Source organism: Polaribacter sp. P097, from assembly GCF_036864555.1.
GTDB lineage: Bacteria > Bacteroidota > Bacteroidia > Flavobacteriales > Flavobacteriaceae > Polaribacter.
In genome coordinates this window covers 576,717-634,387 of record NZ_JAZETJ010000002.1, presented here as the reverse complement: position 1 = coordinate 634,387, position 57,671 = coordinate 576,717, and the positions used below count along the sequence as shown (strand labels likewise).

At 30.3% G+C, this 57,671-nt stretch carries 56 protein-coding genes (2 of these 56 cut by a window edge); 27 read left to right on the top strand and 29 right to left on the bottom strand.

What is annotated here, in order from left to right; all coding sequences use genetic code 11:
* The 5 genes from V7R38_RS10160 to V7R38_RS10140 all read right to left on the bottom strand — a co-directional run.
* Positions 1 to 798: the 5' end (the start) of a M1 family metallopeptidase gene (locus V7R38_RS10160; protein ID WP_334058113.1), read on the bottom strand. 1,404 nt of this gene lie to the left of the window's left edge; 798 of the gene's 2,202 nt are visible here — the first part of the coding sequence; it begins with the start codon at positions 796 to 798; its stop codon lies off the left edge, out of view.
* Between the two features lie 144 nt (positions 799 to 942).
* Entirely contained in the window at positions 943 to 3,054 is a 2,112-nt protein-coding gene (locus V7R38_RS10155) for a M1 family metallopeptidase (protein ID WP_334058111.1), read from the bottom strand.
* 26 nt (positions 3,055 to 3,080) lie between these two features.
* The gene (locus tag V7R38_RS10150; RefSeq protein ID WP_334058109.1) at positions 3,081 to 3,578 is read right to left on the bottom strand and encodes a DUF6702 family protein; all 498 of its coding nucleotides are present in this window, start codon (positions 3,576 to 3,578) and stop codon (positions 3,081 to 3,083) included.
* Positions 3,579 to 3,607: 29 nt separating this feature from the next.
* On the bottom strand, positions 3,608 to 4,417 hold the full coding sequence (locus tag V7R38_RS10145) for a hypothetical protein (protein ID WP_334058107.1): 810 nt from the start codon (positions 4,415 to 4,417) through the stop codon (positions 3,608 to 3,610).
* A gap of 74 nt (positions 4,418 to 4,491) precedes the next feature.
* Complete coding sequence (locus V7R38_RS10140) at positions 4,492 to 5,268, bottom strand: carboxypeptidase-like regulatory domain-containing protein (RefSeq protein WP_334058105.1); 777 nt, start codon at positions 5,266 to 5,268, stop codon at positions 4,492 to 4,494.
* A 137-nt stretch (positions 5,269 to 5,405) separates the two neighbouring features.
* Between V7R38_RS10140 and pepE the strand changes: the two genes are divergently transcribed.
* Entirely contained in the window at positions 5,406 to 6,104 is a 699-nt protein-coding gene (pepE, locus tag V7R38_RS10135; protein WP_334058103.1) for a dipeptidase PepE, read from the top strand.
* A gap of 68 nt (positions 6,105 to 6,172) precedes the next feature.
* Here the strand turns inward: pepE and ribB are convergent, their stop codons facing one another.
* The 6 genes from ribB to tpx all read right to left on the bottom strand — a co-directional run bounded on the left by ribB (position 6,173) and on the right by tpx (position 12,883).
* Complete coding sequence (gene ribB, locus V7R38_RS10130; RefSeq protein ID WP_334058101.1) at positions 6,173 to 7,315, bottom strand: 3,4-dihydroxy-2-butanone-4-phosphate synthase; 1,143 nt, start codon at positions 7,313 to 7,315, stop codon at positions 6,173 to 6,175.
* Positions 7,316 to 7,317: 2 nt separating this feature from the next.
* The gene (locus V7R38_RS10125; protein ID WP_334058099.1) at positions 7,318 to 8,763 is read right to left on the bottom strand and encodes an LptF/LptG family permease; all 1,446 of its coding nucleotides are present in this window, start codon (positions 8,761 to 8,763) and stop codon (positions 7,318 to 7,320) included.
* Positions 8,764 to 8,825: 62 nt separating this feature from the next.
* The gene (locus V7R38_RS10120) at positions 8,826 to 9,482 is read right to left on the bottom strand and encodes a LolA family protein (protein WP_334058097.1); all 657 of its coding nucleotides are present in this window, start codon (positions 9,480 to 9,482) and stop codon (positions 8,826 to 8,828) included.
* Positions 9,483 to 9,517: 35 nt separating this feature from the next.
* The gene (locus V7R38_RS10115; protein WP_334058095.1) at positions 9,518 to 11,962 is read right to left on the bottom strand and encodes a DNA translocase FtsK; all 2,445 of its coding nucleotides are present in this window, start codon (positions 11,960 to 11,962) and stop codon (positions 9,518 to 9,520) included.
* Positions 11,963 to 12,003: 41 nt separating this feature from the next.
* On the bottom strand, positions 12,004 to 12,384 hold the full coding sequence (locus V7R38_RS10110) for a diacylglycerol kinase family protein (protein ID WP_015480154.1): 381 nt from the start codon (positions 12,382 to 12,384) through the stop codon (positions 12,004 to 12,006).
* Between the two features lies 1 nt (position 12,385).
* Positions 12,386 to 12,883 (bottom strand): thiol peroxidase, encoded by a 498-nt coding sequence (tpx, locus tag V7R38_RS10105; RefSeq protein ID WP_334058093.1) that lies wholly within the window; start codon positions 12,881 to 12,883, stop codon positions 12,386 to 12,388.
* Between the two features lie 127 nt (positions 12,884 to 13,010).
* Between tpx and V7R38_RS10100 the strand changes: the two genes are divergently transcribed.
* Positions 13,011 to 14,399: an MATE family efflux transporter gene (locus V7R38_RS10100; RefSeq protein ID WP_334058091.1), complete on the top strand. Its 1,389-nt coding sequence runs from the start codon at positions 13,011 to 13,013 to the stop codon at positions 14,397 to 14,399.
* On the opposite strand, the gene ttcA is transcribed toward V7R38_RS10100, so the two are convergent.
* From ttcA to V7R38_RS10055, 9 genes are all read right to left on the bottom strand, one after another.
* Complete coding sequence (ttcA, locus tag V7R38_RS10095) at positions 14,388 to 15,185, bottom strand: tRNA 2-thiocytidine(32) synthetase TtcA (protein WP_334058089.1); 798 nt, start codon at positions 15,183 to 15,185, stop codon at positions 14,388 to 14,390. The two genes, V7R38_RS10100 and ttcA, sit on opposite strands and share 12 nt — an antisense overlap.
* 47 nt (positions 15,186 to 15,232) lie before the next feature.
* Positions 15,233 to 16,411 carry an aspartate aminotransferase family protein gene (locus tag V7R38_RS10090; RefSeq protein WP_334058087.1) on the bottom strand — a complete coding sequence of 393 codons (1,179 nt, stop codon included), beginning with the start codon at positions 16,409 to 16,411 and terminating at the stop codon, positions 15,233 to 15,235.
* A gap of 1 nt (position 16,412) precedes the next feature.
* Positions 16,413 to 18,050, bottom strand: a complete 1,638-nt coding sequence (locus V7R38_RS10085) for an OstA-like protein (protein WP_334058085.1) — start codon at positions 18,048 to 18,050, stop codon at positions 16,413 to 16,415.
* 63 nt (positions 18,051 to 18,113) lie between these two features.
* A complete protein-coding gene (locus V7R38_RS10080; RefSeq protein ID WP_015480160.1) occupies positions 18,114 to 19,385 on the bottom strand; it encodes an adenylosuccinate synthase in 1,272 nt (423 codons plus the stop codon).
* Between the two features lie 30 nt (positions 19,386 to 19,415).
* Complete coding sequence (locus V7R38_RS10075; RefSeq protein ID WP_015480161.1) at positions 19,416 to 19,877, bottom strand: Fur family transcriptional regulator; 462 nt, start codon at positions 19,875 to 19,877, stop codon at positions 19,416 to 19,418.
* A gap of 72 nt (positions 19,878 to 19,949) precedes the next feature.
* Complete coding sequence (locus tag V7R38_RS10070; protein WP_334058081.1) at positions 19,950 to 22,172, bottom strand: RelA/SpoT family protein; 2,223 nt, start codon at positions 22,170 to 22,172, stop codon at positions 19,950 to 19,952.
* Between the two features lie 63 nt (positions 22,173 to 22,235).
* On the bottom strand, positions 22,236 to 23,468 hold the full coding sequence (locus V7R38_RS10065) for a M48 family metallopeptidase (protein ID WP_334058079.1): 1,233 nt from the start codon (positions 23,466 to 23,468) through the stop codon (positions 22,236 to 22,238).
* The gene (ppgK, locus tag V7R38_RS10060; protein ID WP_334058077.1) at positions 23,468 to 24,214 is read right to left on the bottom strand and encodes a polyphosphate--glucose phosphotransferase; all 747 of its coding nucleotides are present in this window, start codon (positions 24,212 to 24,214) and stop codon (positions 23,468 to 23,470) included. Before ppgK ends, V7R38_RS10065 begins: the two co-directional genes overlap by 1 nt.
* 6 nt (positions 24,215 to 24,220) lie before the next feature.
* Complete coding sequence (locus tag V7R38_RS10055; RefSeq protein ID WP_334058076.1) at positions 24,221 to 25,015, bottom strand: TrmH family RNA methyltransferase; 795 nt, start codon at positions 25,013 to 25,015, stop codon at positions 24,221 to 24,223.
* Positions 25,016 to 25,143: 128 nt separating this feature from the next.
* On the opposite strand from V7R38_RS10055, the gene V7R38_RS10050 reads away from it, so the two are divergent.
* Entirely contained in the window at positions 25,144 to 25,293 is a 150-nt protein-coding gene (locus V7R38_RS10050) for a hypothetical protein (protein WP_334058074.1), read from the top strand.
* 332 nt (positions 25,294 to 25,625) lie between these two features.
* On the opposite strand, the gene V7R38_RS10045 is transcribed toward V7R38_RS10050, so the two are convergent.
* The 3 genes from V7R38_RS10045 to V7R38_RS10035 form a co-directional block, all read right to left on the bottom strand.
* On the bottom strand, positions 25,626 to 26,921 hold the full coding sequence (locus V7R38_RS10045) for an amidohydrolase family protein (RefSeq protein WP_334058072.1): 1,296 nt from the start codon (positions 26,919 to 26,921) through the stop codon (positions 25,626 to 25,628).
* Positions 26,922 to 26,927: 6 nt separating this feature from the next.
* On the bottom strand, positions 26,928 to 29,891 hold the full coding sequence (locus V7R38_RS10040; protein WP_334058070.1) for an amidohydrolase family protein: 2,964 nt from the start codon (positions 29,889 to 29,891) through the stop codon (positions 26,928 to 26,930).
* Positions 29,892 to 29,984: 93 nt separating this feature from the next.
* Positions 29,985 to 31,061: a DUF3810 domain-containing protein gene (locus V7R38_RS10035; RefSeq protein ID WP_334058068.1), complete on the bottom strand. Its 1,077-nt coding sequence runs from the start codon at positions 31,059 to 31,061 to the stop codon at positions 29,985 to 29,987.
* A gap of 138 nt (positions 31,062 to 31,199) precedes the next feature.
* Here V7R38_RS10035 and dnaB point away from each other — a divergent pair, with 138 nt between their 5' ends.
* The 4 genes from dnaB to bshA all read left to right on the top strand — a co-directional run bounded on the left by dnaB (position 31,200) and on the right by bshA (position 36,315).
* Entirely contained in the window at positions 31,200 to 32,723 is a 1,524-nt protein-coding gene (dnaB, locus tag V7R38_RS10030) for a replicative DNA helicase (protein WP_015480170.1), read from the top strand.
* A 146-nt stretch (positions 32,724 to 32,869) separates the two neighbouring features.
* Complete coding sequence (locus V7R38_RS10025) at positions 32,870 to 34,054, top strand: asparagine synthetase B (protein ID WP_438825601.1); 1,185 nt, start codon at positions 32,870 to 32,872, stop codon at positions 34,052 to 34,054.
* A 97-nt stretch (positions 34,055 to 34,151) separates the two neighbouring features.
* Positions 34,152 to 34,997 (top strand): transketolase, encoded by an 846-nt coding sequence (locus V7R38_RS10020; protein WP_334058063.1) that lies wholly within the window; start codon positions 34,152 to 34,154, stop codon positions 34,995 to 34,997.
* 184 nt (positions 34,998 to 35,181) lie between these two features.
* Positions 35,182 to 36,315, top strand: coding sequence for an N-acetyl-alpha-D-glucosaminyl L-malate synthase BshA (bshA, locus tag V7R38_RS10015; protein WP_334058061.1), 1,134 nt, complete (start codon positions 35,182 to 35,184; stop codon positions 36,313 to 36,315).
* A gap of 56 nt (positions 36,316 to 36,371) precedes the next feature.
* Here the strand turns inward: bshA and V7R38_RS10010 are convergent, their stop codons facing one another.
* On the bottom strand, positions 36,372 to 37,007 hold the full coding sequence (locus V7R38_RS10010) for a DUF937 domain-containing protein (RefSeq protein ID WP_334058059.1): 636 nt from the start codon (positions 37,005 to 37,007) through the stop codon (positions 36,372 to 36,374).
* A 117-nt stretch (positions 37,008 to 37,124) separates the two neighbouring features.
* Between V7R38_RS10010 and V7R38_RS10005 the strand changes: the two genes are divergently transcribed.
* The 10 genes from V7R38_RS10005 (at position 37,125) to hisIE (ending at position 46,181) form a co-directional block, all read left to right on the top strand.
* Positions 37,125 to 38,450, top strand: coding sequence for a dicarboxylate/amino acid:cation symporter (locus tag V7R38_RS10005; protein WP_334058056.1), 1,326 nt, complete (start codon positions 37,125 to 37,127; stop codon positions 38,448 to 38,450).
* A gap of 9 nt (positions 38,451 to 38,459) precedes the next feature.
* A complete protein-coding gene (locus V7R38_RS10000; RefSeq protein ID WP_334058055.1) occupies positions 38,460 to 38,789 on the top strand; it encodes a hypothetical protein in 330 nt (109 codons plus the stop codon).
* Positions 38,790 to 39,033: 244 nt separating this feature from the next.
* On the top strand, positions 39,034 to 39,891 hold the full coding sequence (gene hisG, locus V7R38_RS09995) for an ATP phosphoribosyltransferase (protein ID WP_334058053.1): 858 nt from the start codon (positions 39,034 to 39,036) through the stop codon (positions 39,889 to 39,891).
* Between the two features lie 10 nt (positions 39,892 to 39,901).
* Positions 39,902 to 41,185 carry a histidinol dehydrogenase gene (gene hisD / locus V7R38_RS09990; RefSeq protein WP_334058051.1) on the top strand — a complete coding sequence of 428 codons (1,284 nt, stop codon included), beginning with the start codon at positions 39,902 to 39,904 and terminating at the stop codon, positions 41,183 to 41,185.
* Entirely contained in the window at positions 41,185 to 42,231 is a 1,047-nt protein-coding gene (gene hisC, locus V7R38_RS09985; RefSeq protein ID WP_334058049.1) for a histidinol-phosphate transaminase, read from the top strand. Before hisD ends, hisC begins: the two co-directional genes overlap by 1 nt.
* Positions 42,224 to 43,363 (top strand): bifunctional histidinol-phosphatase/imidazoleglycerol-phosphate dehydratase HisB, encoded by a 1,140-nt coding sequence (gene hisB, locus V7R38_RS09980; RefSeq protein ID WP_334058047.1) that lies wholly within the window; start codon positions 42,224 to 42,226, stop codon positions 43,361 to 43,363. Before hisC ends, hisB begins: the two co-directional genes overlap by 8 nt.
* Before the next feature lie 60 nt (positions 43,364 to 43,423).
* The gene (gene hisH, locus V7R38_RS09975) at positions 43,424 to 44,005 is read left to right on the top strand and encodes an imidazole glycerol phosphate synthase subunit HisH (protein WP_334058045.1); all 582 of its coding nucleotides are present in this window, start codon (positions 43,424 to 43,426) and stop codon (positions 44,003 to 44,005) included.
* Position 44,006: 1 nt separating this feature from the next.
* The gene (gene hisA, locus V7R38_RS09970) at positions 44,007 to 44,744 is read left to right on the top strand and encodes a 1-(5-phosphoribosyl)-5-[(5-phosphoribosylamino)methylideneamino]imidazole-4-carboxamide isomerase (RefSeq protein ID WP_334058043.1); all 738 of its coding nucleotides are present in this window, start codon (positions 44,007 to 44,009) and stop codon (positions 44,742 to 44,744) included.
* A 64-nt stretch (positions 44,745 to 44,808) separates the two neighbouring features.
* On the top strand, positions 44,809 to 45,564 hold the full coding sequence (gene hisF, locus V7R38_RS09965; protein WP_334058658.1) for an imidazole glycerol phosphate synthase subunit HisF: 756 nt from the start codon (positions 44,809 to 44,811) through the stop codon (positions 45,562 to 45,564).
* Between the two features lie 17 nt (positions 45,565 to 45,581).
* Positions 45,582 to 46,181 (top strand): bifunctional phosphoribosyl-AMP cyclohydrolase/phosphoribosyl-ATP diphosphatase HisIE, encoded by a 600-nt coding sequence (gene hisIE, locus V7R38_RS09960; protein ID WP_334058041.1) that lies wholly within the window; start codon positions 45,582 to 45,584, stop codon positions 46,179 to 46,181.
* Between the two features lie 38 nt (positions 46,182 to 46,219).
* Here hisIE and V7R38_RS09955 read toward each other — a convergent pair whose 3' ends face one another.
* The 4 genes from V7R38_RS09955 to V7R38_RS09940 form a co-directional block, all read right to left on the bottom strand.
* Positions 46,220 to 46,495 carry a hypothetical protein gene (locus V7R38_RS09955; protein ID WP_334058039.1) on the bottom strand — a complete coding sequence of 92 codons (276 nt, stop codon included), beginning with the start codon at positions 46,493 to 46,495 and terminating at the stop codon, positions 46,220 to 46,222.
* Positions 46,496 to 46,503: 8 nt separating this feature from the next.
* Positions 46,504 to 46,659, bottom strand: a complete 156-nt coding sequence (locus V7R38_RS09950) for a YqaE/Pmp3 family membrane protein (protein WP_015480186.1) — start codon at positions 46,657 to 46,659, stop codon at positions 46,504 to 46,506.
* Between the two features lie 225 nt (positions 46,660 to 46,884).
* A complete protein-coding gene (locus tag V7R38_RS09945; protein ID WP_334058037.1) occupies positions 46,885 to 47,832 on the bottom strand; it encodes a hypothetical protein in 948 nt (315 codons plus the stop codon).
* 93 nt (positions 47,833 to 47,925) lie between these two features.
* Positions 47,926 to 48,726: a LytTR family DNA-binding domain-containing protein gene (locus V7R38_RS09940; RefSeq protein WP_334058036.1), complete on the bottom strand. Its 801-nt coding sequence runs from the start codon at positions 48,724 to 48,726 to the stop codon at positions 47,926 to 47,928.
* 109 nt (positions 48,727 to 48,835) lie between these two features.
* Here V7R38_RS09940 and V7R38_RS09935 point away from each other — a divergent pair, with 109 nt between their 5' ends.
* The 8 genes from V7R38_RS09935 (at position 48,836) to V7R38_RS09900 (ending at position 55,160) form a co-directional block, all read left to right on the top strand.
* Entirely contained in the window at positions 48,836 to 49,723 is an 888-nt protein-coding gene (locus V7R38_RS09935) for an EamA family transporter (RefSeq protein ID WP_334058657.1), read from the top strand.
* A 292-nt stretch (positions 49,724 to 50,015) separates the two neighbouring features.
* On the top strand, positions 50,016 to 51,914 hold the full coding sequence (locus V7R38_RS09930) for a T9SS type A sorting domain-containing protein (RefSeq protein ID WP_334058035.1): 1,899 nt from the start codon (positions 50,016 to 50,018) through the stop codon (positions 51,912 to 51,914).
* Positions 51,915 to 52,131: 217 nt separating this feature from the next.
* Entirely contained in the window at positions 52,132 to 52,434 is a 303-nt protein-coding gene (hpf, locus tag V7R38_RS09925) for a ribosome hibernation-promoting factor, HPF/YfiA family (protein WP_015480191.1), read from the top strand.
* Between the two features lie 39 nt (positions 52,435 to 52,473).
* The gene (locus V7R38_RS09920) at positions 52,474 to 53,580 is read left to right on the top strand and encodes an alkene reductase (RefSeq protein WP_334058034.1); all 1,107 of its coding nucleotides are present in this window, start codon (positions 52,474 to 52,476) and stop codon (positions 53,578 to 53,580) included.
* Positions 53,581 to 53,590: 10 nt separating this feature from the next.
* Complete coding sequence (locus V7R38_RS09915; protein WP_334058033.1) at positions 53,591 to 54,100, top strand: redoxin domain-containing protein; 510 nt, start codon at positions 53,591 to 53,593, stop codon at positions 54,098 to 54,100.
* 137 nt (positions 54,101 to 54,237) lie between these two features.
* On the top strand, positions 54,238 to 54,441 hold the full coding sequence (locus tag V7R38_RS09910; RefSeq protein WP_015480194.1) for a hypothetical protein: 204 nt from the start codon (positions 54,238 to 54,240) through the stop codon (positions 54,439 to 54,441).
* A gap of 181 nt (positions 54,442 to 54,622) precedes the next feature.
* Positions 54,623 to 54,826, top strand: a complete 204-nt coding sequence (locus tag V7R38_RS09905; RefSeq protein ID WP_334058032.1) for a hypothetical protein — start codon at positions 54,623 to 54,625, stop codon at positions 54,824 to 54,826.
* Between the two features lie 130 nt (positions 54,827 to 54,956).
* On the top strand, positions 54,957 to 55,160 hold the full coding sequence (locus V7R38_RS09900; protein WP_334058031.1) for a hypothetical protein: 204 nt from the start codon (positions 54,957 to 54,959) through the stop codon (positions 55,158 to 55,160).
* 57 nt (positions 55,161 to 55,217) lie between these two features.
* On the opposite strand, the gene V7R38_RS09895 is transcribed toward V7R38_RS09900, so the two are convergent.
* Positions 55,218 to 55,898, bottom strand: a complete 681-nt coding sequence (locus V7R38_RS09895; protein ID WP_334058030.1) for a type 1 glutamine amidotransferase domain-containing protein — start codon at positions 55,896 to 55,898, stop codon at positions 55,218 to 55,220.
* A 164-nt stretch (positions 55,899 to 56,062) separates the two neighbouring features.
* Here V7R38_RS09895 and V7R38_RS09890 point away from each other — a divergent pair, with 164 nt between their 5' ends.
* Together V7R38_RS09890 and V7R38_RS09885 are read left to right on the top strand one after the other, a co-directional pair.
* Positions 56,063 to 56,656 (top strand): NAD(P)H-dependent oxidoreductase, encoded by a 594-nt coding sequence (locus V7R38_RS09890; RefSeq protein ID WP_334058029.1) that lies wholly within the window; start codon positions 56,063 to 56,065, stop codon positions 56,654 to 56,656.
* A 6-nt stretch (positions 56,657 to 56,662) separates the two neighbouring features.
* Positions 56,663 to 57,671: the 5' portion of a monovalent cation:proton antiporter-2 (CPA2) family protein gene (locus tag V7R38_RS09885; protein ID WP_334058028.1), read on the top strand. It continues 875 nt past the right edge of the window; 1,009 of the gene's 1,884 nt are visible here — the first part of the coding sequence; its start codon is at positions 56,663 to 56,665; the stop codon falls past the right edge of the window.

The following is a 57,671-nucleotide window of genomic DNA, read 5'->3' as shown; positions in this document are numbered from 1 at the left end:
TCCTGTAGCTTCTACAATATGATCTGCAGGCACTGTAAGATTAACTTCGTAATCTCCAAATTCTAAAGCAAACTCAGATCTACCCCAGAATTGCATATTTTGCCAACCTTCAACATTGTTATACACTGCCAATCTTGGAAAAAACTGAGCAATTGTATAGTTATTGTTACCATCATCAAAAGATTCTAATCCTGAACGACCACCATCTTTGTTGATATCATTTATTTTGTAATTCCATTTAATACTAAACTCAAACGTTTCACCAGGAGCTAATGCTTTTGGTAAATTAATACGCATCATAGTTCTATTGATAAAGTGAGATAAAGGTTTACCACCTGTCATTACACTTTCTATATTAAATCCAAATCCTTTACCTTCATTCATATATGAAGTTTTAAAGTTGTCTGGAGTAATAAAAGCAGCTGCAGAATTAGATCTTGCCAAAGGCGTTTTAGAGTCATCTGCTCTCATGTTTTGATCTAATTGTACCCATAAATATTCTAAATCGTCTTTAGAGTTATTGTAGTAAGTAATATTTTCATTACCATAAATTTTGTTATTAGCTTCGTCTAAACGAATGTCCATAACATAATCTACCTTCTGCTGAAAGTATTGATGTCCAGGAGCACCTGATGCTGCATGCTGATCATTTGGAGTTGCTAAAACATCTTTTAGTTGCCTAAATTTGTTTTCATCAGTGTGACCTAGTTGTGTTTTCTTTTTTTCTTTTTGCTCTTGAGCTACAGAAGCTGTTGCAATAAAAAATAAAGAAAAAACTAGTAAAGAGATTTTTTTCATTTGTATTGATTTGAATTTAACTAGCCATAAAATTACTGATAATTAGTACGATTTTACTAAAATGTTAAAAATTTTAACAAACCTTTATCATAAAAAAAAGGCAATATGATAACATATTGCCTTTTTCTTAGAATTGGATAGCTTTTATCCTTTCATTTTCTGTTTAAATTTATCGAACTTGTTTGCTTTTTCTCTTGGAAAAGAATTGTTCGAAACATCTACATCTGCAGTTTCTAAATCTGGGTCAATCATAATGCTTTCTATTTGCTTAGATGAAGTAAATACTTTGGTTACTTCTTTGTCATTATATCTCCAAATTTGAGCAGGATATGTTTTCTTTTCTTTACTACCATCTTTATAGGTAAATTCTACGATAATTGGCATTACTAAACCACCAGGTTTTTCATACGTAATTTCATAGTGATATTTATCTTGATTACTGGCAAAACCTAATCCTGCAGAAGTATCTTCTACAAATTCTACTGTGTTGCCCTCTTCTTTAGTAGCGTATTTTTTAACTCCTTTTACACCAATATCTGTAACATCAGTAGTATAGAACCAACCTCTCCAAAACCAATCTAGATCTATACCAGAAGCATCTTCCATAGTTCTAAAGAAATCTGCTGGAGATGGGTGTTTAAACATCCATCTTTGAGAATATGTTTTAAATGCATGATCAAACAATTCTTTACCCATAATTGTTTCTCTTAAAATCCATAATGCTGTTGCTGGTTTACCATAAGCGTTAGAACCAAAACTATATACATTATCTCCCTTAGACATAATTGGAGCAATTCTTGATTGATCTCCAGACATGTATCTTACAATATTTTTTGGATAACCTCTTACAATAGGAAAATCTTTGTCATAATCTAGCTCAGCTAACATTTCCATATAAGAATTTAAACCTTCATCCATCCACGTCCATTGTCTTTCGTCTGAATTTACAATCATAGGAAAAAAGTTATGCCCAACTTCGTGCATGGTAACTTTAATCATTCTGTATTTCATTCTGTCTGAATAACCACCATCTGGTAAATCTGGTCTTCCAGGATTGAAACATATTTGCGGATATTCCATTCCCATTTGTCCATCTACAGAAATTGCTTTATGGTAAGGATAATCAAACGTATATTTAGAATACGTTTTTAATGTTTGGGCTGCAGCTCTTGTAGAATGGTCACCATACAAAGGGTTTGCTTCTTTAGAGTATAAAGATTCTGCCATTACTGTTTTACCATTAATGTCTACAGCCATTGCATCATATATAAATTTTCTTGATGTTGCAAAGGCATAATCACGTACGTTTTCAGCAATAAACTTCCAAGTTTTTGTCTTTGTTGCTTTTGACTTTTCAATTTTTTCAGCTTCTTCTTGAGTTCTAATTACTACAGGATTATCAAAACTTTTTCTAGCTTTTTCTCTTCTTTTTAATTCTTTCTTTGAAAAAACCTCTTTTGGATTTTGTAAAACTCCTGTTGCTCCCAACATATGATCTTCAGGCACTGTAATATTTACTGTAAAATCTCCAAATTCTAAGGCGAATTCACTTCTTCCCCAAAATTGATCATTTTGCCAACCTTCTACATTGTCATAAACACACATTCTTGGGTAGAATTGTGCTATTACATAGTTGTTATTATCATTTTCAGTAAAGTGCTCATAACCAGATCTACCACCATCTTTTCTATGATTGTTGATGTTGTACCACCAAGAAATATTAAATTCGAAAGTATCTCCAGAAGCTAAAGGCTCTTCTAAATTAATGCGCATCATAGTTTGATTAATAGTGTGTGATAATGCACTACCATCTTTATTAGTAACACTCATTATATTAAATCCGCCATCAAAACGCTCTTCAGGAAAAGCTCTGTTAAATCTGTTTTTACTAATTTTTTTAGGAATAGAATTAGGAGAAATATCTGGGGTTTTAGAATCTGCAGCTCTCATATTCTGGTCTAATTGTACCCATAGATATTCTAAATCATCTTTAGAATTGTTGTGGTAGGTAATAGTTTCTGAACCTGTAATTTTTGTATTGGCATCATCTAAAACAATATCCATTACATAATCTACTTTCTGCTGGGTGTATTCTTTACCAGGTTTACCAGAAGCAGTTCTTTCTAAGTTTGGTGTGGGTAATTCTTGCTTTAATTGCTTAAACTTATTTGTATTTACATGCCCTTGTTTTGTTATTTGGCCATATGTTGTGGCTGCAAACAAAAATGAAAGCATTACTAATCCAAATTTTTTCATAAATGTTGATTTTGGGTTTGTTTAAATTAATATTCTAATAAGGTAGAACTTTCTTCTTTTGTAAGTAAAACACTTTTGTTTTTTTTACCAACTTTAGATTTAATTAAGTTCTGTTGTTTTGGAAAATGTTCGATAAGTATTTTATTAGAAACATCTATGCTATTTACTTTATTGATGTTTTCTATTTCTAAGTAAAAAAATACTAAATCTCCATCATATTCTTTGCCAAGATAATTAAAGTTTTTTTCTTTACCATCTACTTTAAAAGCGAGTTTGTTTTTAAGGTATTTTTCAAAGTAAACATCATTGTTTTTTAATTCTCTTTTGGTGGTTAGCTGCAAATCAATATCAAAATCTTTGTTTAACGCAAGCTCTATATCATCCATAAAAACATTAATAATTATTTGAACAGCTTTCGCTTCGCTCTTATAATTTATTTGTGTTAAACTAAGGTAATATTTATGTGCTGTAAAAGAGAGTAGTGGAAGTGCTATAAATAATAGCAAGTGTATTTTTAATTTCATAAAAAGCTAAAAACAATTATTGAGCCAAATTACTCATTTTTTATGATTTTAAGGTAAGAGACGCTTTCTGCCCTTAATATTTTTATTAGTTCTAGCATTCTATTTTCCTTGTGTAAATCTTCTATACCTAAAGGATTGCAGTATTCTAAGAAATGAAAGTAGTTTTCAATAGGAATTTTTAATTCATCAAAAAAGAATTTTTCTCCCAATTCAGACATTATCTTATAAGGGAATTGTCTTTTCTGATTTAGTTTATTTCTTAATGCCCATAAACGTTCTGAATGCTTAAATGGCATTCCTATTTTGGCTCCTGTACCAGCCATTGGCATTGCGCCTTCCATAGTATTTACTAATGGTGGTTTGGCTTTTTTTATTTCGTCTATGGTAAAATCTTTTTCTTTAAAGTTCACATTAGAAAAATCCATTACTTTTCTTAATAAAGAATCTTGTACATCTCTAGGAACATCTTTAGTATCTATACCTAATCTTCCTAACAATTGATTTCTTTTAAGCTCGAATTCATCTAACGTGTAAACATTTGTATTTAATTTTATATCAAGTTCTCGTTTATCTATAATTTCTTCTGAAATAAAAATCTTTTTTGCCTTGTATTGTATAGATGAAACCCTTAACGTATCTCCTTTAGAAACAAAAATTCTATACAAACCTTGATCACTAGAAAATGTACCTTGATATGTATTTAAATTTATGATATTTGCGTTTTTAATTACACCTAAAGAATCTGTAATCTTACCAGTAATAATATATCTTTTACTTTGAGAATTTGCTGTAAAGACTACAGCTAGCATTAATATAGAAAACAGTATACTTCTTTTCATAGATTTATTAGGCTAAGTTGTACTTGTAACTACCTTGAAAATTACGCAATATTTTAATACAATTTTTATAAAAATTAGTTTTTTTGAAGTAAACTAAGTTCAGTCTTATTCTTTTGAGGAAATGTTTTGCTTTCTCTCATTAAAATTGCTGTAACTTTAATTTTATCATCCTTTTTAAAAAGAGTGATGATGTTTTTCTTAAAACAATAGTTCAGGAATACATTGATGTTGTCTTGCTTAATATTTAAGTCTGTAATAAAAAAATCATCTGTGTAATGCCTTCTAATGCTGGCTAACATTTTATCTTCATAGGTAAGTTTTTTTAACATTCTTTTTCTTTTTTTACTTCCGTTTAAAGCGCCAATTAAATTATCTAGGCTTACTGAAGCGCTTGTAAGTGTTGCATTTACAATTTTTGTATCTTTTTCAACCTTAGTATTGGCATATGGTAAATTAAGCGTTTTTGCATTTACGGTTGGTGATTTTATGTATTGCTTATCTAAATAAAATATTCCTGTAGATCTTTCAAATGTTATTTCATTTAATTCATTTACTTTTTCTTGTAAATCAATGGTTATAGATTTTTTTGCATAAATATCTTCAGTAATAACCGCTTCTTTTTTTTCTAGATTTATATGCGAAATAAATAAAGTATCGTTTAAAGAAACTGGAATTTGAAAAACACCAAAATCATCTGAAGCTGTGCCTTGATTTGTATTTTTGTTGATGATGTGTACATCTGGAATTGTATTTTCTTGAAATAGAATTTTTCCTGATATAATTTTTTGAGCATCTTGCCCAAAAGAAAACCAAGATATAAATAAAAGGTAGAGTAGTAGTTGATTTTTCATTGAAACAAAGAAAATGCCTAGTCCTCTTAAAATTCTATTAAGACACTGATAAAATTTTGTTAACAGGTTACGTTTCTGCTACTTTTTATGATGAAATTAAGAATTGCAATCCATAAAAAATGACTTATTTTTGAGCTATGAAGAAAATGATTATAGCAAGCACATCTACCATTTATGGTGGTAGTTATTTAGAATATCTGTTACCAACATTAAAGTCTCTCTTTAGTGATGTAAAAACAATCTTATTTATTCCTTATGCAAGACCAAGTGGAATTTCTTATGATGCATACACTAATATTGCTAAAGAAGCTTTTCAAAAAATAGGAATTGAAATAGAAGGTATTCATGGCTATAAAAATCCCATAGAAGCAATACAAAATGCTGAAGGTATTTTTACTGGAGGTGGAAATACTTTTGAATTGGTGAATCAGCTATATAAAAATGATATTTTAGAAACTTTAAAAAAAGTATTGGAGAATGGCACACCTTATTTAGGCACAAGTGCAGGAAGTAATATTTGTGGTGTCAATATGAAAAATACTAATGATATGCCAATTGTGTATCCTCCCAGTTTTAAGACTTTAGGTTGTATACCTTTTAATATCAATGCTCATTATTTAGACCCAATAGAAGGTACAAAACATATGGGTGAAACTCGAGAAACTAGAATTAAAGAATTTCATGTATTTAATGAAACTGCTGTTTTAGGCTTAAGAGAAGGTAGTTGGTTAGAAGTAATAGGTGAAACAATAACTTTAAAAGGAAATTATACTGCAAGGTTATTTGAAAAAGATAAAAAACCTGTTGAGTTAGGAATAGGTGAAATTTCTATATAAAAATAGTAGGGTAGTAGTAACAACAGAACAATAAAAAAGGGATAATTTTAATTATCCCTTTTCTTGTCTTAATAAGTTACGTAATCAACAATTTCTAAACCGTAACCAATCATACCAACTCTTTTGGCTTGTTGGTTATTAGTTAATAGTTTTAATTTGCTGATATTTAAATCATGTAAAATTTGAGCTCCAATTCCAAAGTCTCTTTGGTCCATTGCAATCCCAGGTGCTTTTAATTCACCATTCTTCTGATTTTCTTTCAAAATATTTAATCTGCTCAATAAGTTTTTAGACTGATTTTGCTGATTGATAAATAAGATTGCACCTTTACCTTCATCATTTACAACCTGAAACATTTGATCTAATTTCTTATCTGCATTATTGGTTAGTGTACCAAGTATATCATTATTTACTAAAGTAGAATTTATTCTTGTTAAAACTCCATCTTCATTGGTCCAAGATCCTTTTGTTAAAGCTATATGTACTTGATTATTAGTAGTTTGTTGGTAAGCCCTTAAACGAAATTTACCAAAACGTGTTTCAATTTCAAAGTCTTCTTTCTTTTCAATTAAAGAATCGTGTTCCATTCTGTAGGCCACTAAATCTTCTATAGAAACAATTTTTATATCGAATTTTTCTGCAACCTTTAGTAATTGTGGTAAACGAGCCATGGTACCATCTTCGTTCATGATTTCTACAATAACTCCTGCTGGTTGTAAACCTGCTAACCTTGCAAAATCTATAGCTGCTTCTGTATGACCTGTTCTTCTTAAAACGCCACCTTCTTTTGCCTTTAAAGGAAAAATATGACCAGGTCTAGCCAAATCAAAAGGTTTTGTTTCTTTATCAATTAAAGCATTAATGGTTAATGCCCTGTCTGAAGCCGATATTCCAGTTGTAACACCTTTACCTCTTAAATCTACAGAAACCGTAAACGCAGTTTCCATAGGGTCAGTGTTATTATTTACCATCATTCCAAGCTCTAACTCTTTACAACGATTTTCGGTTAATGGTGTGCAAATTAAGCCTCTACCATGAGTTGCCATAAAATTTACCATCTCTGGAGTTACTTTTTCAGCTGCCGCTAAAAAATCACCTTCATTTTCTCTGTTTTCATCATCTACCACAATAATAACTTTACCATTTCTGATATCATTTATTGCTTCTTCAATAGTGTTAAGTTGTGTTTGATTTGCTGAATTTGTTGTCATATCTAATTACCTTTTTTAGGTAGTATTTTTTTGAAAAAATTAGTCACTGGTTGTAAGAAAGAATTTAAATTGAAAATTCCTTTATCTTTTGTTGCTCTATTGGTTAATAAAATTGCTAATGGAATCATTAAAATTGCTGATATCCAGGAGCCTAGAATAGAAGTTATCGAGCTTTCTTCGGCTAAGTTTTTACCAAAAGTATTGGTAAAGAAATACAGCACATAAACTGCAATTGCTAAAATCATTGGTAGTCCAAAACCTCCTTTTCTAATAATAGAACCTAAAGGTGCTCCTATAAAAAATAGGATTACACACGATAATGAAAAAGCAACTCTATTGTAGTATTCTGTGTCATAAAAATTCACCATTTTTCGATTCCATTTTATGCTATCTAAATTATTATTTATTGTACTTACAACTCTAGTTGTTTTGGTAACAGCAGAGTTTAGAATTGTTATTTTCTCTTGAAGTTCAAAATTGTCAATTATAGTGCTGTCTAACGATTTGTTTTTTAAAGAGTCAGGATATTCATATAAATCTTTAGCAGAAGTACTGATAAAAATGTTTTTAGCACGTAAACCTAAAATTTCATCATAATTATCCTTTAACATTGGTATAGTATCCTTAATTTGATCTAAGGTTAGCATCATTGGTATTGTTGCTGAATTGATAGAATCTAATTGACCTTCATCTAAAGTATCTCCAATATCAATATTAAATTCGTATTCTTTAAAAGTGGCACTCGAAGCTGCCATTTTTTTACGTTTTATAGTGGTTCTAGCAGATTTTACATGCTCCTCATAATAATTACCATTGTATAAAATAAAGGTCATATATCTACTACCTTCTTCTGTAACTATTTTCCCACTTTCTGCTGTAATTACTTTTTGATTACCTCTGTTACTCGTTAAATCGTAGATTAAAACTTTTTTAAGCAAGTTTTCTTCTTCTCCATACTTTTCATCAAATTTAATCTGATAGCCAGGTATATCTGCATTAAAACTACCAGGAACTAAAGCTAAAGCTGGCTTTTTCTTTTTGATATTTAAATAGAGATTTCGCTGTTTTAAATTTGCATAAGGAAAAACATTATTCAAAAACAGAAAGTTAAGTCCGCTTAAAGCAATAGCTAAAATTCCAATGGGTCTAACCAATCTTTGTAAGGAAACACCTGCTGATTTTGCAGCTGCAAATTCATAGTTTTCACCAAGATTACCTAAAGCCATTATTGATGATAAAAGCACACCAATTGGTAATGCTTGAGGTATAATCATTAAGGTAGTATAATATAAAAATTTAAGTATGAAAATAACGCTAATTCCTTTACCAGCAATGTTTTCGAAAGCTTGCCATAAAGCTTGCATTACCAATACAAACAATACAATTAGAAAGGTAGCAATAAAAGGAACTAGAAAGCTCTTTAAGATGTATTTATCTAAAATTTTCATAAAAAAACAAAAATAGCACCTTAAATATTAAGATGCTACTAATTTTCTGTTAATTGAAATAATTAATCAATTGTGTAGTTTTGATTTAGATATTTTTGTTCATCAAACTTAAAAAAGCTATCAGAAATTGGCTGATTACTTTTAAACGTTGTAATTGTAAAACTTGTTTTTGCGCCATTAGAACCAGTTTGAATTAACTTATAAATGTGTTTAGTTTTTGCATCTATACCTAATTCTACTTTTACAATATCTGAATCGCTATCAATAGGGTTTAAAGTTACGTACTGTATTTTTCTACCGTTAACATTTTTTAATTTTCCCATTTCAAAATTGTAACCTTCTTTATAAAAGCTTAATAATTTAGAAGGATAAATAAAACCATCATCTGCATTCATATCACCCTCTGAAGTTGAAATTTCTTTTTCTTCATTGTTAATGACATATAATTTTTTACCATCGTAAATAAAACGATTACCTAAATACAGTAAACTGTATTTTTCTCCTTTTAAATTAATTTCACCTCTAATTGGTGGTTCATCACCTTCTTCAATACCTGCTTCTTCATTACTTAAAGTCTGGCTAAAACCAATAAACATATTGTTATAAGCAGACATTTTAGTAGACACTTCATCTAATAAAGCTTTTGCCTCTAAAGAGTTTTGTGAAAAAGTTACACTTGTAATAAACAAGCTTAAAAATAATACTACTAGTTTTCTCATGTTTTGTTTAATTCTCATTTTGTTTAAGCAAAATGTTATTGTTTTTTTTCGTTTTCTAATAATTGCTCAAGAGCCATAAAATCTGGTACTAAAACTTGCCTGGCTTTACTACCTTCAAAACCACCTACAATTCCTGCTGCTTCTAATTGATCTATTAATCTACCAGCTCTATTATAACCAAGCTTTAATTTTCTTTGTAACAAAGAAGCAGATCCTTGCTGTGCTGTAATTATAATTTCTGCAGCCTCTCTAAACAATTTATCTCTGTCTGCTATATCAACATCAATACTTGTGCCACTTTCATCATCTACGTATTCAGGTAATAAATGAGCCTCTGAATATGCTTTTTGCGAACCAATAAAATCAGTAATTTTTTCAACTTCTGGTGTATCTACAAAAGCACATTGTATTCTAGTTATTGAGTTTCCATTGGTATATAGTAAATCTCCACGTCCAATTAATTGATCTGCTCCACCTGCATCTAAAATAGTTCTAGAATCGATTTTTGAGGTAACTCTAAATGCAATTCTGGCAGGAAAATTGGCTTTAATTATACCCGTAATTACATTTACAGAAGGTCTTTGTGTAGCCACAATTAAATGAATACCAATTGCTCTAGCCAATTGTGCTAATCTAGCAATAGGTGTTTCTACTTCTTTACCAGCAGTCATAATTAAATCAGCAAATTCATCAATTACCAAAACAATATATGGCAAGAATTGATGTCCATCATTAGGATTTAATTTTCGCTTTTTAAATTTCTGATTGTATTCTTTTATATTACGAACCATTGCCGATTTTAACAAATCATAGCGATTGTCCATTTCAATACAAAGTGAATTTAAGGTATGCACAACTTTAGTAGTATCAGTAATTATAGCTTCTTCAGAATCTGGTAACTTGGCTAAATAATGACGTTCAATTTTATTAAATAAAGTAAGTTCTACTTTTTTTGGATCTACCAAAACAAACTTTACTTCTGCAGGGTGTTTTTTGTATAACAGTGATGTTAAAACAGCATTTAAACCTACAGATTTACCTTGACCTGTAGCACCTGCCATTAGTAAGTGAGGCATTTTTGCTAAATCTACTACAAAGGTTTCATTAGAAATGGTTTTACCTAAACCAATAGGAAGCTCCATTTGAGATTCTTGAAATTTCTTAGAAGAAATTGCAGAGTGCATAGAAACTATAGTAGATTTTTTATTTGGCACTTCTATACCAATGGTTCCTTTACCTGGTATTGGAGCTATAATACGAATTCCTAAGGCTGATAAAGACAATGCAATATCATCCTCTAAATTTTTAATTTTAGAAATTCGAATTCCTGCTTCTGGCACAATTTCATACAAGGTTATTGTTGGCCCAACAGTTGCTTTAATTTCTGCAATACCTATTTTGTAGTTTTTTAAAGTTTCTACAATTCTATTTTTATTTGCCTCTAATTCTTCAGGATCTATAGAAATACTTTCATTGTATTGCTTTAGCAGGTTGAAAGTTGGAAAACGAAAGTTTGATAACTCTAAAGTTGGATCAAATTCTCCAAAGTCTTTTAATATTTTATCAGATAAATTTTCTGTTGAGTGTTCTTCTTCTTCAGATATTTCTACATTTATATCTAAATCTAAGTCATTTTTGTCAGGTATTGTTTCCTCAACAATTGGTTCAGGTATTGACTCTTCTTCAATCTTTAATGTAATTTCTTCCTTTTTACTAACATCTGAGTGCTTTGAAATAGTTGGTTGCAAGTTCTCTAGAGATAGTTCAAATTCAGATTTTTGCTCTTCTTTGGTTTCAGTAACAGATTCTTCAATTATTGTGGTTTCTTTTTCAACATCAGGTTCTAATGCTTCATTCTCGGCTTTTTGCCTATTTGCAATTCTTTGAGCTTTCCATTTATCTAAATAACTATCTATAGTAACCTTATATCGTACAATGATGTAAGTAAAGAAAAGAAAAACTAGAACAATAGCTAAACCTGTTTTACCTAGAAAAGTTTGTAGGTAATTATTGATTTCATATCCTACAACTCCAGAAAGTAATGCATATTTCTGATGTAAAAACCCTAAGGTTATTGATAACCAAACCATGGATAGTAAACCCCAATTCCAAGAGATAATTATTTTAGCAAACTTTCTTTTAATTAATATATAAAACCCTGTGATGAATACCTGATAAACGATAAAAAATGCAGCTAAACCTAAACCATCATAAATAAAGAAATGGCTTAGGTTTGCACCAATTTTACCTAATAGGTTACTACTCTTTACAGTTTTATCAGATAAATGATTTAATGTGCTTTGATCTGCTTGCCAATTGAAAAAGAATGAAATAAAAGCAATAAACAAAAAAACCGAAAACAAAATTAAAAATAAACCCAAAATATTTTGAGTTTGTCTTGTTTTTAAAAAAGCAAAAACAGGTGTTTTTTCTTCTTTAGATTTTGAAGTTTTGGTTTTGGTTTGTTTTGATTTGGCCATTAAAAATTAGCGATTTTTAAAGGGTAAATATACATATTTGCTTAAAATAACAACGTTATTTTAGGCACATAAATTATAGAAGCAATAATTAAAGATATTATGGCTGCAAATGTTGGTGCACCTGCAGCTATATCTTTTATTTTACCTATTTTTTCGTGAAAATCTGGGTGAATAAAATCAGCAATTTCTTCTACAGCCGAGTTTGCAGCTTCTGCTACTAAAACAAGACCAATAGCTAAAAACTGTATACCCCATTCTAAGGCAGAAATATTAAATAGAAAACCAAGAATTGTAGCAATAACTGCCACAAATAATTGAGCTTTAATACTGTCTTCAGAAGTAACTAAAATCCAAAGGCCTTTAAAAGCAAATTTGAAACTTCTAATTCTACCTCTTATAAAACCGTCATTTGGGTTTTTCATATTATAAAACCTCTAATGCAGCATCATAATTTGGTTCTGAGCCAATTTCTGGTACTTGCTCTGTATAAACAATTTTTCCTTCAGCATCTATGATTACAATAGCTCTAGAATGTAAGTTTTTAAAAGCGCTATCAGCAATCGTTACTTGATAATCTTTACCAAAAGAACCATCTTCAAAATCAGAAAGCATTTCTACATTATCAATACCTTCAGCTCCACAGAAACGTGCTTGTGCAAATGGTAAATCTCTAGAAATACATAACACAACTGTATTTTCTAAATCGGATGCTTTTTCATTAAACTCTCTTACAGATTGTGCGCATACTCCTGTATCAACACTTGGAAAAATATTTAATATGATATTTTTACCTGAATAATCTGCTAAAGACTTTTCTTTAAGTTCAACTGTTTTTAAATTAAAATCTAATGCTTTTTCACCAACTTTTGGTAAATCACCTACTGTATTTATAGGATTTCCTCCCAATGTTATTCCTGACATCTTTATAAATTTTGTTTATTCAAAAGTAATTAATTTTATTGATAATGTTATTTTAAAACTGTGAAGTTCTCCTTAAATAAATGCAAATCTAATATGTATCTTCGCGATTTTAAATAGTAGGGTAGTAGTGAATTTAGCTCAATATACATCAGAATTTAAGTACAATTGGAAGTTGGCAGCACCTGTAATGTTAGGTATGTTAGGCCATACGTTTGTGGCGTTCATAGATAATATTATGGTTGGGCAGTTGGGTACTGCAGAACTGGCTGCAGTTTCTTTAGGAAATAGTTTTATGTTTATAGCAATGTCTATAGGAATTGGTTTTTCTACAGCAATTACACCTTTAATAGCTGAAGCGGATTCATCTAATAACTTACTACAAGCTAGAGCAACCTTTAAGAACGGCTTATTTTTATGCACTGTGTTAGGAGTTTTACTTTTTTTAATGGTGTTTTTTGCAAAACCATTAATGCACTTAATGCAGCAGCCAGAAGAAGTAGTAGCCTTAGCCATTCCTTATTTAGATTTAGTTGCATTTTCTTTAATTCCGCTTATCGTTTTTCAAGCCATTAAACAATTTAGTGATGGAATGTCTATGACTAAATACCCAATGTATGCAACATTATTAGCCAATATTGTAAATGTAGTTTTGAATTATTTATTCATTTTTGGAAAGTTTGGTTTTCCAGAATTGGGAATAGTTGGTGCTGCTTATGGAACTTTGGCTTCTAGAATAATTATGGTAATTTATCTGTGGATTTTATTAAGTTACAAAGAAAGATCAAAGAGAATTATGAATAATTTAAAATTCTTTGTTTTAGATGTTTTAATGATTAAAAAAATTATCAACTTAGGCTCTTTAAGTGCCATGCAAATGTTCTTTGAAGTAGCTATTTTTACTGCAGCTATTTGGCTTAGTGGTCTTTTAGGTAAAAATCCACAAGCCGCAAATCAAATTGCGTTAAACTTATCTTCTATGACATTTATGGTAGCTATGGGTTTAAGTGTGGCTTCTATGATAAGGGTTGGAAATCAAAAAGGATTGCAAAATTACAGAGAGTTAAGAAGAATTGCCTTTTCTATCTTTTTATTGGGAATGATCTTTGCAACTATTTTTGCAATTTTATTTTTTATTTTTCACAATGTAATGCCAACCATTTATGTTGATTTAGGTGATGAATTGAATTACACAGATAATATGGAGGTAATTTCTATAGCTTCTAAATTGTTAATTGCAGCAGCATTTTTTCAAATTTCAGATAGTATTCAAGTAGTTGTTCTAGGTGCTTTACGTGGTTTACAAGATGTAAAAATACCTACAATTCTTACATTTATTTCTTATTGGTGTGTAGGATTCCCAGTTTCTTATTTTTTAGGTTCTGAAGAAATGTATGGTAGTTTTGGTATTTGGTTGGGCTTGTTAGCTGGTTTAACTACTGCATCAATCTTATTATTTATCCGATTTAATAAACTGACTTTAAAGTTAATTGCAACAAAGACAGAATTAGTTAGTTAACGTATTTACTTGAACTTTACTTTCTAAGTTTTCAAAGTCATAAAGGTTGGTGTCTAACAAATGCGAAGGAAATACGTTTTGTAAGGCATTCATCATTATTGCGTTTCTATCAGGGAACTCTTTTTCCCAATGAGCTATCATTTCCTTTACTTTTTTTCTTTGTAAATTTTCTTGAGAACCACACAAATTACACGGAATTATTGGGTAGTTTTTATAGTTCGAGAATTCTTCAATATCGCTCTCATTACAAAATGCAAGGGGTCTTAAAACGACTAAATCTCCTGCATCATTTTTAAATTTTGGAGGCATAGTTTCTAGCTTTCCTGAGAAAAACATATTAAGAAAAAAAGTTTCTAGAATATCATTTTTATGATGACCTAAAGCCAATTTATTGCAACCTAAGTCTTTGGCAGCCTCATATAAAGTTCCTCTTCTTAATCTAGAGCAAAGGCTGCAAGTGGTTTTGCCTTCAGGAGTTTTATCCATCACCACTTTGTAGGTGTTTTTTTCAATTATTTTAAAATCAACTTTTAGGTTACTTAAATAAGTTGGTAACACTTCTTCTGGAAAACCGGGTTGTTTTTGATCTAGATTTACAGCAATCAAATCAAAATTTATAGGTGCAACTTTTTGGAAATAAAGTAACAAATCTAATAGGGTATAGCTGTCTTTTCCTCCAGATAAACAAACCATAATTTTATCTCCTTCTTCAATCATTGTGTATTGTTGAATGGCTTGTGCTACAGATTTCTGAAGTTTTTTAGTGTTTTGTTGCTGTTGATTCATAGCTGCAAAAATAATAGAATCAATAAGATTTAAAAGCTACTTTTAATTTAAATGCACTCTTCAATTGCATCTAAAATTATTTGACATCCTTTTATCAGTTCTTCATCAGAAATGGTAAGAGGAGGAGTAATTCTCATAGCTCTGCCTTCAAATAATAAAAAGAAAAGTATTAAACCTTTATCTAAACATTTCATAATGATTTTAGCTGCTAATTCTGGAGATTCTACAATAGCAGCTAGCATTAATCCTTTGCCTCTAATTTCTAGAATAGAATCATGTTGCAATTGATTTCTAATGATGTTCTCCTTACGTAAAGTTTCAGAGATTAAATCATCTTTTAAAATAATATCTACAGTAGCATTTGCTGCTGCTGCAATTACTGGATGGCCAGCAAATGTGGAGATATGTCCAAGTTTAGGATTATCTTTTAAAAGGCTCATTCTATCTTGAGAAGCAATGAAAGCTCCAATTGGCATTCCACCACCTAAACCTTTACCAGTAATGATAATATCTGGAGTTACGTTATAATTTTCAAATCCCCAAAATTTACCAGTTCTACCAATGCCAGTTTGTATTTCATCAAGAATTAAGAGCGCACCAACTTCATTGCATTTAGCTTTAACTTTAGCCAAATAGTTATCAAATGGCTCAATAAAACCAGCACCACCTTGAATGGTTTCTAAAATAACTGCTGCAGTATTCTTTGTTATTTGCTCTAAACAAAAAGTACAATTAAAAGCAATAAATTTAATACCAGGAATTAAAGGCCTAAAAGCAGCATTTTGCCTTTCTACGCCTGAAACACTCATTGCACCTTGAGTATTACCATGATAAGAATTTTTAGCAGCAATAATTTCTGATCTTCCTGTAACTCTTTTTGCTAGTTTTAAAGCACCTTCTGTAGCTTCTGTTCCTGAATTTGTAATGTATATAGATTGTAAGGTTTTGGGCAGAGTAGAAGCTAATTTTTTACAAAGAGAAACTTGTGGTTCTTGTATAAACTCACCATAAACCATAACATGTGTATAGTTGTCTACTTGCCTTTTGATGGCTTCATTTACCAATGGATGGTTATGACCTAGACTATTGGCCGAAACTCCAGCTACAAAATCTAAATAAGCTTTTTTATCACTGTCATAAATGTAAGAACCATTTGCATGAGAAATTTCTATAGCTAATGGGTGAGGAGAGGTTTGTGCTTGATATTTGTAAAAATCTGATTTCAAATTATTGACCAAAACTAGAGAGGGAAGTTTGCTTTTTATCTTTCTTTTTATCTTTTGTTTTCTCATCAATAAATAATGAGGGTTTTTCTAAGGCTTTCTTTTTTATTGGAGCCTTTTTTTCTTGACCATCTTTAATAAAAATATCATTTTTAGTTTTAGGTTGCTCATCTTCTCTCCAAATAAAACCTTTAATTTTTCTACCTTCTAAATCGAGTTCAGAAGGAGGATATGTTTTTCCATCTGAACTTTTTAGATATTTAATAGACTGAATTTCGCCATTTTCTAAAGTAAATTCAATATTGCTAGAAACTTCTTTAGTAATGGTTTCCAAAACTTGCGTTTCTGCATTTCTATTAAAATAAATAGATTCAGCATTACCTTTAACCAAAAGAAATTTAAGCTTATTAGCATCAAATTTACCAAACATGTTTCTACCTTTTATCTGATTGTAATCCTCTTTAGCTAAAGAATCTTTAGAAACAATAAAAGCATTATTAAAAACCTTTAGAGAGTCTAGTTTTTCGGTTTCTACATTAGATTGCAAATAGATACTATCTCCTGTTATTTGATTTTGATCTGACCAAATTACGGGGTTTCTATACATTTTAGTGTAGCCTGTTTCTTGGTTTGTATGAATAGAATCGCATTTACCTTGTAAATCTGACTTGAAAATTTTTACATTGTGATAGGTTCTAATCACACGTTTTTTAGGTTTTCCTGTCACCAATAAAGTATCTCCATGAATAAACATAGAATCTTTCTCTATAATTGATATTGCAACCGCTCTTTTTATGATAAATAGTGAATCTTTTTTCTCAAATAACTCAGCATAATTTCCTTTCGATATAAAATTTTGAACAGTATCTATTACTTTAATATTGTTTGTAGCAGAGGCAAATCCTTTATTTTTATCGTAATACAAACTATCACCTTCAACTGTTCTTTCTTTTAAAAATAATTTAGCATTCTTGGTAAAATAGGAAATGTCTGTTTTTGTATTGTAAAATCCCTTCTCTGAATATAACTTATTCTCATTCTGAGTATTGGTTATTGTTGATGGGCCATATAAATAGGCCAAGCCAGAGTCTGTATAATAATCTAAGTGATTAGAAGCTAAATTGTGCTCTGAATTTACCACTGTAACCCTAGTTGTAGCTGTAAATTTTTTATTCTCTAAATAGTAATTACCATTTTTACTTTTTAGCGTATTTGTTACGTCTCTAATAGTTGCATAATCTTGATAGTATAATTTTTGATTAATTCTATCAAACTGCAAAGTATCTGTGGTAAGCGTCATTGTAGGATCTTTTAAAACTACATTACCCCAAGAAAGTGCTTGTTTGGCATTAGCATCATAATCTGCATAATCACTTGTTTGTGTAATGGTATCACCTTGCTTAATTAACACATTACCAATGGCCTTAAAGAAATTCTCTTTTTTGTAGAAAAGAGCTTGTTGACATGTTAAATTTATTCCATCATGTTTTACGCGAACATTACCTAAAAGAATAGTTGCTCCAGGTGTTTTCTCTTCATCTGCATATTGTATTTCTGCATTTTCTATAATAATTTTCTTTTTCTCTTGAGAATAAGAAATTATAGAAGTAAGACAAAGGCATAAAAAAAGTATTCTTTTCAAAAGATTTGTTTTGCGACAAAAATAATGAAAAGAATACCTCAAGTTCTTAATTTTAAGATAAAACTACCTTTTGATAGTTTGTTTTCTATCTGGACCTACAGAAACAATTTTTACAGGTACACCAGTTTCTTTCTCAATGAAAGCAACATAATCTAATAAATTTTGTGGTAGTTGATCTTCTTTAGTCATTTTGGTTAAATCATCTTCCCAACCTTTAAATTCTGAATAGTTTACAGATACGTTTTCAGGTTCTATATTGTAAGGTAAATGTGTAATTTCTTCACCTTTATAATTATAAGAAGTACATACTTTTAGTGTATCAAAACCAGAAAGTACATCACCTTTCATCATCATTAATTGTGTAACTCCATTTACATCAACAGCATACTTTAAAGCTACTAAATCTAACCAACCACATCTTCTAGGTCTTCCTGTTGTTGCACCAAATTCATGCCCAACTCTAGCCATTGTTGCACCATCTTCATCAAACAACTCTGTAGGAAAAGGACCTGAACCCACTCTTGTAGTATACGCTTTAAAAATTCCGAATACTTCTCCAATTCTGTTTGGAGCCACACCTAAACCAGTACAAGCACCAGCTGCTGTTGTGTTTGATGATGTTACAAATGGATATGTTCCAAAATCAATGTCTAATAAAGAACCTTGAGCACCTTCTGCAAGAATGGTTTTCTTGTCTTTAATAGCTTGGTTTAAGAATTCTTCACTATCAATAAATTGTAGTGTTCTTAATTTATCTATTCCCTTACAAAACTCTGCTTCTAATTCATCTAAATTATATTCAATTTGAACATCAAAGAATTCTAGCATTTTAATATGCTTTTCAGTTAAAGCATCGTATTTTTCTTTCCAGTTGTCTAATTCTAAATCTCCAACTCTCATTCCATTTCTTCCAGTTTTGTCCATATACGTTGGTCCAATACCTTTTAATGTAGAACCAATTTTGGCTTTACCTTTAGAAGTTTCTGAAGCTGCATCTAGTAATCTATGAGTAGGTAAAATTAAATGTGCTTTTCTAGAAATTAACAGTTTAGAAGTGTAATCTATATTATGCTTATCTAAGTTTTCTAATTCTTTTTTAAAGATTACTGGATCTATAACAACTCCATTTCCGACAACGTTTAAAGCTGTCTTATGAAAAATACCAGAAGGTATCGTATGTAACACGTGCTTATAACCATCAAAAATTAAAGTATGTCCTGCATTTGGCCCTCCTTGAAAACGTGCAATAATGTCGTAGTTTTGGGTTAATACATCAACAATTTTTCCTTTTCCTTCATCACCCCATTGTAATCCTAATAATAAATCTACTGCCATTTTTGTAATTGTTAAATCTTTAAATTTAATTTATGATAAGTTGTTTGTGTCTTTCTTTTTTGTTCCGTAAAAATATAATGAGTGATTGTGAATGTCAATGTCAAAAATATCTTCTATGGTTTTTTTGATGATTTGAATTCGTGGATCACAAAATTCCTTTACATCTCCAGAATCTGTAAATATTACATGATCGTGGTTTTTATCAAAATAACTCTTTTCGTAACGAGCCATGGTTTGACCATCAAACTGATGTTTACGAACTAAACCACAATCTAATAGTAAATCAATAGTATTGTAAAGTGTTGCTCTGCTAACTCTGTAGTTTTTGTTTTTCATTTTAATGTAGAGAGACTCTATATCAAAATGCTCATCTGCATCGTAAATTTCTTGTAGGATTGCATAACGTTCAGGTGTTTTTCTGTGTTTATGCTCTTGTAAGTATGAGGTAAAAACTTTTTTAACTACTTCTTGATTTTCAAGAGAATTATTCATGGATTTAATTTTTACGAAAAAACAAATTTACAGTTATTTCTGAATAAAAATGTACTTTTCTAAAAATGATATTTACATTCTATTAACACGTTCCACTTTTTTAACTCCTTCTACTTTTTGAATGCGATTCATTAGCTTTTTCAATTGTGCACTATTCTTTACACTAAGTGATATTTTACCATCGAAAACACCTTCATCTCCAGAGATATTGATACTGTGAATAAATACGCCCATGTTACTAGAAATAATTTTGGTTACTTCATTTACAATACCTGAAGTATCTACACCATTTATGTGTAAAACAACTTTAAAATCTTGTTTGGTAGAATCAATCCATTTTGCTTGCATAATTCTGTAAGCATAATTCGATTGTAAAGAAATTGCATTAGGACAGTTCTTTTTATGAACTTTAATGCCATCATTAATGGTTAAAAAACCAAAAACTTGATCTCCAGGAATTGGATTACAACATTTTGATAGTTTGTAATCTAGTTTTTCTTCTTCCTTTCCAAAAACTAAAGCATCGTATTTATGAGTAATTTCTTCAACACCATCTGCATTTTCTGTTGGTGATGCGTTTCTTCTTAGTTTGGTTTTAAAGAAATTTAAAATGGTACTATTTCTTTGAGAAACAAATGCTTTTAGCTGTGTATTGTCTATGGCACCATTACCAATTCTGTAATATAAATCGAAACTAGTTCTTAACTTAAAGAAGTTAACCAATTCATTCGTTGTTTTCTCATTAAACGAAATTTTTAAATGTCGTAACTTACGTTTTAAAATGGCTTTACCTTCTTCTGCAATAAGTTTCTCTTCTTCTTTTAAGGCTGCTCTAATTTTAGTTTTTGCTCTTGCTGTAATTACAAAATCTAACCAACGTGCATTTGGTTTATTTGTAGAACTTGTAATTACCTCAATTTGATCTCCACTTCTCAAGGTATAACTTAAAGGAACCAGTTTACCATTTACTTTTGCACCTCTACATTTTAAACCTACATCTGTATGAATAGAAAAGGCAAAGTCTAGAGCAGAAGCATCTTTAGGTAAAGATTTTAAATCTCCTTTTGGTGTAAAAACGTAAATTTCTTTCGCATAAAGATTTAATTTAAAATCTTCTACAAAATCTACAGCGTTTAAACTTTGATTTTCTAAAGTCTCTTTTAACCTATTTAGCCAAACATCTAAACCACTTTCATTTTCATCACCTTGTTTATATTTAAAGTGAGCAGCATATCCTTTCTCTGCAATTTCGTTCATTCTTTCAGAACGAATTTGAACCTCTACCCATTGAGCATCTGGACCAATTACTGTAATGTGTAATGCTTCATATCCTGTTGATTTTGGCTGAGAAATCCAATCTCTTAAACGTGCAGGATTTGGTCTAAAATTATCTGTTACTATAGAGTAAATTTTCCAAGCATCATGCTTTTCATCTTTAGAAATAGGTTTAAAAATTATTCTGATAGCATATTTATCAAAAACCTCTTCAAAAGTTACATTTTGCTTTTGCATTTTTCTACGAATAGAAAAAATAGATTTGAATCTACCCTTAATTTCATAAGTGAAGTTTTCTTTGTCTAGGCCATTTTTTAAAGTATCCTCAAAACGTCTTAAATAGTTTTGTTGCTCTTCTTTACTTTCTTTAATTTTTGCAACAATGCTATTAAAAACTTCTGGCTCTGTGTATTTTAATCCTAAATCTTCTAACTCAGTTTTAATATTATACAAACCTAATCTATGAGCTAGAGGTGCATAAATATATAAGGTTTCTGAAGCAATTTTTACCTGTTTATAACCAGGCATTGCATCCATAGTTTGCATGTTGTGCAGCCTATCAGCAATTTTTATGAGAATAACTCTTACATCATCATGTAATGTAAGAAGCATTTTTCTAAAATTCTCTGCTTGAATAGATGCATCTTGTTCTTTATTTAAACGAGAAATTTTGGTAAGTCCGTTTACAATTCTTGCAATTGTTTCTCCAAACAATTGCTCCATATCATCTAAGGTATAGTCTGTATCTTCAACAACATCATGCAGTAAAGCTGCTGCAATAGAAGTAGCACCCAAACCAATTTCCATAGCTACTATTTTTGCTACTGCAATTGGATGAAAAATATAAGGCTCACCTGTTTTTCTTCTTTGCTTTGAGTGTGCATCAACAGCAATATCAAAAGCCTTTCTTATAAGTTCTTTATCTTCTTTTGATAAAACCTCATAAGTACCCTTTAGTAAATCTTTATATCGATTTGCAATTTCTTTATTTTCTTCTTCTATGGTGGCTGTATACTCCATAAATATTTTGAAAGCTTTAAAAACTAAGTGAATTTAGGAAAACCTATGTTAACGAGCAAACATTTAAGATTCTAAATTTTTAACTCTATTTAATAAAGTTGGATGAGAATAATGCATAAAAACATAAGCAGGATGTGGGGTTAAATTACTTAAACTGTTTTTAGATAATTTTTTAAGTGAAGATATTAATGGTGCTGCTTTAAAAGTATTTTTGGCATAATTATCTGCCTGATATTCAAATTTACGAGACATATAGTTCATGAACAAGCCCGTAATTTCTGAAATGGGTGAATATAAAATTCCGAATGCAATTAAACCAATGTGAAAACTTGGAGTTGCAACACCCAGTGCTTGTGATAATATTGGTGAATTCACAAAAAATGATAAAATGTAAAGCGTAAATCCTGTGAGTAGAACAGAGGTTATCAAGTTAAAAATGATATGTTTTTTCTTGTAATGGCCAACTTCATGAGCTAAAACAGCAACAATTTCTTCTGTTTCTAAATCATTTATAAGTGTATCAAAAAGCGTAATTCTTTTCTGAGCCCCAAAACCAGAAAAGTAAGCATTAGCCTTTGTGGAGCGTTTAGAGCCATCGATTACAAATATATTGTTTATTGTAAAACCAACCTTTTTAGCATATTTTTCTATAGCAAACTTTAATTCTCCATCTTCTAAAGGTGTCTGTTTGTTGAATAAAGGAACAATTAATTTAGCGTAAAACATGTTCATGAATAGCGAGAAAACAGCAATTAGTGCCCAAGCGTAAATCCAAAAGTTTGGTCCAAAAAACTCATAAAACCATATTATAAGTGATAGAATTCCTCCTCCAAGAATAATCGACATTATCCAACCTTTTACTTTATCTAACCAAAAAGTTGTTTTGGTAGATTTATTAAAACCAAATTTTTCTTCAATTACAAAAGTTTTATAATATTGAAAGGGTATAGCTAAAACATCTGAAGCCAACATAATAATACCAAAGAAAATTAAAGCTACTAAAATTGAATTTGATGTTATATTCCTTGCAATTTCATCAACCCATTTAAAGCCTTCTAGAAAAAAGAATAACAAGGTTAAACATAAAGAAAAGGATGAGCTTACTAAAGAAAACCTAGCATTTGCCTTTTTGTAAGACTGAGATTTTGCATATTCTTCTTGATTGTAAACGTCTGCTAATTTTGCAGGTATTTCATCATTAAAGTGTTTGCTATTTATATAATCTAGAATTTGATCTATTAAAAAACTTACAACTATAATTGCAATTAAAATGTAAAATAGGGTAGTAGGTTGCATTAATCTTTAAGTCTTTTGCTTGCATACATAGCTGCACCTATAATACCTGCATTATTTTTAAATTTAGCTACTTTTATTGGAACATCGGTTTCTAAATATTCTTTAAAATTCTCGTATTTCTTACTAATTCCTCCACCTAAAATTATTAAGCTTGGTGAAAATACTACTCTAGTATATTCTAATAATTCATCAAAACGAAGTGCCCATTCTTTTAAGGTAAGTCCTTCTTTTTTTCTTATAGAGTCTGCTGAATAAAACTCAATAATTTCTCCATTCGAATGCAAAAGTTTACCCAATTCTAAGTTAGGAATTAACTTCTTGTTAAAGAACAAGCCAGAGCCAATTCCTGTGCCTATAGTAATAACAATTGTAACTCCCTTTTCATTTTTACCAGCGCCTAAATTTACTTCTGCAACACCTGCTAAATCTGCGTCATTGCTAATAAAGAAAGGTAATTTCGTTTCTTTTTTAAATAATTTATCTACCTTAACATTTAACCAGTCTTTGCTTAAATTACCTGTATGAATGCATTTTCCTTTTACTATAGTAGTTGGGAAACTACAGCCAACAGCTTTGGTCCAATTAAAGTGTTCTGTCATTTCTTTAATTACCATAGCTACAGCTTCTGGAGTTGCAGGTTTTGGAGTAGGAATTCTGTGTCTTTCTGTAAGTAATTCACCTGTTTTTGTATTTACAACAGCGGCCTTAATACCTGAACCACCAACATCTATTCCTAATATCTTCATAATATATTATTTAAATTCTCTTTGTCTTTTAGCCTCAAAAATAACAATTGCAGCAGCAACAGAAACATTCATAGAGTCTATTTTACCTTGCATTGGTATATTAATGTTTTGTGTAGCTTTATCTCTCCAAATCTCAGATAAACCAGTAGCTTCTGTACCTACAACTATTGCAGAAGGTTTTTTATAATCTTCTAAATGATATTTATTAGAGTTTTGCAAAGTTGCTGCATAGATAGAAATCTTATTTTCTTTTAGAAATGTAATAATTTCTTCTGATGTACCAACAGCAATCTGATTGGTAAAAACACAACCCACACTAGATCTTATAATATTTGAATTGTATAAATCAGATTTTGGATTTGCAATAATTACAGCATCTACATTAGCAGCATCTGCAGTTCTTAATAAAGCACCAACATTACCAGGTTTTTCTAAACTTTCAGCAATTAAAATTAAAGGATTTTTATTTGAAAAGCTAATTTCTTTAAGTGAAAAGCTTTTTGCGTTAGCTACAGCAATAATGCCTTCTGTAGAATTTCTATACGCTAATTTCTCGTAAACTTCTTTCGATATTTCAATCACTTCAGTGCTGCTTTCAAATAAAGTATCAACAGCTGTTTTTTGTATTAAATCACTACAAAACAATACCGTTTTAAAAGTATAATTGGCTTTTAGTGCTAAGTTAATTTCACGTAAACCTTCAATAATAAATAAACCTAGCTTTTTTCTTTCTCTAGATTTTTCTTGAAGTTTTAACAATCCTTTAATGTAAGTGTTTTGTGAACTTGTAATCTGTTTCATTAAGGCAAATATACCTAATTGTAAGTATTGTTTTCAACTATTAAATTTTCAATATTATAATCCTAAATAAAAATATAAATTATGAAAAAATAAAATTTATTGCATTGTTGTTTATTGGATTGATAACAATGATGTCTTTTACATCTTCTAGTAAGAGCAACTCTGTTATAAAACTTGAGTTGCCAGAAGTAAACGTAGATCAAAATGGTTGGGGTACTTGGAAAACTACAGATTGTTTTAGAGGATTAGATTTTAGAGTGAAACGCAAAAAAAAGTAGCTACTCAACAAAAACAGAATGGCTTGTTCAATTTAGAAATAGGTACAATAATAAAATTTATTTCAATTTTGAAATTGTTCCTTATTCTCAAAGAAGTGCTATTAGAAGATCTCAAAGAACCACCAACAGAACAGATTTAAATGTGAATACCACAGAACGAAATTCTCATTATAGATATTTAGAAGAATCAAATACGGTTTATGTTCATGTAAACAGAGTAAGATTTAATAAAGATGGTTCACAACCTTACAGTAATTGTGATTAGTAATTGTAATTTGATTAATTGAAAAAGGCTCGCAATTTGCGAGCCTTTTTTTTTGAAATTAGATTATTTATTCTGATTTGTATTTATTAGAATAACGTTTCCATAATTCAGTTTGATGTGTCTCTAAACTAATATCTCTTCCTTGAATAAAGGCTTTTGATAAAATGTTAGTTCTCATATCTAAAGCATCGCCTTCAGAAATAAATAGGGTAGCATCTTTACCAACTTCTAATGTACCAACCATATCAGAAATTCCTAATATTTTAGCACTGTTAGAGGTTATCATTTTTAATGCATCTTCTTTATTTAAACCATGAGCAGCAAATGTACCTGCATAAAAAGGTAAATTTCTAGTATTCATTCTTTCCATTTGCCCTTCCATACCAACAGCTACAGTAATTCCTTTATCCATTAAAGTTTTTGCAATAGTATAGGTATAATCGTAAGCATCATCTTCAGAGTTTGGGTTTCTATGAGGTCTTTCTAAAACAACGCCAATATTATTTTGTACTAAAAGATCTGTAACACTTTCTGCGCCTTCAGCATGTACTAAAGCAATATTTTTTACTCCAGCATTTTTAGCAATAGTAATTGCGTCTGTAATTTCTTTCTGACCATTAACATGAATAAATAATCTTTGAGAACCATCAAACAAGCCCTTCATTGCTTCAAAAGGTAAGTTGATTGTTGATTTTTGTCCAGCTAAATAATTTTTAGCATTTGCAAAATACATTGCAATATCATCTGTGTTTTTACCATATCTTGTATCTGGTTTTAAAGCAGGATCTTCTCCTAACCACCATCTGCCTCTTGTAAAGCTGCTTGGCCAATTCATATGGATAGCATCATCTACCTTGATAGCTGCATCTTCCCAATTCCAAGCATCTAATTGTACTATTGATGACGTACCAGAAATTGAACCACCTCTTGGTGTAATTTGTGCCATTAAAACACCATTTGGTCTCATAGATTCAACAACTTTACTCTCAGCATTGTAAGCAATTAAACTTCTAATATGAGGATTGTTAATACCAATTTCATCTACATCTACACTGGCTTTTACTGCGTCAATTTCTGCTAAACCTAAAGATGCATTTGCAGCAATAAAGCCTGGATAAATATGCTTTCCTTTTGCGTTTATTACAGTTCCCATTCTTGCAATTCTCATCATTGCAGAACCTACAAAAGTAATTTTACCTTCATTAAACATAATTAATGAGTTTTCAATTACTTCTCCATTTCCTAAATGGGCAGTTGCACCTTCAATTGAAATGGCAGTGCTCTGTTTGTCTGCAGGTGTTTGTTGTGCTATCATATTTCCTATACAGAAAAATACTAATAGACTATATATTATTTTTTTCATCTGTTCTTAGTTTTTAAGTTCTTCTAAAGTATCACAGTGAAAGTTGATATCTCCTCTTTTCATTGGTACTTTTGTTTTACCACCATTCATCTTTTCGTTCAACATCATATTGATAAGTTTACTTTTTTCTTCTTTAATCGCTAAACGCTTTTTAGCGTCTTCAGCTCTATCAAAAAATACTTTACCATCAATAATAGTTTTTTCTACTTTAGCATAAATAGACATTGGGTGATTGCTCCATAACACAACATCTGCATCTTTACCTTCTTTAATACTACCCACTTTGTCATCAATATGTAAAAGTTTAGCAGGATTAATAGTTACAGTTTTCCAAGCTTCTAATTCAGACATTCCACCATATTTTACTGTTTTAGCAGCTTCTTGGTTTAAACGTCTAGACATTTCTCTATCATCTGAATTAATAGCGACAGTAACACCAGCATTATGCATTATTGCAGCATTGTAAGGTATTGCATCATTAACTTCGTATTTGTAAGCCCACCAGTCAGAAAAGGTAGAACCTCCAACACCATGTTCAGCCATTTTATCAGCAACTTTATAACCTTCTAAAATATGAGTAAATGTATTGATGTTAAAATCGAACTTATCTGCAACTTTCATTAACATATTAATCTCAGATTGAACATAAGAGTGACAGGAAATAAAACGTTCTTTATTTAAGATTTCAGCCAATGTTTCCATTTCTAAATCCTTTCTATAAGGCTGACCACTTTTCTTTAAAGCATCGTATTCTTTTGCTCTAGTAAAGTAATCTGTAATCATTTGTTCTACACCCATTCTAGTTTGTGGAAAACGAGTTCCATTGCTACTTCTAGATTGTTTTACATTTTCACCTAAAGCAAATTTGATGAATTTAGGAGTATCTTCATAAATCATGTTTTCTGCATTTTCTCCCCATTTTAGTTTGATAATCGCTGAACGACCTCCAATAGGATTTGCAGAACCATGTAATATTTGTGCAGTTGTTGTACCTCCAGAAATATTTCTGTAAATATTAATATCTGTAGGATCTACTACATCTTCAATAGTAACTTCTGCTGATGAGTTTTGAGCTCCTTCATTAATAGATGATGCAGCAATATGTGAGTGTTCATCTACAATACCCGCAGTTAAATGTTTACCTGTACCATCTATTTCAATAGCTCTTCTTGCTTTTAATCCTTGTCCAATTTCAGCAATTTTACCATCCTTTAGTAAAACATCAGTATATTCTAGGATTCCTGTATCTTCACTTGTCCAAACTGTTACGTTTTTAATTAAAATTGTTTGTTGTTCAGGTTGAACATAATTACCAAAACCAATGTTAGGATAACTTACAGGCATAACAATAGGAGAACTATTATCTGTCTCTTTTTTCTTTTTAGAAGCTCCTTTCGAATTAGCTACTTTTTTACTAGCAGACCAAGTTGTTTCATTTCCTTGGGTGTCAAAAGCAGTTCCTTGCATTACATTAGAATTGTTGATGACTTTACCAAGCATTCTAGTGTAACCTGAATCTTCATTCAATGTAACAGAAACCCAATCATCTTTAAAAGAAAATTTAGATTTAATCTTTTTATCTCCTTGCTTAATTGAACCCTTTTGTTTTGCTCCAGAACCTGTAATAGATAACTGATAATTTTGATTATTTACAGACAACATGTAGTCACCAGTAATATCTTTTACATTCATGTCAGTAATTACATTTTTGGCTCCTTGTACCCAATTTTCATAAATTTTGGTACTTGAATCAAAAACATTACCAGAAGTAATTATAAAATTTGCATGGCTACCTGTTTTTAAATTACCAATAGAAGAATTTCCTAAAATAGTAGCAGGTACTGTAGTTAATGCAGCTAGAGCTTTAGTTTCATCAAAACCATATTTAATGGCTTTCTGTAAGTTTTTATGGAATGATTTAACTGATTTTAATTCATGCGTAGTTAAAGCAAAATTCACTCCATTTTTAGAAAGTACACTTAAATTCGATGGCTCTTGATTCCATTTACGCATATCTCTTAAAGAAATTTGTTGCGCTAAAAGTGGATTAGAAACATCGTAGGCATTGCTAAAATTAATAGGAATAATAAAATTGGCATTGGTTGCTTTAATATCAGCAACTCTTTCATATTCATCTCCAGAACCAACAATGGTAAATTGAACTCCAATTTCATCACCAACTTTGTCTGCTCTTAAAGCATCTAAATGATTTCCCGTTTCAAAAATCTGAGTTAAACCTTTATTTGCATTTAATGCCTCTAAAGCCATGTCTTTATTCTTCATGTTACCTTTAGCATACCAATCTGCATCTAAATAAGTTTGACGTAATAAAGCCATTGCACCCATTCTTGAACTTGGGTAAGCTTGTCTTGACTGCACACTTTTTTGAAATGAAAAGTACTGTCCAGATTTTGTGTCTAAAATTCGGTAAGCATCTGATGCATTCGGATTTAAAGCAATTAATAAACCATTTCCTCTAATAATACCATCTTGCATGTGCGTATTTACAACTCCAAACCCAGCATTAATTAATTCTTTAGCTTTTTTAGAATCGAATTTAAAATCAGAAATAGGGTTGGTGTCTGGTCTAATATGATCATTCCAATAATACCCTTCTCTAGAAGCATCATATTGTGTACCTCTAGTTCTGCTTTGAGCTCTTTTAGGTTTACTAATACCAAAACCTGAATAGGCGTCTATAAATGACGGGTATATTGTTTTACCTTCTAAATCTGTTGTTATTGTTCCTTCAGGAATCTTAACAGATTTACCAACAGCATCTACTTTGCCATCTTTAATAAGCAATGTTGCATTTTTTAAAACCTCTGTTGGTGTAACATAAATAGTTGCATTTGTAAAAGCAAATGCTGTGTTTTTGGTTGTTTTTACTCCAGAATCTGTAGGAAAATATTCCTGTGCATGAGAAACATGCAGCGCAAAGAAAAAGAGTAATAAGATTAGTTTTCTCATCTAGTTTGAATTAATTTGAATTAAGTTTCTAAATTAGAGATTACCTATTTGATTAAAGGATAAACCAACTAATTTAACATAATTTTAAGAGATTTAAATCTGCTTAGAATCTTCTAGATAAGAGATAAGTAGGTCTACAACATAGTTGTAAGAATCTGTTCCTTTAGCTTGTTTGTTCGCTTTCAAGTAGGCATTGTATCCTTTTTTTACCAAGGGCTCAAAAGGATTTTTATATTGTTGCCAAAATGCATAGCTGGCTTTAAAATCTTTAATCACTCCTTTATTCACAGTTCTCCAAAGTTGTGCAGAAAGTTCTGGATTTCTTTTTCTTATTTCAGAAATACTGTAGCCAAATGCCATTCTATAACTGGCGTATTTAAAATAAATATCGTCATTATAATTGGCTGCTAAAAAACCTACAAAATTCGCCTCATTTTCAGCAGCAAAGCCTATTTGATGTGCAATTTCATGACAGGCTGTTGTTGGGAAACTTGTTTTTGAAATTTTATCATTTACTTGAGCTTCTCCCGTTAACGGATTTAAGTAACCAGATGTTCCATTGTAACTCTGTAGAGTGCTCATTAATGAACTTTTAATAGAAGGCACCTTATATTTTAACTGAGGAAAATCGTTCTCTAAGTTTTTATAGCCTTTTAAAGAAATTTTATATAGATCTTCTGTGCTATAAGGGCTTTTAACTTGTAAGGTATCATTCTTTGTGATTTTAAAATGATAATTATTAAGCTGATTAATAATGTATTCTGTACTTTTTTGTAATTGTTCTGTAGTGTATTTTTTTTGTTGATAACCTAAGTTTTTTGCCAAAGGTTCTCTGTAATAATTTAAGCCCCAGAACAAGTAAAAACAGAAATATAGTATTGATAAAAAAGCAACAAAATTTGTAATTTTAATTAGAAAATTTTTAAATTTCGTCTTAATTAGTAAATATAAGGAACGCAAAAAAAGAAGAACAAAAATAGCCAGAAAAACGTCTCCAACTGAATAAGGTATCCAACCAAATAATCTTCTAAGTAAAATGGAGATGTAAGGATACAATCCATTAGAATAATATTTTTCAATTACTGCAGGATTATTTTCTGCCAAACGCATTAAAAGCATCTGAACAGGCAATAATAAAGCAAGAAAAATATAATTTTTATTCCATTTCATGAAGGTAAAAATAGCAATTCAATTTTAAAGACTACTGGTTATTAACAAGATAATAACAATTTTGTTTACAATAAATGTTCACAAATTAATGTTAAGAAAGATAAAGGCTAATCAACCTAAAAAAGTACATTTGTGTCAATGGAAAAAACGAATACGATAGCAGGAAAAAAGATTGATAAATCCAGAATTATTAGTCTTGAAAAGGGTAAAATTCCACCACAGGCAGTAGAGTTAGAAGAAGCTGTGCTAGGTGCAATGATGATTGATAAAAAGGGAATAGATGATGTAATTGACATTTTACATTCAGACGCTTTTTACGATGCGAAACATCAAGAAATTTATGCTGCTATTTATGAATTGTTTCAAAATTCACAACCTATAGATATTTTAACAGTTTCTAACTTGTTGAAAAAGAATGGAAAATTAGAAATGGTTGGTGGCGATTTTTTCTTGATTCGGTTAACTCAAAAAGTAGCATCATCTGCACACATAGAATTTCATGCTAGAATCATTCTTCAGAAATATATTCAGCGTAAATTAATATCAATATCATCAGAAATAATAGAAAGTTCTTACGATGAATCTACAGATGTTTTTGATTTATTAGATGAAGCAGAAGGTAAATTGTTTGAGGTTACTCAAGGTAATCTTAAAAAGAGTTCAGAAGATGCAGGTTCACTTGTAAAACAGGCCTTAAAAAAGATTCAAGAAATTGGTAATCAAGAAGGAATGTCTGGTTTGGCTACTGGTTTTACAAAGCTAGATGCTTTAACCTCTGGTTGGCAGCCCTCAGATTTAATTATTATTGCTGCTAGACCAGGTATGGGTAAAACAGCCTTTGTAATTTCTATGGCAAAAAATATGGCCATTGATTTTAATCATGCAGTTGCTGTATTTTCATTAGAGATGTCATCTGTTCAGTTAATAACAAGGATGATTTCTTCAGAAACAGGATTAACATCAGAAAAATTAAGAAAAGGAAATTTAGAGCCTCATGAATGGGAGCAGTTGAATGTTAAAGTAAAACGTTTGTCTGATGCTCCAATTTTTATAGATGATACACCATCATTATCAATTTTTGATTTACGTGCAAAGGCAAGACGTTTAGTTTCTCAACATAATGTCAGAATTATTGTAATTGATTATTTACAATTAATGACAGCAGGAGGAAATGGAAAAGGTGGTGGAAATCGTGAACAAGAAATCTCTACAATTTCTAGAAACTTAAAAGCCTTAGCAAAAGAATTATCTGTACCAGTAATTGCACTTTCGCAATTGTCTAGGGCAGTAGAAACACGTGGAGGATCTAAAAGACCTTTACTTTCAGATTTACGTGAATCTGGAGCCATTGAGCAAGATGCAGATATTGTGAGTTTTATTTTTAGACCAGAATATTATGGAATGACAGAATGGGATGATGATGAACATACACCTTGTGAAGGTCAAGGAGAATTTATTGTTGCCAAACATAGAAATGGTGGTTTAGATAATATTCGTTTAAAGTTTACAGGTCACTTAGCTAAATTCTCAGATTTAGAAGAAGGGTTTAGTTCTGAGTTCCAATCTTCAATGAATGCAGATTTTCCAGATGAATTTTCTGTAAATCAAAGAATAGAGCCAAAAGATGCTTTTGGTAGTGATGATGATGACGTACCTTTTTAAAACTTAAAAATTTTATAAAATATTCTAAATACACAATTGCTTTCTAGTAATTGTGTATTTTAGTTTTTAATATGAAAAAAGCTATTTTAATTGCCACTTTTTTAATGCTCTCCAATTCTATTTGGGCTTCGTTTATCTATGTTCCTATGGATGATGATAACCAAAAGAATCATTTAAAAGCTTACGGAATTGTATATTTTGGTTTAGAAGCTGGATTAAAATCTAAATGGTTATTAAATTATGATGGAGGAGCATTTTTAATTGAAAATAATAAAGCTATTGAAAATGAGTGCAAAATTCGGGGAGTATCTTACGAAATTATTTCTGATGCAAAAGCACAATTAATTCTTCAAGAAATTGCATCACCTTCTTCGAACCAAGATGCTGTTACTTTAGAAAAAGCTCCTAAAATTGCTGTGTATTCGCCTAAAGATAAAATGCCTTGGGATGATGCAGTAACTATGGTATTAACTTATGCAGAAATACCTTTTGATGTTATTTATGATAAGGAGGTTTTAGAAGATAAATTATTAATTTACGAATGGTTGCATTTACATCATGAGGATTTCACAGGTCAATATGGTAAGTTTTATGGCTCTTTTAGAACTGCACCTTGGTATATTGAAGGAAAACAAAATGCAGAAAAACTAGCAAAAGAATTAGGTTTCAATAAAGTTTCTGAAGAAAAATTGGCAGTTGCTAAAAAAATCAGAGATTATGTAGTTGGTGGTGGTTTTATGTTTGCAATGTGTTCTGCAACAGATAGTTTTGATATTGCTTTATCTGCAGAAGGTGTAGATATTGCAGAAGCCATGTTTGACGGAGATGCATCAACCTTAAACTTTCAATCTAAAATAAACTTTAATAAAACGTTTGCTTTTACCAATTTTCAGCTAGAAAGAAGTCCAACTAAATATGAGTTTTCTTCTATAGATATGACTCGTAAACGAAGAATACCAAAAACTTCCGATTATTTTTCCTTAATAGAATTCTCTGCAAAATGGGATCCTGTACCAACAATGTTAACTCAGAATCATACAACTTTAGTGAAAGGTTTTATGGGGCAAACTACATCTTTTGATAGAAATACGGTAAAATCGAATGTGTTGGTTTTGGGTGAAAATAAAACAAATAGAGAAGCTAGGTATATTCATGGTACTAAGGGTAAAGGAATGTTTACTTTTTATGGAGGTCATGATCCTGAAGACTATACACATAGAGTAGGAGACCCAAAAACTGAGTTAGATTTACACCCAACATCTCCTGGTTATCGATTAATTTTAAATAATGTATTGTTTCCTGCAGCTAAAAAGAAGAAGCAAAAAACATAAAATGCTGTCTGTTAATAAAACATCAATAAATAAATTATAATTTCTTTAGAAAGTAAATCTCTTTTGTATTTTTGCCATATAAAATTATTTTAGAAAAATGCCAACAACACAAGAATTACAAGATTTTACGCAACAAGTTCGTAGAGATATTTTAAGAATGGTACACAAAGTAAACTCTGGGCATCCAGGAGGTTCTTTAGGCTGTGCTGAGTTTTTTACTTGTTTGTATCAAGAAGTAATGGATTACTCCACAGACTTTACTATGGATGGTAAAAATGAAGATTTATTTTTCCTTTCAAATGGTCATATTTCTCCAGTTTATTATAGTGTTTTGGCTCACAGTGGTTTTTTTCCAGTAGATGAATTAAATACATTTAGATTAATAGATTCACGTTTACAAGGGCATCCTACAACTCATGAAGGCCTAGAAGGTATTAGAATTGCTTCTGGTTCTTTAGGTCAAGGGTTATCTGTTGCAATTGGTGCAGCAGAAGCTAAAAAGTTAAATAATGATGATAAATTAATTTACTCTTTACATGGTGATGGAGAATTGCAAGAAGGTCAAAACTGGGAAGCAATTATGTATGCATCAGCTAAAAAAGTAGATAATTTAATTGCTACAATCGATTTAAATGGAAAGCAAATTGATGGTGCTACAGATGATGTTTTACCAATGGGAAGCATCAAAGCAAAATTTGAAGCTTTTGGTTGGGATGTGATAGAAGTTAAAGAAGGTAATGACATTGAAGCAATTTTAGCAGGATTAGCTGAAGCAAAATCATTAACGGGTAAAGGAAAACCAATTTGTATTCTTTTAGAAACAATGATGGGTAATGGAGTTGACTTTATGATGCACACACATGCTTGGCATGGTAAAGCACCAAATGATGAGCAATTAGAAAGTGCTTTGAATCAAAATCCTGTTACTTTAGGAGATTATTAAACAATTTTTAATAAATATTTTAAAAGAGTTGCACAGAATCAAGTGCAACTTTTTTTGTTTTTAGAGATTATGATCATCATATTTTATGATTTTATTTAACACCTAAGTGTAAGAGAACTTTTATCTTTACAACTATAATGATAAAATCAATAAGATTTAAATTCATTTAACTTATAACTAACTTATGAAAATTGGTATTGTTTGTTATCCTACCTTTGGTGGTAGTGGAGTAGTAGCAACAGAATTAGGTATGGCTTTGGCAGATAAAGGGCATGAAGTTCATTTTATTACTTATAATCAGCCAGTTCGTTTAGACTTTATATCTCATAAATTACATTTTCACCAAGTTTTAATAGAAGAATATCCTCTATTTCAATACCAACCTTACGAATTAGCATTGTCTAGTAAAATGGTTGAAGTTGTTAAAAAGTACAACTTAGAAGTTTTGCATGTACATTATGCTATACCTCATGCATATGCAGCATTTATGGCAAAGCAAATGTTATTAGAAAAAGGCATTCACATAAGAGTTGTAACAACTTTGCATGGTACAGATATTACGTTAGTTGGTAGTCATCCTACGTATAAAACAGCAGTTGAATTTAGTATTAACAATTCTGATGTTGTAACTGCAGTATCGAATAATTTAAAAGACACTACGAATCAACTTTTTAATATTCATAAAAATATTGAGGTTGTTTACAATTTTATTGATGTAGATAAATATAGTAAAGCAGGTGAGGAGGAATGTAAACGAATTGCTTTGGCTAAACCAAATGAACGAATTCTAACCCACATTAGTAATTTTAGACCGGTTAAAAGAGTAGAAGATGTGATTAAGGTGTTTTATGAAGTTCAGAAAGAAATTCCTTCTAAATTATTAATGATAGGTGAAGGTCCAGAGAGAATAAAAGCAGAAATTTTAACGAAAGAATTGGGTTTAAAAAAGAAAGTTTTCTTTTTAGGAAATAGTACTGAAATAGATCAAATTTTGTGTTACTCAGACATTTTTTTACTGCCCTCTAAAACTGAAAGTTTTGGTTTAGCTGCTTTAGAAGCGATGGCTGCAAAAACTCCTGTTATTTCTACAAATACAGGTGGTTTACCAGAAGTTAATATACATGGAGAAACTGGTTATTTAAGTGATTTAGGTGATGTTAATCATATGGCTAAAAATGCAATATCTATTTTAAAGGATGATGAAACCTTAGAGCGATTTAAGCGAAATGCAAAAGAACACACTAAAAAGTTTTCTTTAGAAAACATATTACCAGTCTACGAAGAAATTTATAAATCTTGTTATAAGAGTAAGGTTTAAACATAAAAAAAGCTCGAATGTAAAATTTCGAGCTTTCTTATTTTTTGTAAATCTGTTTATTTACCAAACATTCCACCTAACATTCCTCCTAAACCAGATTTCTTACTATCTCCTCCTAAAAACATTCCTGCAACATCATCTACAACACTTCCATCTCCATCAGCATCTAGTACTTTCTCTAAAAAGCTTTGGTTGTTATCAGCAGAACTTCCTCCAAGTAAACCACCAAGTAAACCAGTTAAATCACTTGCAGAACTTGCGTTGTTGGCGTTTTTTTGTTTTCCTAAATAACCCATTAATATAGGTGCAGCAATTTTTAAAATTTCGCTAACAGAACTAGCATCCAAACCAGCTTTCTGACTTATAACTTGTTCTACACCTTGTTGTTTAGCTCCTAAAATATGACCTAAAATTCCAGCACCATCCTTCTTTACGCTGCTATCAACTCCACCACCAAATAGGCCACCTAAATTATCCAAGATACTTCCATCATGTTTGTTAGATAAAGCACCCATTAAACCTTCTGCTCCTTCTGGAGTAGAGGCATTTCTTTCCATAGCCTTCATTAAAACTGGCATTGCCATAGTTAATACTGAGCTAGTTTTACTAGTATCTGTTCCTGTAGAACCTGCAACCCCATTTACAATTGATTTTCCTAAATCACTATTTAATAAATCTAATATTCCTGACATTTTATGTGTAATTTTTATGATTGATATTCGGTTTTAAAAACACAATATACAAAGAAATACCCTCATGTTTTTAAATAATTTTCTATCTTTCAGCCTTAAATAATTTTAAATAGATAGATGAAGAAATTAGCATTACATTGGAAGATTTTAATAGGAATGGTTCTTGGAATTCTTTTTGGTTTTATTATGAATTCTATAGATGGTGGTAAAGGTTTTGTGACGGATTGGATTAAACCATTTGGAACCATATTTATCAATCTTTTAAAGTTAATTGCTGTTCCTTTAATTTTAGCATCATTAATAAAAGGTATATCAGATTTAAAAGATATTTCTAAGATTAAAAAAATGGGTCTTAGAACTATGATTATTTATATGATGACTACTTTAGTTGCTATTGTAATAGGGTTAGGTATCGTAAATTTAGTTAAGCCAGGTACAGGAATGTCTGCAGATACCATAGAAAAAATTAAAGCGAAATACGAAACTTCTTCTGGAGTTGTAGATAAATTAACCAAAGCTTCTGCTCAAAACGATGCAGGGCCATTACAAGCTCTTGTAGATATATTTCCAAGCAACATTTTTAATGCTTTAGGTAATGCAAGCATGTTGCAAATAATATTTTTTGCATTATTCGTGGGTATTTCATTATTGTTAATTCCAGAGAAAAAAGCAAAACCATTAATGGACTTTTTTGATTCATTAAATGAAGTTGTAATGAAAATGGTAGATTTAATCATGTTATTTGCACCTTATGCAGTTTTTGCATTATTGGCAAACGTTATAATTGCTTTTGATGATACAGAAATTTTACTAAAACTTTTAGTCTATGCACTATGTGTTGTGGGTGGTTTATTATTAATGATAGGTTTCTATCTTTTATTAGTAAGTGTTTACACAAAAAAATCACCAGTTTGGTTTTTAAAACAAATTAGTCCAGCACAATTATTAGCGTTTTCAACAAGTTCAAGTGCAGCCACATTGCCTGTAACTATGGAAAGAGTTGAAGAGCATATAGGTGTAGATAAAGAAGTTTCTGGTTTTGTGCTTCCTGTTGGTGCAACTATTAATATGGATGGAACAAGTTTATACCAAGCGATTGCAGCCGTATTTATTATGCAAGTAGTTTGGCCAGAAGGTTTATCTTTTTCAAATCAATTAATTATTGTTGCTACAGCATTATTAGCCTCTATTGGTTCAGCAGCTGTGCCAAGTGCAGGTATGGTTATGTTAGTAATTGTATTAGAATCTATTAATTTTCCAGCTGAATTATTGCCAATTGGTTTAGCCTTAATTTTTGCAGTTGATAGACCTTTAGACATGTGCAGAACTACCGTAAACGTTACTGGTGATGCTACTGTTTCTATGATTGTTGCAAAATCTTTAGGTAAATTGAATGATCCTAAACCTAAAAATTGGGATGACAATTATGATGCTGTTAAATAACTGAAAGTGATGAATACCTTAAATTGGAGTAAAAAGGAATTCGAAGTTTATGTACTTCTTTTCGCAGCTCATTGCAATCATTTTGAATCTCAAGAAGAGCAGGAATACATTTTAAGTAGGGTTGATGAAAATCTGTATAACAAAATTCATACAGAAGTTGTTATCGATTCTGAAGAAACAAATTTGAATAAAATTCAACAATATTTATCAGAAAATGATTTTTCACAGTCAGAAAAAGAAGCTTTAATTAAAGATATTAAAAATGTATTTTTTGCTGATGGTACAGTAGATGCTATAGAAAAGAAGATTTTTGCACTGCTTAAAAAAATTATAGATTAATTATTTAACAAAAATTTTCAGCTTTAGTTTTTGGTATAATTAAAATAAAAGTAAGATATTTGTAACAACAAAACAAGACATGACATTTATTCAAAATCATCATCATCATTTTTACAATTGCTCTCAAGCGATTTAAAAATGTATTGAATAAATTCAAGATATTTATAAACCTGTTTGAGCAAATCAAACAGGTTTTTATTTTTAAACCGAATTTGCTCAAACCAATTTTAATTAAAATTTAAAAATGAGTTATTTAAGAATTGCAGTACAAAAATCAGGAAGATTAAATGAAGATTCAATGAGAATCTTAAAAGACATTGGTATTTCTATAGACAATGGTAAAGATCAGTTAAAAGCAGCTGCTAGAGATTTTCCTGTAGAAGTATTTTATTTAAGAAATGGTGATATTCCTCAATATTTAAGAGATGGAGTAGTAGATGCAGCCATTATTGGCGAGAATGTTTTAATTGAAAAAGGGAGCGATTTAGATTTTGTAGAACGTTTAGGTTTTTCTAAATGTAAAGTATCAATTGCAGTTCCAAAAGATTCTAAAGCAAATTCTTTAAAAGATTTAGAAGGCAAAAGAATAGCAACTTCTTATCCAGAAACTGTAAAACAGTTTTTGAAAAAACAAAATATAGATGCTCAATTGCACATCATTAACGGTTCTGTAGAAATTGCGCCAAATATAGGGCTTGCAGATGGTATTTGTGATATTGTTTCAAGTGGTAGTACATTATTTAAAAACGGACTAAAGGAAATTGAAGTACTATTAAAATCTGAAGCTGTTTTAGCAGTCTCTCCTCAAATAGATGAAGAAAGAAAACAAATTTTGGAGAAAATACAATTTCGAATTCAGTCTGTTTTAAAAGCAAGAAACTCTAAGTATGTACTTTTAAATGCACCTAATAATAAATTGGATAAAATTTTAGATTTATTACCAGGTATGAGAAGTCCAACTGTATTGCCATTAGCAGAAGAAGGTTGGAGTTCAGTTCACACTGTAATCAGCAAGAATGATTTTTGGGAGATGATAGATGAGTTGAAAGCCAATGGTGCAGAAGGCATTTTGGTATGTCCAATAGAAAAAATGGTACTTTAATATTTTTACAATGAAGGTTATTTTAAATCCTAAAAAAGAAACTTGGTCTAAAATATTAGAAAGACCAACAAAAACTGTAGATGATATTGAAGCTTCAGTTTCTAAAATTTTTAAAGAAGTTCAAGAAACAGGAGATGATGCTGTTAATAAATATACCAAACAGTTTGATCAAATTCAGTTAGCCTCTAATTTGGTTTCTGAAGAAGAAGTAAAAAATGCAGCAAACAATGTTTCTGAAAGTTTAAAAACAGCTATTAATACTGCATATAATAATATTAGTAAGTTTCACGAGGCACAGAAAACAAGTAAGGTGGCTGTAGAAACTGCTGATGGTGTAAAATGTTGGCAAGAAAAAAGACCTATCCAAAAAGTAGGTTTATACATTCCAGGAGGCACAGCTCCTCTTTTTTCTACAGTGTTAATGTTAGCAATCCCTGCTCAAATTGCAGGTTGCAAAGAAATTGTCTTATGCTCACCACCAAATTCAGAAGGTGAGATCAATCCAGCCATATTATATACCGCTAATTTATGTGGTGTAACTCAAATAATTAAAGTTGGAGGTATACAAGCCATAGCTGGTTTGACTTTTGGTACTGCAAATATTCCACAAGTTTATAAAATTTTTGGACCAGGAAATCAATACGTAACAGTTGCTAAACAATTGGCTACAAAATTTGGTGTTGCCATAGATATGCCTGCAGGTCCTAGTGAATTGTTAGTAGTTGCAGATGATGCAGCTAAAGCAAGTTATGTAGCTTCAGATTTATTAAGCCAAGCAGAACATGGAGTAGATTCTCAAGTCATCCTGGTGTCAACTTCTCAACAATTGATTGATGATGTTGAAATTGAATTAAATACCCAAATTGAACAATTGTCTAGAAAAGAAATCGCTAAAATGGCCGTTGCAAATTCAAAATCTATTTTGGTTGATAATGATGAAATAGCATTAAATTTAATAAATGACTATGGTCCAGAACACTTTATAGTTTGTACTAAAGACAATGATTATTATATAGATAACATAGCAAATGCTGGTTCTGTTTTTATTGGTAATTATACTCCAGAAAGTGCAGGAGATTATGCTTCAGGAACAAACCATACATTACCAACAAACGGATTTTCTAAAGCCTATTCAGGTGTTAACCTAGATAGCTTTATGAAAAGTATTACGTTTCAAGAAATATCTAAAGAAGGAATTTTAAATATTGGTAATGCTATAGAAATTATGGCTGCAGCAGAAGGTTTAGATGCACACAAAAATGCGGTTACACTTCGTTTAAAAGATTTGCAATAATGAATGTTTTAGATTTAGTTAGAGATAATATTAAAAATATTAAACCTTATTCATCAGCTAGAGATGAATATAAAGATGCTACTTCAGAAAGTATGATTTTCTTAGATGCTAATGAAAATCCTTTCGAGAATGGTGTAAATCGTTATCCTGATCCTCAACAAAATGATGTAAAAGAAGTTTTGTCAACTATTAAAAATGTTGGTAAAGAAAATATTCTATTAGGTAATGGAAGTGATGAAGTTTTAGATCTAATATTCAGAGCCTTTTGTGAACCAAATCAGGATAATATCATCACATTACCACCAACTTATGGTATGTATAGTGTTTTGGCAAATATCAACTCAATTACAAATACAGAAGTGCTATTGTCATCAGATTTTCAACCTAAGGTTCAACAGATTTTAGAAGTTGCTAATGAACATAGTAAAATTTTGTTTTTATGTTCACCAAATAATCCTTCAGGAAATAGCTTTACAACAGAAAATGTAGAAGAATTACTGAACAAATTTAAAGGTTTAGTGGTTGTAGATGAGGCATATATTGATTTTTCAGATCAACAAAGTTGGTTAAATCGTTTAGAAGAATTTCCAAACTTAATAATTACTCAAACACTTTCTAAAGCTTATGGTTTAGCAGGTATTCGTTTAGGAGTTTGTTATGCATCTAAAGAAATTATTGCTGTTTTAAATTCAATAAAACCACCTTATAACGTTAATGAACTTACGCAACAAAGAGCTTACGAACGTTTAAATAATAAGGATGAAGTAGCTGCAGAAATTAAAGCAATTAAAATTGAAAGAGAAAAACTAATACAGTCTTTAGAGCTAATAAATTATGTAGATAAAATTTATCCTTCAGATTGTAATTTTGTTTTAGTAAAGGTAGATGATGCCACAAAAAGATATAATCAATTAATAAATTTGAGCATTGTAGTTAGAAATAGAACTACCCAACCTTTATGCGAAAATTGTTTAAGATTTACAGTTGGAACTGAGGAAGAAAACATAAGATTATTGAAAGCTTTAAAAGAATTACAAAATGGCTAAAAAAGTACTTTTTATAGATAGAGATGGAACTTTAGTATTAGAACCACCTGTAGATTATCAATTAGATAGTTTAGAAAAATTAGAATATTATCCAAGGGTATTTCAATATATGGCTAAAATAGCCAATGAGCTAGATTTTGAATTGGTAATGGTTACCAATCAAGATGGTTTGGGTACAACATCATTTCCTGAAGATACATTTTGGCCTGCTCAGAATAAAATTATCTCAGCATTTGAGAAAGAGGGAGTTGTGTTTTCTGAAGTTTGTATTGATAAAACTTTTCCTCATGAAAATGCGGAAACTCGCAAACCCAGAACAGGTTTGTTAACCAAATATTTTTCAGAAGAATATGATTTAGAAAATTCCTTTGTTTTAGGTGATAGAATTACAGATATGGAACTAGCAAAGAATTTAGGAGCAAAAGGTATTTATTTATCAGAGAACCCAGATTTAGGTGCAGATGAAATTGAAAGTTCGAAAAAAGAAATTATAGATGCAATTGCCTTAACAAGCACAGATTGGGCAAAAATTTATGAATTTTTAAAATTGCAAGATCGTGTTGCAGAAATCACTAGAAATACCAATGAAACTAAAATTTATATCAAACTAAATTTAGATGGTTCAGGTAAAAATGATATCGATACTGGTTTAAAATTTTTCGATCACATGTTAGATCAAATTGGTAGACATGGAAATATGGATTTAACCATTAAAGTTGATGGAGATTTAGAAGTAGATGAACACCACACAATAGAAGATACTATGATTGCTTTTGGAGAGTTGTTCAACAAAGCTCTAGGCAATAAATTAGGTATTGAAAGATATGGTTTTTGTTTACCTATGGATGATTGTTTAGCACAAGTTGCTGTAGATTTTGGAGGTAGAAATTGGTTGGAATGGGATGCAGAATTTAAACGAGAAATGATTGGTGACATGCCAACAGAAATGTTTTATCACTTGTTTAAATCATTCACAGATGGTGCTAAGTGCAATTTAAATATTAAAGCAGAAGGTGTAAATGAACACCACAAAATAGAAGGTATTTTTAAGGCTTTAGCAAAAGCGATGAAAATGGCAGTAAAAAGAGATGCTAATAAAATGTTTTTGCCCTCTACAAAAGGAATGTTATAAAAAGCCGTTAGCTTTTAGCTGTTCGCCAATAGCTAAAAGCCAATAGCAAAAAGAGATTAAATGAAATTAGTAATTATTGATTATGGTGCAGGAAACATTAAAAGCATTCAATTTGCTTTTAAAAGGTTAGGTGTAGAAGCTGTTTTATCAAATAATATTGAAGAAATTAAAGCTGCAGATAAAGTGATTTTTCCTGGTGTAGGTGAAGCAAGTTCAGCAATGCAAATGTTAATGGAAAGTGGTTTAGATAAGGTTATACCTACTTTAATACAACCTGTTTTGGGTATTTGTTTGGGTATGCAATTAATGTGTAATTCATCTGAAGAAGGCAATACCAAAGGTTTAGCAATTTTTGATGTAGCTATTAAGAAGTTTTCTAAAAATGTGAAAGTACCTCAAATGGGTTGGAATGTGATTTACAGTTTAAAATCTAACTTATTTAAAGGCATAAAAGAAAAAGAATTCATGTATTTGGTACACAGTTTTTATGCAGAAAATTGTAAGGAAGCTATAGCTACCACAGATTATGAAATAGAATATGCATCTGCATTACAAAAGGATAATTTTTACGGGGTACAATTTCATCCAGAGAAATCATCAAAAGCAGGTGAACAAATATTAAAGAACTTCTTAGAATTATAAAATGAGAATAATTCCAGCAATAGATATTATAGATGGTAAATGTGTTCGTTTAACAAAGGGCGATTACAACACCAAAAAAATATATAATGAGAATCCAATTGAGATCGCCAAAGAATTTGAAGATTCTGGTATAAAGTATTTACATGTGGTAGATTTAGATGGCGCAAAAGCAAGTGAAATCATCAATTATAAAGTACTAGAACAGATTGCAACAAAAACCAATTTAAAAATAGATTTTGGTGGTGGTTTAAAGTCTGATAAAGATTTAGAAATTGCTTTTAATTCTGGTGCAAACCAAATTACAGGTGGTAGCATTGCTGCTAAAAATCCGGCTATTTTTGAAAATTGGATTTCTAAATATGGTGCAGAGAAAATAATATTAGGTGCAGATTTTTATCCTGATACTTCAGGAGGAAAAATTGCAACCAATGGTTGGCAAGAAGAAAGTAGTTTGGCTTTAATTCCTTTTGTGGCTGATTACCAGAAAAAAGGAATTCAATATGTTATTTGCACAGATATTTCTAAAGATGGTATGTTGCAAGGCCCGAGTTTCGATGTTTATTCAGAGTTGTTGGCTTCTGTAAATCCTTTAAAACTAATTGCTTCTGGTGGTATTTCTACTTTTGAAGAAATTCCAAAATTAGCCGAGAATGGTTGTGAAGGTGTTATTATAGGCAAAGCCATTTATGAGAATAAAATCAGTTTAAAACAATTAGAACAATTTATCCTTAATAAATAGCCTTAAGCTATTAGCGTTTAGCACTTTGCTAAAAGTTAAAAGCCAAATGGCAAAAGCTATCATAATGTTAACAAAAAGAATTATTCCTTGTTTAGATATTAAAGACGGACGAACTGTAAAAGGTGTGAATTTCGTGAATTTAATTGATGCAGGAGACCCAGTAGTATTGGCAAAACAGTATGCAGATTTAGGTGCAGACGAACTTGTTTTTCTAGATATAGCTGCCACATTAGAAAATAGAGGCACAACTCTAGATATGGTTTTAAAAGTAGCAGAACAAGTTAATATTCCGTTTACTGTTGGTGGTGGAATTTCTTCTGTAGATCATGTAAATGCGCTATTAAAATGTGGTGCAGACAAGGTTTCTATAAATTCATCTGCAGTAAAAAGACCAGATTTAATCAATGAATTATCAGAAAAATTTGGTAGTCAATGTGTGGTTGTTGCCATAGATGCAAAGCAAGTTGATGGTGAATGGCTGGTTCATTTGGCTGGAGGTACAATTCCTACAGATATCAATCTTTTTGAATGGGCTAAGGAAGTTGAAAAACGAGGAGCAGGAGAAATTTTGTTTACATCCATGAATAATGATGGCACTAAAGCAGGTTTTGCAAACGAAGCTTTAGCAAAATTATCAACTGAATTAAATATACCAATTATAGCCTCTGGAGGTGCAGGTTCTGTACAGCATTTTATTGATACTTTTGTAGATGGTAAATCTGATGCTGCATTAGCTGCAAGTGTGTTTCATTTTGGTGAAATTCCTATTCCAGATTTAAAACAAGAATTAAAAGAAAATAATATTCCAATTCGATTATAAATACCAATTTAAAACTGATGACAATAGATTTTAATAAAAATAATGATGGGTTAGTGCCAGCAATCATACAAGATGCTACAACAAAAAATGTTTTGATGTTGGGGTATATGAATCAGGAAGCTTACAATAAAACCTTAAAAACCAATAAGGTTACTTTTTTTTCCAGATCTAAAAATAGATTATGGACTAAAGGTGAGGAAAGTGGAAATGTTTTACACTTGGTTGATATTAAGAATGATTGTGATAATGATTCATTACTTATTCAGGTAAATCCTAAAGGACCAACTTGTCATAAAGGTTCAGATACCTGTTGGAATGAGGAAAACACATCTAATTTCGGCTTTTTATCGACTTTAGAAAACGTAATTAGTGAGAGAGTTGCAAATAAAGAAACTAAGAAATCTTATGTAGCTAGCTTATTTGATAAAGGAATTAATAAAATTGCTCAAAAAGTAGGAGAGGAGGCTGTAGAAACAGTAATTGAAGCTATGGATAACAACGATGAGTTGTTTTTATACGAATCTGCAGATTTACTTTTTCATTATTTAATGTTACTGCAAGCTAAAGGCTTTACTTTAAAAGATATTGAAGCCGAATTAATAAAAAGACAGAAATAAAAAAAGCCTCACAATTGTGAGGCTTTTTTTTATTGTAATTAGTTTATAGTATCAATCTCTAAATTTTCATTGTCATCACTTCCTAAGCTATACAATTGATTCTCTTCATCTTTTAGAGATTTTTTAGAAGTTGATTTTGGTGTTTTTCTACCAGGTACATCTAATTCTTTTCCTATAAAATCTGGTTCGTTTACTTTGTTTTTGAGCAATTCATCATCACCATTATCATTTCTCAAATTACCTGCTTTATCACCTAAAGCTTGTAAATCATCTTTTGTAATTTCTGAATTGTAATCTATTTCTTTCTCTTTCATAATATTTTTTATTTACTGTTTACATAGAATGCATGTATTACTCCTGGTAACCAACCTAAAATGGTTAATAATAAATTAATCAAAAAATCTTTACCTAGACCTTTATTTAAAAATACGGCTAATGGTGGTAATAAAATGCTTATTAAAATTGTTAAAATTGACATATTGTTTGTTTTTTAGTTTCTGATACAAAATTAAACAACAAGCAACGTTGGTTTTGTCTTAAAAGATTTTAATCTTAACTCTTTTAAAAACATGATTTATAATCTATTGAAATGTAGTTGTTTAAGCATAAGGATTAAAGTAATCATTTAATTATTGTATTTTTCAAATAGAATAAACGCTCACAAAAGTGTGAGCGTTTTCCAATTAGAAGTAAAATAGAAAGTTTAATACTCGTTCATTAGAATAACTTTCAAATTCGGAAATCTTGTTTTAAGTTCCTTCTCTAATCCTATAACATGAGCTGCACCAACAACAACTAAGTTTTTGTATTTATCTGAATTCTCAATTTGATTACCAATATTATTTGCCATTCGCATATTTCTTTCATTCCAATATTTTCTTCCTTCTTTGCATCCTGCTGTATCTTCTACCACATAGCTAAAAGAACTCATTGTATGCAATCTATTTAAAGATTTTCTATTATTGGTATGTTTACCTAGCTTTCTAAACACAGCTGGTAAAATTGCTGAATTGTAATCTTTTTTATACAATTTAGAATTGGCTGCATTATTTCCATTTTCACTTCCTTCTCTAGCACATTTATTCCAAGCCTTATGATAAATTCCATTTGTTTGTTGATCATCCATATTTGTAACCTTAAGGTTTTGGTGTATGGCCAGTTTGTAAGTTAAATCTCCATCTTCATGTCTAGTAGGTTTTTTAGCACCTTGCATACCATAATTTTTAATATAGGTCATCAATTCATAATTACCATTATCTCTTTTGTAGATATAAGATTTGATTAAGTAATCAATTTCTGTTGATGTTAGTGCTTCAAATTTTTTGGCTGAAAGTGTTTCAAATTTATTAACTTCAAACTTAAAATTGGATTTCATTTCTTCAGACATTTTATAAAACTCTTTATAGTTTTTAGACCAACCATTTTTAAGATAGTTCCAAGAAATACTATCATTTGGCATTGGTGATTCTACAAAAATTGCTTCAGGATTGTATTTTTTTGCAAAACGTAACATAGGTTTGTAGCTATGTTTTACAATTTTTGGCACTGTGTGCATTGTACCAATAATTACAACTTCTTTTTGATTTTCTTGTGCAACTAAATTAAAAATAGATACTAATAATAAAGTAAAAAGAGTGATTCTAGATTTCATAATGATGTTTTTAATGATTAAACTTTCTGATACAAAACTAGAAAGTAATCAAGCGAAAACTCAATAAATAAAGGCGATTGGGGTGAAATACAGCTATTCTGTGGTAGAATTCAAAATCGCTTTTACATCATTTTGATAGGTTCTAGAGACTGGCACTTCTATGTGGTGAAATAACAATACAAACAATTTACTTTTTTCTGTTTTCCATTGTAAAAAATGAAAAGGATTAATCAAATAAGAACGATGTGTTCTTAAAAGCGAAGGAAACTCATCAGCAACTGCAGATAATTTATTTCTAATTAGACTCTTTTTAATATCTCCATTAGATTTGTAAAAAACTTCTACATAATTGTCTGAAGATTTAATACAAACAATATCATTAAAAAATAAGCGTAAGCCTTCATAATTGCCTTCTCCATTAATCTCTATCTTTTTTGCTTCAGTTTGCTTGTTTTTATATTTTCCAAATGCAAATCTTCCAAAAATAATAATAGGCAAAATGGTTGCTAGAGCAGGTAGTATAATTCCAGTTAAATGATATTGTAAAGAATAAGGATTTCTGTCAGGTTGAACAACGTATAAATAAAAAAGTCTTGCTGCTATAATTGCTACAAAAACAAAAATGATTAGAAATAAAAGTTCTGTTTTTACATACCAATTTTTATCATTTTTGTAATATAAATAACGCTGAATAGGCAAGAACAGAGAATAACAGGTTGCGCCTAACAATCCATACAAAGGCAAATAAATCAGTTTTTCTGTATTTCCAAATTCGTTAACATCTAAAGGTTCTGTAAAGTATAAGAATATAAAAATCCATAAAGCTAAACCTAAAGCAATAATAAAGTGATGCTTTAAAGAAGAGTCAAAAGGATATTTTTGATGTAACAACACGTTTTTTTAAGGTCAATAGCTAATCAAATATAACTAAATATAAACATTCTGCTTTATTAATCTTTTAGAACTTTTTTAGTAGTATTTTTGACATCTAAATTAAGAGAAACTGAAAAATTCTAAGGTTTTAATCATACTTTCATTCATCTCCATTTATGTTATTTGGGGCTCTACTTATTTATTCAATAAAATAGCAGTTACAGAATTACCACCATTCTTTTTAGCTTCTATTCGTTTTTTTGTAGCAGGAATTTTAATGATTATCATGGCTTTAATTTTAAAGCATCCTTTAAAAATATCAAAAAAGCAAATTCTAAATTCTGCAATAGCATCTTTTTTCTTTCTGGTGTATGGTAATGGAGTTTTTGTTTGGGCATTAAGATATGTAGATAGTGGCTTTGGTGCTTTAATAGCATCTACTCAACCTCTATTTGTATTGTTTTTGTTAAGATTGATGGACAGAAAACCTTTTCAAAAGAAATCTATTATTGGAGTTATTTTGGGCATGTTTGGAATGTATCTTTTGGTTAGTCAAAAAGAATTGGTGACCTCAGAAGATACTTTGTTAGGTATTTTTATGATGCTAACGTGTGTTTTAAGCTGGAGTTATGGTAGTGTTTTTGTTTCTAAAGCAGATTTGCCCAAAAGCTTTTTAGTAACTACTGGTTATCAAATGTTGGTGGCAGGTGTTTGTTTGGTTTTAATGAGTCTTGGTTTTAATGAAACTTGGATTTCACCTATTAATTGGAGTGTAGAAGTTAAAATAGCAATGTCTTTATTAGTGGTTTTCGGAGGAATTATCGCATTTACGGCCTTTAATTATTTATTAAAAAAAGTGAGCCCCGAAAAAGTATCTACTTCTGCATACGTAAATCCTGTAATTGCACTTTTTATGGGTTGGTATTTTTTAGACGAAAAACTTAGTGCACAATCGATTGTTGCATCTTGTATTTTACTTACGGGTGTTTATTTTATTACTTCAAGAAAAAGAAAGTAAATCACTTATTTATAGTGTTTTTTACTTGAATAAGACTTAAAATTAGATTTGAATATTTCTAATAAATATTATTTAAAATCAAAAATCTAATTATACCACAACATTAATACAACATTAACTTAATTTTAAAATTTAGATTGATAATAAAACTTTCTTAAGCCCTTGTAATTGTTGATTAATTAATAAATTATAAAAATAATTAGTATTTGTATACTTTTTATGCATGTAAATTATATTAATGATAAATAGTTATAAAGTAATTTGGAAAAAATTAATTCTAAATTCTTATATAATGAAAAAAATTACATTCTTAATTTTATTAATAACTTCTACAGTGATTTCTGCACAGAATGGAACTGTAGATTTTGAATCTGGAGGCCAAGGTGATAGTTGGACTTGGACTGTAGATCAAAATGATTCCAATCCTGCTTTAGAAATTGTAGATAATCCTAACACAGCAGGATTAAATACATCTGCTAAAGTGGCTAAGTTTACAGCAAAAGCTGCTGGAAATGATTGGGCACTAGTAATTAGTGATGATATTGGTTCTTTTACGTTCGATGATACCAACAGTCTTGTAAAACTAATGGTAAGAAAAGATATTGCATCAAATGTAGGTGTAAAATTCGAAGGGCCAGGAGGTGTTTTTAAAGAAATTAAAGTGGCTAATTCAGTTACCAATGGTGATTGGGAAGAGTTAACTTTTGATTTTAAAACAGAAATTGGGGTTACCTACAACAAATTAGTAATCATTCCAGATTTTGATGCAAGAAGTCAAGATAACATTGTTTATTTCGATAATTTAAGTTTTAATGCACAACCAGCAGATACTGTTAATTATAATCTAGAGCCAATTGATTTTGAAGATGATGGTTTTGGTGCTAACTTCACTTGGACTGTAGATCAAAATGATTCAAATCCTCCATTAGAAATTGTAGCTAATCCTAAAACTGATGGAGCAAATACTTCAGCTAAAGTAGCAAAGTTTACAGCAAAAGATGCTGGTAATGATTGGGCTCTTGTGATTAGTGACGATGTTGGTTCTTTTACTTTTGATGATACAAATAGTATTGTTAAAATAATGGTGAAAAAAGATGTAGCCTCAGATGTTGGTGTAAAGTTTGAAGGCCCAGCAAATGCTGCTAAAGAAATTAAAGTAGCTAACTCTGTTACTAATGGAGATTGGGAAGAGTTAACTTTTGATTTTACATCAGAAATTGGAGTTACTTATAATAAATTAGTAATTATTCCAGATTTTGCAGCAAGAAGTCAAGATAACATTGTTTATTTCGATAATTTAACGTTTAACGCAAAAGCAGATGACACTAATAATGGTAATGATAATACTAATGTTGTAACAGTAGATCCTGCAGCAGCTTGGATAGGTTACATGACTGTAACAAACACAAGTGATGGTTTTGAATTTCAAGACTTCTGGGGATTTGCAGATTTAAAGTCATCTTTTGATGGACAGAACATAGTGTTGCAACCTAATTTCAGTACATATGCAGCAGCATTAAATGGTAATGATAATGATAAAGCTTATTGGACAAATTCTTCTGATGGAGGTGCAACAGCTGGTGATAAAGGGAATAAAAACATGCAAGCGTCTAGTTTTGTAGAACCTGGAGACACTTTTAATGGGAAAGATTTAACTTTTCAAGGAACAATCAGCGCAAATACACTTAGTTCTGATTATACAGCAAAGTTTTTCATTAAAGCATTAGACCCAAGTAATAGTTATATTGATGTATTTAATGGTAGTAAAGTTATGGATTTACCAGCAAGTGGTAACTTTTCTATATCAGCTACAGCAGCTGAATTGCCTGCAGGTTTAGTAATTCAATATGGTTTTGAAATTAAAGGTCTTAATGCAAATCCAGATGATGAAACTGCTTTAGGTAGCATTATTATAGAACCAAATAATACTTCTACTTTAAGTACAGAAACTATAAATCAAATTACGGTAAGTGCTTATCCAAATCCTTCTAAATCTAATTGGACAATTAGTACTCAAGATTCAAATATAGAAACTATTGAAGTATATAATTTACTAGGCAAAAAAGTTTTTGTATCAACAGAAATTGGAAATAGAACAGTTATCAATTCTAATGGCTTAAGCCAAGGAGTTTATTTAGCTAAAATCAAAACAGATAGAGGCCAAACGACTTTAAAGCTAATAAAAGAATAAACATTCAAATTCAACATAATCTAAAAGGATGATCTTTAAAGGTCATCCTTTTTTGTTTCTATCAACAGTAAATTAAATACAGAAATATTTATAAGCTCTACAATCTTCTTAAAAATCTGTTAAGAGTTCAAAAGAGTTCATCTTAATAGCATTTAAGCAAACCAAAACTCCAGTTTTAGAATAATTTTATATCAATATTAATTTAAAACAAAATAAGATGACAATTAATTTCGAATATCATGATGTTGAAGGTAGTGAAAGATTAGAGGCATATACCACAGAAAAATTAGAAAAATTATATAATAAATTCCAAATGATTGTGAGAGCAGATGTTTTCTTTAAAACAGAAAACACATCTTCAGATAATACAGGTATGATTTGTAATATTAGATTAAGTGTTCCTGGACCGCGTTTATTTGCAGAGGCTAGTCACGATAATTTTATCAGTTCTATTAACGAATCTGTAAAAGATTTAGACACACAGTTAACTAAGAAAAAAGATAAAATGTCTACTTATTAATCACAGATAATTAGAATATTAATCTTTAAATAAATTAAAATGACAAAAGAATTTTTATTACAGAACTTTAATAATATAACAGATTTACCATTAACTAATAGAGTTGTAATGGCACCTATGACTAGAAGTCGTGCAAATAATAAAGGTAATGTACCTACAAATGATTTACATGGTTTGTATTATGAACAAAGAGCCTCTGCTGGTTTAATTATCACAGAAGGTTCTCAGGTATCAGAAAGGGCAGTAGGTTATATCAACACACCAGGAATTCATTCTCAAGAACAAGTTGAAGGATGGAAAAAAGTAACAGAAAGAGTTCATGCTAAGGGAGGTAAAATATTTATTCAGCTATGGCATGTAGGTCGAATTTCGCACCCAGATTTTCATAATGGAGATTTGCCTTTAGCCCCATCTGCTTTGAACGCTAATGTAACTGTCTATACTCCAGAAGGAGAAAAAGATACTGTTACACCAAAAGCAATGAGTAAAGAAGATATTAATCAAACTATAGAAGATTTTAAAAATGCAGCTTCAAATGCAATAAAGGCTGGTTTTGATGGAGTTGAAATACATTCTTCAAACGGATATTTATTTCATCAGTTTTTTAACAAATCTTCTAATGTAAGAGATGACGAGTATGGAGGAAATATTGAAAATAGAGCGCGTTTCTTCTTTGAAGTTTTAGATGCTGTAAAAGAGGCAATTCCAGAAAAGAAAATAGGAGTAAGGTTTAACCCTTCTTTGCATGGTATTTTTGGAATGGAGATGGATGATGAAACCATAGCAACATTTGAATATATTATGAAAAGGTTGAACGATTACAAATTAGCATATGTTCATTTATCAGAACCATTCAATGATGTTTCAGACGTTAAATATGCAGTACAAAATATTGCAGAACATTTTAGACCAATCTACAATGGTACTATTATCATTAACTCAGGATTTGATCAAAAGTCTGCAAATAAAGTGTTAGAAGAAGGTTATGCAGATTTAGTCGCGTTTGGAAAACCATATATATCTAATCCAGATTTGGTAGAAAGATTTGGCAGAAATCAAGATTTAGCAGATTGGAATCAAGATACATTTTATACTCCAGGACCAGAAGGTTACACAGATTACCCAAAATTAGAAGAAAATAAATAAAAAATAAATTATGATTAAACCAAGAGAAAAAGCACCAGAATTAAAAATTAACTTAGTAAATGATACAAAATGGAGTTTGTCTGAACAAAACCCAGAAAACTTTACATTGATAATATTTTATAGAGGATTGCATTGCCCAGTTTGTAAAAAACAGTTGGAACAATTGAAAAAGAAAATGAACGATTTTACAGAGAGAGGTGTAAACTTAATATCCATTAGTGCAGATTCAGAAGAAAGAGCAAAGAAAGCTTATAAAGAATGGGATTTAGAATCTTTACCAATAGGTTTCGAATTCTCAATTGAAGAAGGTAGAAAATGGGGCTTATTTGTTTCAAAAGGAATAAGTGATAAGGAACCTGATACTTTCTTAGAGCCAGGCTTATTTTTAATTGATAAAGATCAAAAAGTTTATTGGCAATCAATACAATCTATGCCTTTTGGAAGACCAGAATTTAGAGATGTTTTAAATGGAATAGATTATATTTTAAAAGAAGGATACCCTGCAAGAGGTGAAGCCTAATTTTAGATAAATTGTAAAAAAAATTAATAGAGATAGAGAACAATCTTTATACATCACTGATATTAAAGGTTTAATAATTTGTTTCTGTTAATTTTTTTTATTTATATTTGTTAATAACTTTTAAATTTTAACCCCTTATGTTAAACCCTAATTTGACAGCTCAAGAGCAGTCTGTACTCAAGGCAGTACAAGCAGAACACCTAACCAGTTTCGAAATTCTTAAAAAAGTAGAAGATGTTTCTATGATATTATCATTGTATAATATTTTAGATCAACTAAACAACAAAGGTGTAATTAAAAGCTACATGAAGCAAGATCTTAAGTATCATTATGCAGCTTAAATACACTTTGTATTAAAATCTTTAAAAACGTTGTTAATCTTAATTGGTATGTTAACAACGTTTTTTTATGCTTTAAAGTTTGTCTTTGATTACAACTCATCTATGCTTTTTCTTAGGTAATCGAAAACATAATCAAATAAAGCTATATATAATTTACTTTTAATGAAAATTAATAAAACTTATGGCCAATATAGAATTATCACGATTAGAAGAATCTGTATTAAATATGGTTAAAGAAAACCATTTAACCAGTTTCGAAATTCTTAAAAAAGTAGAAGATGTTTCTATGATATTATCATTGTATAATATTTTAGATCAACTAAACAACAAAGGCGCAATTAAAAGCTATATGAAACAAGATCTTAAGTATCATTATGCAGCTTAAATACACTTTGTATTAAAATTTTTATAAACGTTGTTAATCTTAATTGGTATGTTAACAACGTTTTTTTATGCTTTAAATTCTGATTTTTAGCTGAATAGCATTTAATTTTGTACATTAGTCAAAAAAGAAAATGAAAAAGCAAGACCTATCAGCTATAGAACATTCTGTTTTAAAAGCAATTCAAGAAAAAGCACTTACAAGTTTTGAGATTCTAGATAAAGTAGAAAACTTAGATATGATATTACCTCTTTATTCTGTTTTAGACAATTTAAACGATAAAGGAGTTTTGAAAAGTTATATTTCTAATGATATTAAATATCATATAGCTCAATAACTTTGGGCATAAAAAAAGGCCTGCATCAGCAAGCCTTTCTCATTCGTTTAAGTTTTTTTATTTTTTTAACGAATCGTATAATTTTTCTGCAACTAATTTAGATGATGCAGGGTTTTGACCTGTAATTAGCAAGCCATCTTGAATGGCATGTTCTGCCCAATCCTCTTTTTTAGAATATATTCCACCATTTTCTTGCAACATATCTTCTACCAAAAATGGTACAACATCAACTAAGTTTACAGCTTCTTCTTCAGAATTTGTAAAACCAGTTACATTTTTACCTTTTACTAAGTATTCACCATTTTGTGTTTTTACATTTTTTAAAGCAGCTGGTGCATGACATACAAACGATACTGGTTTATTTTGCGCATAAAAGGTTTCAATTAAAGTAATTGATTCTGCATCATTTTCAAGATCCCATAAAGGACCATGACCTCCAGGATAAAATACTGCATCAAAATCTGAAGGATTCATCTCTGCCAATTTATGCGTGTTATTTATTAAATGCTGAGCATTCTCATCCCTTTTAAAACGTTTTGTGTCTTCTGTACTTGCGTCTTTAGTGTCACTACTAGGGTCAATTGGCGCTTTTCCTCCTTTAGGAGTAGCCAATGTAATTTCTGCTCCTTTATCTAATAAAGTATAATATGGACCTGCAAATTCTTCAATCCAGAAACCAGTCTTTTTACCTGTGTCACCTAATTGATCATGTGATGTTAATACAAATAATATTTTCATTTTGTTGTTTATTTTTAGTTCTAACAAAATTAAGTCTCATTAAATAGTAGGATTAACTCACATCAAAAATTTATGAACGCTATTCAAAAGTTTTATACCTCAATCATTAATTGATAGGCATTCTTCAAAGCTTATTTTAAACTAAATTTAATTACATTCGTTTTATGAAAAGAGTTCTTGTATTATTTGCCCATCCAAAATTTGAGAAATCGAATGTGAATAAGGTTTTAATTGATGAAATAAACGGATTAGAAAATGTCACTGTTCATGATTTGTATGAAGAATATCCAGATTTCCATATAGATATAAATCGTGAAAAACAGCTCTTAGAAAATCACGATATTATTATTTGGCATCATCCATTTTATTGGTATAGTTGTCCGCCTTTAATGAAACAATGGATAGATCTTGTTCTTGAATTCAATTGGGCTTATGGTCCTCAAGGAGATGCTTTAAATGGTAAGATTTGTTTGAATACAATTACAACAGGTGGTTCTAAAGAAATGTATTGTTCAGAAGGTAATAACAGTTTTACTATTGGACAGTTTTTAAGACCTTTTGAGCAAACAGCGGTTTTATGTGGTATGATTTATTATCCACCTTTTACAGTAATGGGTACACACAAAATTAAAGAAGAAAAATTGCTTGTTGCTAAAGAGAAATACAGCAAAATTTTAAATTTATTGCAAGAGGGCTTAAGTTTAAATGAATTTGATAATTCTGCATTTTTAAATGAAATACCACAACTTAATTATTAAACAAAAATGACAGGGAGTATACTTTTTCAGGCCATAATGTTTTTAGCAGGTGCAATATTATGCGTTTCCATAGCTAAAAGATTTGGGTTAAGTTCGGTAATTGGTTATTTATTGGCAGGTGTTTTAATTGGCCCATATGTATTAGGTTTTATTGGTAATGAAGGTGATGATATTTTGCATTTTGCAGAATTTGGAGTGGTAATGATGCTGTTTCTTATAGGTTTAGAAATTGAGCCCAAAAACTTCTGGAAAATGCGTAAAACCATTTTAGGAATGGGAGGTTTACAAGTTGGGGCAACCATGCTTCTGGCTTATTTACTTTTTATTGCTTTGGGTTTCGATGCTAAAGTAGCTCTGGTGGTTTCTATGGCTGTAGCATTGTCTTCAACAGCAATTGCTATGCAAACTATAAAAGAAAAAGGTTTAATGGATACCACTTTTGGAAATTCTGCTTTTTCGATTTTACTTTTTCAGGATATTATTGTCATTTTTATGTTGGGTTTTATTCCTTTATTGGCCAACTCAGAACAAACATCTTCAGAAAATTCTCACAGTGAATCTTTTAGTTTAATTCAAGATTTACCTGTTGCTTATCAAACTATTGCTATTATTTTATCTGTAGTTTTAATTGTTGTTGCTGGGAATTATTTAATAGTACCAATGTTGCGTAAAGTATCTAAAACTGGTGTAAGAGAATTACTTATTGCTGCAGCTCTTTTAATTGTTTTTGGTATATCTTTTTTAATGGAATTTGTTGGTATAAGTCCTGCATTAGGTGCTTTTTTAGGTGGTGTAGTTTTGTCTAATAGTGAATTTAAGCATGAATTAGAAAGCACTTTAGAACCTTTTAAAAATTTACTTTTAGGCTTGTTTTTTATGGCGGTTGGTGCTTCTATCAACTTTATAGTAATTGCGAATAATCCCTTAACTATTATTGGGACGTTATTTGTGATAATACTTTTAAAAGCCCTCATTTTATTTATAACAGGAAGTGTTTTTAAGCTAAAATTAGATC

Excerpts from the sequence above, each read along its gene's own strand:
- V7R38_RS10155 (WP_334058111.1), bottom strand. The coding sequence starts at position 3,054 with ATGAAAAAATTTGGATTAGTAATGCTTTCATTTTTGTTTGCAGCCACA.
- V7R38_RS10150 (WP_334058109.1), bottom strand. The coding sequence starts at position 3,578 with ATGAAATTAAAAATACACTTGCTATTATTTATAGCACTTCCACTACTC.
- V7R38_RS10145 (WP_334058107.1), bottom strand. The coding sequence starts at position 4,417 with ATGAAAAGAAGTATACTGTTTTCTATATTAATGCTAGCTGTAGTCTTT.
- V7R38_RS10140 (WP_334058105.1), bottom strand. The coding sequence starts at position 5,268 with ATGAAAAATCAACTACTACTCTACCTTTTATTTATATCTTGGTTTTCT.
- pepE (WP_334058103.1), top strand. The coding sequence starts at position 5,406 with ATGAAGAAAATGATTATAGCAAGCACATCTACCATTTATGGTGGTAGT.
- ribB (WP_334058101.1), bottom strand. The coding sequence starts at position 7,315 with ATGACAACAAATTCAGCAAATCAAACACAACTTAACACTATTGAAGAA.
- V7R38_RS10125 (WP_334058099.1), bottom strand. The coding sequence starts at position 8,763 with ATGAAAATTTTAGATAAATACATCTTAAAGAGCTTTCTAGTTCCTTTT.
- V7R38_RS10120 (WP_334058097.1), bottom strand. The coding sequence starts at position 9,482 with ATGAGAAAACTAGTAGTATTATTTTTAAGCTTGTTTATTACAAGTGTA.
- V7R38_RS10115 (WP_334058095.1), bottom strand. The coding sequence starts at position 11,962 with ATGGCCAAATCAAAACAAACCAAAACCAAAACTTCAAAATCTAAAGAA.
- V7R38_RS10110 (WP_015480154.1), bottom strand. The coding sequence starts at position 12,384 with ATGAAAAACCCAAATGACGGTTTTATAAGAGGTAGAATTAGAAGTTTC.
- tpx (WP_334058093.1), bottom strand. The coding sequence starts at position 12,883 with ATGTCAGGAATAACATTGGGAGGAAATCCTATAAATACAGTAGGTGAT.
- ttcA (WP_334058089.1), bottom strand. The coding sequence starts at position 15,185 with ATGAATCAACAGCAACAAAACACTAAAAAACTTCAGAAATCTGTAGCA.
- V7R38_RS10080 (WP_015480160.1), bottom strand. The coding sequence starts at position 19,385 with ATGGCAGTAGATTTATTATTAGGATTACAATGGGGTGATGAAGGAAAA.
- V7R38_RS10075 (WP_015480161.1), bottom strand. The coding sequence starts at position 19,877 with ATGAATAATTCTCTTGAAAATCAAGAAGTAGTTAAAAAAGTTTTTACC.
- V7R38_RS10070 (WP_334058081.1), bottom strand. The coding sequence starts at position 22,172 with ATGGAGTATACAGCCACCATAGAAGAAGAAAATAAAGAAATTGCAAAT.
- V7R38_RS10065 (WP_334058079.1), bottom strand. The coding sequence starts at position 23,468 with ATGCAACCTACTACCCTATTTTACATTTTAATTGCAATTATAGTTGTA.
- ppgK (WP_334058077.1), bottom strand. The coding sequence starts at position 24,214 with ATGAAGATATTAGGAATAGATGTTGGTGGTTCAGGTATTAAGGCCGCT.
- V7R38_RS10055 (WP_334058076.1), bottom strand. The coding sequence starts at position 25,015 with ATGAAACAGATTACAAGTTCACAAAACACTTACATTAAAGGATTGTTA.
- V7R38_RS10050 (WP_334058074.1), top strand. The coding sequence starts at position 25,144 with ATGATGTCTTTTACATCTTCTAGTAAGAGCAACTCTGTTATAAAACTT.
- V7R38_RS10045 (WP_334058072.1), bottom strand. The coding sequence starts at position 26,921 with ATGAAAAAAATAATATATAGTCTATTAGTATTTTTCTGTATAGGAAAT.
- V7R38_RS10040 (WP_334058070.1), bottom strand. The coding sequence starts at position 29,891 with ATGAGAAAACTAATCTTATTACTCTTTTTCTTTGCGCTGCATGTTTCT.
- V7R38_RS10035 (WP_334058068.1), bottom strand. The coding sequence starts at position 31,061 with ATGAAATGGAATAAAAATTATATTTTTCTTGCTTTATTATTGCCTGTT.
- dnaB (WP_015480170.1), top strand. The coding sequence starts at position 31,200 with ATGGAAAAAACGAATACGATAGCAGGAAAAAAGATTGATAAATCCAGA.
- V7R38_RS10025 (WP_438825601.1), top strand. The coding sequence starts at position 32,870 with ATGGATGATGATAACCAAAAGAATCATTTAAAAGCTTACGGAATTGTA.
- V7R38_RS10020 (WP_334058063.1), top strand. The coding sequence starts at position 34,152 with ATGCCAACAACACAAGAATTACAAGATTTTACGCAACAAGTTCGTAGA.
- bshA (WP_334058061.1), top strand. The coding sequence starts at position 35,182 with ATGAAAATTGGTATTGTTTGTTATCCTACCTTTGGTGGTAGTGGAGTA.
- V7R38_RS10010 (WP_334058059.1), bottom strand. The coding sequence starts at position 37,007 with ATGTCAGGAATATTAGATTTATTAAATAGTGATTTAGGAAAATCAATT.
- V7R38_RS10005 (WP_334058056.1), top strand. The coding sequence starts at position 37,125 with ATGAAGAAATTAGCATTACATTGGAAGATTTTAATAGGAATGGTTCTT.
- V7R38_RS10000 (WP_334058055.1), top strand. The coding sequence starts at position 38,460 with ATGAATACCTTAAATTGGAGTAAAAAGGAATTCGAAGTTTATGTACTT.
- hisG (WP_334058053.1), top strand. The coding sequence starts at position 39,034 with ATGAGTTATTTAAGAATTGCAGTACAAAAATCAGGAAGATTAAATGAA.
- hisD (WP_334058051.1), top strand. The coding sequence starts at position 39,902 with ATGAAGGTTATTTTAAATCCTAAAAAAGAAACTTGGTCTAAAATATTA.
- hisC (WP_334058049.1), top strand. The coding sequence starts at position 41,185 with ATGAATGTTTTAGATTTAGTTAGAGATAATATTAAAAATATTAAACCT.
- hisB (WP_334058047.1), top strand. The coding sequence starts at position 42,224 with ATGGCTAAAAAAGTACTTTTTATAGATAGAGATGGAACTTTAGTATTA.
- hisH (WP_334058045.1), top strand. The coding sequence starts at position 43,424 with ATGAAATTAGTAATTATTGATTATGGTGCAGGAAACATTAAAAGCATT.
- hisA (WP_334058043.1), top strand. The coding sequence starts at position 44,007 with ATGAGAATAATTCCAGCAATAGATATTATAGATGGTAAATGTGTTCGT.
- hisF (WP_334058658.1), top strand. The coding sequence starts at position 44,809 with ATGTTAACAAAAAGAATTATTCCTTGTTTAGATATTAAAGACGGACGA.
- hisIE (WP_334058041.1), top strand. The coding sequence starts at position 45,582 with ATGACAATAGATTTTAATAAAAATAATGATGGGTTAGTGCCAGCAATC.
- V7R38_RS09955 (WP_334058039.1), bottom strand. The coding sequence starts at position 46,495 with ATGAAAGAGAAAGAAATAGATTACAATTCAGAAATTACAAAAGATGAT.
- V7R38_RS09950 (WP_015480186.1), bottom strand. The coding sequence starts at position 46,659 with ATGTCAATTTTAACAATTTTAATAAGCATTTTATTACCACCATTAGCC.
- V7R38_RS09945 (WP_334058037.1), bottom strand. The coding sequence starts at position 47,832 with ATGAAATCTAGAATCACTCTTTTTACTTTATTATTAGTATCTATTTTT.
- V7R38_RS09930 (WP_334058035.1), top strand. The coding sequence starts at position 50,016 with ATGAAAAAAATTACATTCTTAATTTTATTAATAACTTCTACAGTGATT.
- hpf (WP_015480191.1), top strand. The coding sequence starts at position 52,132 with ATGACAATTAATTTCGAATATCATGATGTTGAAGGTAGTGAAAGATTA.
- V7R38_RS09920 (WP_334058034.1), top strand. The coding sequence starts at position 52,474 with ATGACAAAAGAATTTTTATTACAGAACTTTAATAATATAACAGATTTA.
- V7R38_RS09915 (WP_334058033.1), top strand. The coding sequence starts at position 53,591 with ATGATTAAACCAAGAGAAAAAGCACCAGAATTAAAAATTAACTTAGTA.
- V7R38_RS09910 (WP_015480194.1), top strand. The coding sequence starts at position 54,238 with ATGTTAAACCCTAATTTGACAGCTCAAGAGCAGTCTGTACTCAAGGCA.
- V7R38_RS09905 (WP_334058032.1), top strand. The coding sequence starts at position 54,623 with ATGGCCAATATAGAATTATCACGATTAGAAGAATCTGTATTAAATATG.
- V7R38_RS09900 (WP_334058031.1), top strand. The coding sequence starts at position 54,957 with ATGAAAAAGCAAGACCTATCAGCTATAGAACATTCTGTTTTAAAAGCA.
- V7R38_RS09895 (WP_334058030.1), bottom strand. The coding sequence starts at position 55,898 with ATGAAAATATTATTTGTATTAACATCACATGATCAATTAGGTGACACA.
- V7R38_RS09890 (WP_334058029.1), top strand. The coding sequence starts at position 56,063 with ATGAAAAGAGTTCTTGTATTATTTGCCCATCCAAAATTTGAGAAATCG.